Raw genomic sequence first — 57,671 nt, 5'->3', positions numbered from 1 at the left:
GTACGAACTTATCTGTTGCTTTTCCATTCCCGAAAGCAACTCTACAACAATATCGAACGGAACTCCTAGCTTTTTTGCAAACTCAAATTCATTAATAGGGACATACAAATCAAAGACGCCTCCATATGTCCGTAAAATAATTTTGATCAGCGAATCGTATTTAGCAGATTGCACCTGAAACTTGTATAGTTCTTGGTAATCTACTTCAAATTTAAAACGAGAAGGTATATATACAGCTTCAGAAAGGGCTAACCAACTATCTCTTTCTAAAAATTTCAGCGCACTGATTGTATGTAATAAGTCAATCTCGTATTTCTTGCAGAAATCAACAACATCGAAATCAAACGTTGCACCGCTTCCTGCCCCGTAAGCAATCTGATAGTAATTTCCTAAACAATGATATACCTTTTGAATAAAAGAGACCGTTGGGAAACTAGATTCTAACGTAGTCCACAGCCGATCTCTATCATCTTGCTGATAGAGCATTACTGGAAATGCCTTTTTACTGTCCCGACCGGCTCGACCGGCCTCTTGGTAATATGCCTCCAACGAATCTGGAATATCCAAATGAATCACAAAACGCACATCGGATTTATCGATTCCCATACCAAATGCATTGGTTGCTACGATCACACGAATTTTGTTTGACATCCATGCATTTTGCTTTTGCTCTCTGTCTTTCATGGCTAAACCTGCATGATAATAATCTGCTGGTATTCCATGATTAACCAATACGCGTGTTACTTCTTGTGTTTCGCGCCTATTTCGAACATATACCACCCCGCTACCTCCCATTTTTTTGATGATCCGTAACATGCGCCCCATTTTATCCTCCTCCTCGAATGCCATATATCCTAGATTAGTCCGCGCAAAGCTTTTGCTCAATACATTAGCGACTTTAAAATGAAGCTGTGTTTGTATATCTTCGATCACACGGGATGTCGCTGTCGCCGTGAGTGCCAATACCGGGACGCTAGGATGTAATTCGCGTAATTGATTTAGTTGTAAATATGAAGGTCTGAAATCATATCCCCATTGCGAAATACAATGTGCTTCATCTATTGCAAATAGATTGACTTTCATGTACCTAATTCGCTCTCGTACCAATTCAGAATATAGGCGTTCCGGTGCTATATATAGAAATTTGATTTTACCAAAAATACAATTGTCTAACGCAATATCGATCTCGCGATAAGACATTCCCGAAAAAATGGCAAGCGCTTCGATTCCTCTCGCTCGTAGGTGTTCGACCTGATCTTTCATCAGGGCAATCAACGGACTGATGACGATACAAATTCCCTCTTTTATCATAGCAGGAACTTGAAAACAAATAGATTTCCCGCCACCTGTTGGCATTAGGGCTAGCGTATCCCTTCCCTGTAAAATGGAATGAACAATATCTTCCTGTAAAGGCCTGAATGCTTCAAACCCCCAATATTGCTTTAATACCGAAAGACTAGTAGTTTCCATACGTTATTACTCCTCCCAAACATAAGCAAAATTATTTTTTAAGAAATAGCCTGAATTGTTATTTTCACCTAATTGAGATTTAATTTTAGACAGTGTTTTGTCTGAATTACTTCCATCGAAAAGAAAAAAAGAAGGGTGCGTCCTTGATTCTATTTCCGCTATCACGTTATAATTGTTTTTACGCCATAACACAGCGTCAATATCTTCTAAATCACTACCGCTTAGTTTATGTTCCAGAACTAGAATTTTTTTATTAGCTGTGGACAATACATAATTATGTTGTTGATCAGAAGGGATGGTATAGAATTTTATATCTTCTTCCCGAGCGTATTGTCGGAGATGAGGTAATACACTATACCTAAGTGTAGAATGATTTAAGGAGTCCAAACTAGAAAACAAAACAACGTTACCGTTATGTATGGAAGCTACTCCTAAAGCGGAACGCAGATTGTAAATTGCAATTCCCCTATAATTCATTTTTTCTATCACCTGAAGAGAAACTAGGGAGGACAAAATAAAGAAAGCAACCCCCGCTCCCATCAATGCCTTTTTATTTCTATAGTTGAGGGCATTAATCAAAAAACTTAACATTAAAAAGGCAAGTAGAATTTGCAGCAAATTCCAACTTATACCTTTTACAACCGCCATAGGCAAGCGATCTAACCATTTCAAGCCTTCTAAGGAGAAACCAATAATATGATCTAAAATCGCTCCCAAATAGATATTTACCGTATCAAAGGGTATCATAGACAAGCCTAAACCCACATACATGATAATTGTACTCGGCAAGGCAATAAAAAGATTACCAAACAAAAAATAAGTAGGGAACTGTCCAAAATAATACAGCACAGCTGGCATGGTAAATAATTGAGCTGCTAAGGAAACATAGCTGTATTCTACTACCCAATTTAGGTATTTAGAACTAGGTTTATAGAAGCTCTTTAAGATCGGATATAAAATTAAAATACCCACTATCGCAAGATAAGAAAGCTGGAAACCGATATCAAACAAATACTTAGGCTCAAAGAGCAGGATAAAAAACGCAGAAGCAGCTAGTGTATTCAATGCGTTTTGTTTTCGCCCTATCCAGATGGAGAGCAGAAAGAAACTGATCATGATTCCCGCGCGCAAAATCGGCGGTGCCATTCCCGTAAGAATCACATAGGCCCATACACATAACAAAATGATATTGCAGCGTATTGCCCGCCCAAAGGGAAATCGGTCAATCCAACCCAAACAGAAAGTCAGCAAACCAAAAACCAGTCCTACATGTAATCCCGAAACACTCAAAACATGAATGGTACCTGTATTGGTAAATGCTTCCAATGTTGTGGCGTCTAGTTGCGATCGAGAACCAAAAATCAGCGCAATGGCTACGTTATAGGCTTCATCATTTTTAATAAATATATTAAACTTGGAGACTAACTTCTCCCTTAGCCTCAGTGCAAAAGAGATGATTCTATTTCCAGAGTTTCCGCCTAAAAACACATAATCGTCTTTCTGTACGAGGGACTGATACCAAATATTCCGATTTTGTAGATAAGCTTTATAGTCAAATTCTTCAGGATTGTATGGTGGGTCAATAGCGTTGACGGTATTTGAAATAGCGATATGATCTCCATATTTGAATGCTTGATCGCGCAAAGAATCACGCAATACGGTCACCATTATCTTGCCTTCGGCTGCTACATACCTATCCTTTTCTATCAGATTTCTAACTGACAATGGGAAACGAATCGTTTTCTGTCTTACAACAGGTTCATCAACGATAATACCTTCCAGCTGTGAACTTACATATCGACTAAAGTGGGTTTGTTTCAAATTCGGAAGTTCACTTACAATCTGCCAGATACCGATCAAAAACGAAAAACAATAGAACATCAAAACATACATTCTTCTAAAAACATTTCGCTCTCGAAGAAAAAAGGCAGTAACGAAACAAACGATAGTGAGGATCAGGATTGTGCACAAAACAGAATATCGTACAGCATTCCAAGAAAGTATTTGGCTAATGGCAATTCCAACACCATAAGGTATGACGATCTTCAAAAAGGGCATTTTCCGGATCGAAAAATCTATAATTTCATGTTTTACCATTGCCATCTCAGTTGAACTTTAAAATCCGATTTATAATTGCCCTCTATGAGATCTAATCCTGAGCCCACTGTTTCGCGATCCGTATATTTAGTCAAAGCATACCTACCCCATATATCCAAATCCTTCTTCATCCGCCATCTGAGATTTAGATAAGTACGAATACCTTTACCATAATACATCGGAAAACTAGCGGCATGTAAAACATCATTTTCATAGGCATAAATTCGAGAATTATATGACGCTGTGTGGAAATAGGCGAATCTCATATTAGCATTCAACCTATTGCGCCAACCTTTCCAAAATACATCTTGGTACGCGATCCAGCCTGAACTTTTTTCGTCTTTCTCTTTTTCATATAAGGCCAATTCAGCCCTTGTTCGTACCGTCCAAACCTGATTTAATTTATATTGAAATTCTGTTCGTAATTGATTTCGAACTACATCCGCGAGCAAGTTTTCATTTCGGCTAGCTATATTTAAATTTTCCTGCTTGAGTCGATGCCGATATCGAAGCAAAACTTTCCCCTTTTTATACCAACTATAAGTTGCCTGGCTTAAAAAATCAGTACCACTACTGGGCCCATCCACACGAAAACGCAACCACGGAAATCGAAAAACATCGACATAGTTTACCCATTCTATTACTCGAGATGGGTGATAAATAATTCCTCCGTATACCCCTTCTTCATTGCCCACTCGCGAAGCTTCGCCCAAAGATTGAGCGAAAAAATGATGGTAGTTACGTTGATAGTTTCTATAATTTACAATTGCTGACACTTTGGGATGAAGACTGGCTATAATTCCGTTATTTGCCGCAAACCCGCTCCCAACACTATATGCCGTCTCTCCATACAGGTACGTATTTCTATACGTATAGTGATAGTGTATACCTATTTGATCCAAGCTCTTTCCTTCAAAATCAAATTTTTCTCGCATGGTATTGCCTGCTGCCACCTGACCATTGAACGAGGTACGCATGTAGGTGACTCCCGCTCTAAACCGTTTAAAATTATAAGTAACATTCATACCGGAAACAACTTGCTTAATTGCTTGCTTATAATTAAGTTCGGTAGGAGTTCGATGTAAACCACTATAATTTATTGTAGTAATATAATTATCTGACCCGCTTTTGATTAAATTACCCGATAGAGAATTGTAAGAAACAAAAGGTGTTATTTCGAAATTATCAACCACAAGCTTGGCTGAAATACCCCGTTGAAAATTGTTTTCATTCATCGAAGAATAGGGCTTTAGCCCCATGCCCTGACGCGCCGCACTCCCTATCCAGGCACCTTTTCCAAAACTCAGTCCGTTCCAAGTTACCAGTCCCTGTCCAAACTGTAATCCATAATCCCCAATAACAACTTGTTTAATATTCCTATTAATATCATTCACCACAATATGCCCTGAATAGAAGTCGAATCCATATTTTTGCTTTCCGTTGAAAAATGGTTCTCCGGCATCCTTTTCCATATTCAATGCGACTCTTATTTTGTTTTCGAAATTCATTCTATACCGGACAGCATAACGATCTGGGCTTCCAAGATAGCGGGAACGCGAAGAATCTTGAATGAAATATCCAGCTTGTTTTTCAATAACCCGGCCGTAACGCATCATAAGCATATGTTCACTAGCATTAACTAATCTATGAAATGAAAATTCATCCAATGAAGTCGGGTCTCGAACGGTAACAAACGGCTGAATACGTTGGATAGTCTGCAAATCGAATCCAGAAACTCCCTGCAGTTCTCGAACGGAAATGAAATTGCCAGATATTTCACGATGTAACAATAGATTTCCTATTTGTTGGGGAGAAAGAAAGATCAGGTGATTTAAATCGTTTCGATCTGCTTTATTAAGGTCTAAAGGATGACGCATATAATAAGCTAGATTTTCCGTAAGTTCACTCAAATCGTCATTTTCGTCTGATTCTTCGTTCAATTGCTCCATCAACAATTCTTCTATCTCCATCTCTTCTTGTTGGGCCAAGGTTTGAGATGAAATACTTAAGAGTACTAGACAATAAGCAAGCTTTCTAAAGATCATAAGCCATCGCGATTTGGGGAGATGTACCAAGCTTAGGGTGAAAAGAAGAAGCGATATCTATTTGAATTTTGTTCAAAATCAATCCAATTCCTGCAAAATAGTGCAAGGGATTCGACATCGCTCCACCTCTTAATTTAAATCTATGGTCGAAAGCGAACTCAATTCCTGCCCTATAATTCATTTCACTCAGAAAATCATAGTACACATCCGAAACCAAGCTCAAATGTTCTGACACCTCGTAATTCAATCCTAAACCAATCTCACGTGGTATTCGTTGCTCTACGTCTTCCTTATAATGAGCAGAGGATATATTTCGAATTAGAGCACCGATTAACAAATGTGGCGACATCTTCACCTGAATTCCCAGATCGACGGAAAAGGTCTGATCATTTCCATAGTTTTTAACATAAAACTGATGGTAATTTAATCCAATGGCAGAAAAAATCTGATTTCCAAATTGCCGCGCATAGATACTACGAACTGTCAATAAAGTGGAAACTCCGTGTATTCCATAACTATTAACCCCCAGTCCTACTCCACCCAAAGGTTTAAGAGGAATATTTAGATAGGCTGCTTGAGATTGGATTTCAGAAGAAAGAAAATGCTGCTGATAAGCAAGCGCTACACTCACATTAGTTAAAGCCGCAATACCAGCCGGGTTCAGTCCTATACTATATATAGATTGGCGTGCCAAACCAGTATTTCCCATCCCCAAATTAGGCGCCGCATTAAATTGCTGTGCCTGTAATTTAATTGATGCAAATAATAGCAAAACTATCCTTATATACATAATTTAAGTAATTGGTAAACTTAAATTTAATGAAATAATTTCGTTATTCTATAGGAAACAAAAAAATCTTCACCTTACGGACGATAAAAACCAGCAGTAGAGAAGGCTTCATGGATGCTTTGCGCGCCCATCGAAGGCAGATACTTTTCAGCAAAAAGGGCCAGATGTTTTTCATCTGGCCCTTTCTATTACTAGCAGTTAACATTAAATGTCTATTTTAGCATAGCGCGCATTTTTTTCAATAAATTCACGTCGGGGTGCCACTTCATCTCCCATCAACATTGAAAATACACGATCACATTCTGCAGCATTCTCAATAGTAACCTGACGAAGTGTTCTATGCTCTGGATTCATTGTGGTATCCCACAATTGCTCTGCATTCATCTCTCCAAGACCTTTATAACGTTGTACATGTACACTGTCCTCTTTGCCGTTTCCTTTGATGCGTTGTATAGCAGCAAGACGCTGATCTTCGGTCCACGCATATTCTGAGTCTTTTCCTTTTTTGACTAAATAAAGGGGAGGAGTGGCAATATATACATATCCACGTTCAATAAGCTCTCGCATATACCTGAAATAAAACGTCAAAATTAAAGTAGCAATGTGACTGCCATCGACATCGGCATCCGTCATGATAACAATTCTATGGTAACGAAGTTTTGCAATATTTAATGCCTTAGGATCGTCTTCCGTACCAACACTCACCCCGAGTGCTGTAAACATGTTTTTGATCTCTTCATTTTCGTAGATCTTATGTTCCATGGCCTTTTCCACATTCAGAATCTTACCTCTAAGTGGCATAATGGCCTGATAATGGCGATCACGTCCTTGTTTTGCGGTACCACCCGCGGAATCACCCTCGACAAAGAAAATTTCACATTTTGCGGGGTCGTTGCTAGAACAATCAGCAAGTTTTCCGGGAAGACCTGAACCGCCCATCACTGTTTTACGTTGTACCATCTCTCGTGCTTTACGTGCTGCAGCACGAGCTTGAGCAGCTACGATCACCTTCTGAACAATAATCTTGGCCTCACGCGGATTCTCTTCTAAATAAGCACTTAAAATCTCACCCACAGCTACGTCTACCGCACCCATTACTTCAGAGTTCCCTAACTTCGTCTTTGTTTGACCTTCGAATTGAGGTTCTGCTACTTTCACTGAAATAACCGCAGTAAGCCCTTCTCTAAAGTCGTCGCCCGTTATTTCAATTTTAAGATTTTTTAAAAGTCCGGAATCATCTGCATACTTTTTCAATGTACGTGTCAATCCACGACGAAAGCCCGCTACATGCGAACCACCTTCAATGGTATTAATGTTATTCACATAAGAATGGACGTTCTCCGTATAGGTATCATTATATTGGAGCGATAACTCAACAGGAATTCCCTGCTTTATTCCTTCTACATAAATCGGTGTAGGGATCAGAGATGTACGATTGCCATCAAGAAATTTAACAAATTCTTGCAGACCGCCTTCAGAATGAAAAACCTCTTTTTTCTCTGTACCATCCTCATTTAATTCTCTCTCATCAATAATGGTAAGCGTTATGCCTTTATTTAAGAAAGACAATTCACGCAGACGATTAGCAAGCGTATCATAGTTATATACCGTTGTTTGGGTAAATATTTCCGCATCCGGCTTAAACGTTACGATTGTTCCTCGCTTGTCAGACTCTCCTACTTCCTTAACATCGTACATTGGTTTACCGCGCTCGTATTCTTGGTTAAACACCTTGCCGTCCCGATGTACTTCAGCTTTTAAATGAATAGACAGCGCATTTACACAGGATACACCGACGCCATGCAAACCACCAGACACTTTGTAGGTATCCTTATCGAATTTACCCCCTGCATGCAATATGGTCATTACCAGCTCTAATGCAGATTTATTTTCTTTTTTATTTATTCCAGTAGGAATACCCCGTCCATTATCCTTTACAGAAATAGAGTTGTCCTTATGTATCCTAACTAAAATATCATCACAATAACCCGCGACAGCCTCATCTATAGAGTTATCAACCACTTCATAAACCAAATGGTGTAAACCTTTTACGCCAGTATCACCAATATACATGGATGGACGTTTACGTACCGCCTCTAGACCTTCTAATACCTGAATATTATCGGCAGAATACGTCGATGCATTCTTCTTTTCTTCGCTCATGGAATTAATTTAAAATCAGAATTTTTTAACTCTCAAAAATACGAAAATAAAGCGAATTAATCAAGTCATCGACCGCTTAAAATACGCTAATAAAGCTATATTTTTTTGACTTTTGGATACGGAAAAATGATTTTTTAATTTTTTTGTAGTAGGTTTGCTATTTAAACTGAAAATGGACAACAGAATGAATAAATTACGATCAAATTTCGCAAAAGCAGTACTAGGGTTAGTTATTGTAGCATCAGCTGCATCTTGTAATCAAGGGACGAAACCGGCCTCAACCAAAATAAACGATTCAACCGCAGTCGGCTCTTCAGAAACCGAGGAAAAAATCGTATATATAAATTCGGATTCATTATCAGAAAAATATGAGTACTTTAAAGATATCCGCACTAAATTGGAATCTAAAGTTAAAAAAGCACAGTCGGATTTACAATCCAAAGGGCAGGCTTTTCAAAGGGAGGTAGCCGAATATCAGCAAAAAGCATCTACTATGAGCGCCTCAGACCGTCAGGCTACGGAAGAAAAGTTAGCCCGTAAACAAGACGAATTAGGCAGACTCGACCAAAATGCATCTAGTGCTATTGCACAGGACGAAGCGACGGAATTCAATAACGTATACAATTCGATTACAGAATACCTGAAAAAGCACGCAGAAGAAAACGGCTATACCTTGGTGCTGACGTATTCGAAATCAAACCCAACAGTACTTTTTGCCGACTCTAAATTGGAAATAACAAATCAGGTTATTAAAGCATTGAACAAAGAGTACAAAACAAAAAAGCCCACAGAGAAAAAATAAACAAACGATAAAAAAAGCGGTTCTTTACATGAAGAGCCGCCTTTGTTTTCATCCCCTTGTTAATGTGAAGCATTGTACCTAAATTAGGTAGCAAATGAACTGTATATGATTGCCATAATACTATCAGTACCCGAGCACCAATTCGAATGGGTAGATATCACTAATCCGAAACAGGAGGATTTTACAGAGTTAAAAAAAAAGTATGGTCTGAAAGATGTTTCTATTAAAGACTGTCTCGAAGTAGGTCATCTCCCAAAGATAGAAGAATTTGACAACTACCATTTTTTGATTCTCCGCGCCATTCCGCCTATTCTTAAAGCGGAATCCGATAAACTTCCCGAAATTACCGAACGAGTTTCCATATTTTATAGCGAAAACTTTATCGTTACGGTACACCGAAACGAAATTGAATTCTTAGAAAAAATCAAATCAAAAGATAAAAACGACAAAAAACTGGCATCAAGTAAAAGCTTGGTAAATTCACTTGTATCGGAAGCTCTTTGGACTTTTGAAAAACTTGCGTTAGACCAATTGGCAACAAAATTAGACTACTATGAAGAGATTGTATTTCTGCATCGACGTCGCAAATTATTTTTGAAAAAACTCTACTACATTAAACGACAAATAGATGTGATTCGAATTGTCTTAACGTTGTATAAAGATATTGTAGATTATTTCCACATGCCGCAATATCAGAATATCTATACGCAAGACTTGAGAGATCTATTTACACGTACGAATACGCTATATAGAAATACAGGTGAAAACATCGCCCAGCTACTGTCAGTTTATTTTAACATAGAGTCTAATCATACCAACGAAATCATGCGTACGCTGACTATTATTTCTGTATTCTTTATGCCCCTCACATTTATAGTAGGTGTGTATGGAATGAACTTCAGAAATATGCCGGAACTGGAATGGTATTACGGTTATCCTGCAGTATTACTTGCTATGGTTGGGTTATCAGCATTAATCTATTTTTGGTTTAAACGAAAAGATTGGCTTTAGCGTTTAGGTTTAGACGCCACAAACTCTTTCAAATAATAGGGTTCAAAATAGATTAAATTTTCGACCTCATGTGCCTCGAATCTTTTCCAAGCCAACGCACTCATATGCGCCGAAGAATGCTGAAATTGAGAAATAATATGCACCTGTGGATTGGCCCTAAATAAATCTTGAAATTTATTCGCCCCTGAACCAAACAAGAAAGCTTCTTTCAAATGAAATTCCGCAAAGGATAATTCGTCTATTATTTTAGCTTGTGTCGGAAGAACCTGTTTACCATCCTCATCAAATGCCATTGTATAAACTTCCATACGCCTTGCATCTATCATTGGAAAATACAACGAACCTTCCTGTAAAATAACTTTGTTCACAAGTCCATTAAACATACTCTCCAATGTATTGATCCCAATTAATGGAATATCTAGTGCGTAACACAATCCTTTTGCGGTAGACACACCTATACGCAAGCCCGTATATGAACCTGGCCCCATACTTACCGCAACCGCAGAAATATCAGAAAATTTAAGGCTATTCTGAAATAATATTTGCTCCACATAACTTGTTAATCGAGATGCATGCATATTAGGCTCACTACTTTGAATATGATCCAAAGTTATACCTTCTCTACTAAGCGAGACCGAACAAACTTCGGTAGCCGTATCTATCTGAATAATATAGCGCATCACTTTATAAATTTTTCAGGAACTGGATCATGTCCGTGCCCCCCCCAAGGGTTACAACGCGCGATACGCTTGACAGTCAACCATCCTCCCTTAAAAGGACCGTATCTTAGAATAGCTTCTTTTCCGTATTGCGAACACGTAGGTGTATATCGGCAGCTCGCTCCCAAAAAAGGAGATATAAACAGTTGATAAAAGCGAATTAACAACAGAAAAAAAAGCTGTATAATCTTATTAATAAATCTCAGCGTATCTTCAAGAAATTTCATCGACTATTTTGGCTAACGCAATCTTCATTTTTGAAAACATAACTTGAAATGACAATTCTTCGTTCGCAACATATTGTAATGCCAACAATAAATTTAGAGAATTCCCGGATGCCACAGGAGCTAAAGCGGTGTTTTTTTGTAAACGATAACATTCACGCATTTTACGCTTTATTTTGTTTCGGGAAACTGCGTGCTTAAATCGACGTTTGGGTACCGACAATATGATCTGAACATGGGATGATAAAGGCAGTTCTGATTTTAGAAAAACAACCCGAAAAGGGTATACTACAAAAGAAGAACCACTATGGAAAAGACTATCAATAAGTCTTTTACTACATAATCGTTCTTCTTTTTTAAAACTATTTCTTATCATTTCGATGACTATTTTTGGCCGATAGGCACGGTTAAAGTCACCGGCACGTTGATAAAGAATGTGTATTATCTTTTGTGACGAGATTCGTCAGAAACACTCAGACGTTTTCTGCCTTTAGCTCTACGGGAAGCTAATACTCTTCTTCCGTTAGCTGAGCTCATGCGCTCTCTAAACCCGTGTTTATTTCTTCTTTTTCTTTGCGAAGGCTGAAATGTTCTTTTCATGACGCTTAATATCTTTTTTAATGATTATGACCAATATTATCCCCTAATAGGAATGCAAAAGTAGTGTTTATTTTAGAAACTAACAAATAAAAAAAACAAAAAGCGAACAATAAATTGACTATGCTTTACCAAAGCATCTACGTTTCTATTTACTCTTTAATAAGTCTCGTATCTCTGCTAGCAATACTTCTTCGTTAGTGGGAGCCGGTTCAGTCTCTGGAGCAACAACTTCCTTCCGTTTTAAAGAATTTAACCCTTTAATGACTAAAAATATACAGAAAGCAATAATTAAGAATTGGATAATAACGTTGATAAAATTACCGTAACTCACAACTACTTCAGAAGTACCCGCTACTTCGTCAGCCTCCTTCATTACGTATTTTAGACTACTAAAATCCACCCCGCCGGTCAAATAACCAATAGGAGGCATAATCACATCATCTACCAGAGAAGTAACAATCTTACCGAATGCTCCGCCGATAACTACCCCGACAGCCAAATCAATGACGCTGCCACGCATAGCAAACTCTTTAAATTCTTTTAAGAAGCCCATAATTAATTAACATTAAATTTTTACCTTTACAAAAGTAGTCATTAAAATCGCATTATATTAAGTTAGTATAACAATTTTAATGCGAGATGACGTTTATAGCCCGCGAATCAAATATTTATTTAAAAATTATAATCTTTCGCATGAAAAAAATACTCATCGCTGATGACCATAGTATTGTCAGATTAGGCGCTTCTATTATTATTAGCGAAGCACTTAAAGATGTATCTATTACGCAAGCAAAAACATATCCAGAGGTATATGAACAACTAAGAATTCAACATTTCGACTTAATTCTTTTAGACATTAATATGCCAGGAGGCAATAATATTAAAGTAATTAAAGAAATATTAGAAATTCAAAATCATCTTAAAATTTTAGTATTTTCATCCTACGATGAAAACATATATGCGCTAAGGTATATCGAAGCAGGTGCGGCAGGATACCTTAACAAGACTACTGCTATGAGCGAATTAAATCACGCGATCCAACACATCCAAGAGCGCGGTAAATATATGTCTGAAGCCGTAAAAGATTTATATGTAAAGAGGCTTACATCACGCAAATCAAGCATAGACACCAATAATCCATTGAACAAACTATCAAACCGAGAAATGGACGTTGCAAAACACCTAATCGAAGGGTTCGGTATCTTAGAGGTTTCTAACGTCTTAAATCTAAGTTCCTCTACAGTTAGCACCTACAAAAGTAGGATTTTTGAAAAACTAGCTGTACATAATATTCCAGAACTCATCGAATTATTTAATTTGCATTCGGAAGAAAAATAATCGCTTTTACGTCCCAAGCAGTTTAGACCATCATCAACGCACGATTAGTGCTAGTATCTGATAAGATTAAAAAACTAAGCAAAAAAAATACGGCTAACACAGTTTAGCCGTATATATTATTATTTAACAACACATCTTAATCCACGTTATCGTGTAAAAAAGAATTGTTAGATTTAATTTCGGTTTCTCCTTCGTCAAAAGACAATGTAAAACGTGAGACCTGAGATTCAGACGAATGAGGTAAATTATCTAATGGTTTTTGTTTTCTTTTATATGCGGGTTCATTTTCCAACTCTTGAAGACCATTTGATGATTTCAGCTTCATGCTCAACTCTTTAAGACGTAATATACGCTCTTTAGTTTTCATGAGTTGATCTTCAAAATTTGATTCTCCCTTCTCTTCAATTTCCACAAATTGATTTCGAACTGGAGATTCCACAATATGCTGAACATCTTCCGCTATTTCTTCATTAGTATTCTCATAGGTATCAAACACGGAGGGTAATTTAAATTCAAACATCGAAGGAGAAGTTTTCAATTCATAGCCGCCGAGATCCTGCTCTTTTTCTCCTTCGGCAGTCTTCTCTGCTTCCAATGTATGACGGATTACCTGTGTTTCAGACTGAATTACAGAGTTAGAAAGTGCATTTACAGGCTTGGAGGAAGACGAGAACAGATCTCCTTGAGGCACTACTTTCGACTCGCTGGTGATTGTTTGGGTTTGAACAGGCTTAACTAGACTATCCGAAAGAGTACTTACTTCTTTGGCGGCAAATTGATTTTGCCCAACAGGCTTTACAAATGAAGTAGATGTCTCAGGAGTTAAAGGCAACGCAATTTTTTCTTTCTCTTTCTCTTTAATGCGCTCCTCAGCAGTTTGAAACCCCGTAGCTATAATAGTAACAGACAACTCATCTTCATAAGACTCGTCAATACAATTACCCCAAATTAAATCAGCCGTCAATCCAGCTTTTTCTTGGATATAATCAGTAATGATAGCCACTTCATCCATTGTTACTTCTTTATTACCCGAAGTAATATTTAACAAAATATAGCGAGCACCTTCTATTTCATTATCTTTTAGTAAAGGTGAGGCCAAAGCCCCTGTAACAGCTTCAATAGCTCTATTATCACCTTTTGAAATATGATTCCCCATGATAGCAACACCACTATCATTCATAACCGTACGAACATCCTTAAAATCAACGTTTACATAACCAGGAATAGTTATAATTTCCGCGATGCCTTTAGCTGCCGTAGTCAATATATCATCCGCTTTCGCAAAAGCAGCAGTCATTGTTAAGTTACCAAATATTTCACGAAGACGATCATTTGAAATAATAAGGTAAGAATCTACATATTTGCGCAGTTCATTTAACCCCTCTTCTGCCTGAGAACGTCGCTTTTTCCCTTCAAAAGTAAACGGAGTCGTAATGATAGCAACAGTCAGAATTCCCATTTCTTTAGCCGCCTTAGCTAAAACCGGACTTGCACCGGTACCTGTACCACCTCCCATACCCGCTGTAATAAATAGCATCTTGGTATTCGTACCGAGCATTCTTTTAATGTCCTCTATACTTTCGATAGCGGAATTTTCACCTACATCCGGATCAGCACCTGCTCCCATTCCTTCTGTTAGACTAGTTCCCAATTGTACTTTGTTAGGAATTGGGCTTAATTCTAATGCTTGCGCATCCGTATTACACACAATAAAGTCCACGCCACTAATTCCTTGCTTGTACATGTGATTAACGGCGTTCCCTCCGCCGCCGCCTACGCCTATAACTTTAATTATAGACGACTGCTCCTTTAACATTTCAAATTGTATCGACATAAATATCCTATTTTTATGAATTGCTAAGTCCACAGTTACCTCAGAACTCATCAATTCGAATGTAATAATACCAAAATATCAACAACAGTTTTCCACAATTGTTAAAATGTGGAAAAAACCAATTAATGTTGAAAATTATTTTTTTCCAATAAACGAATCATCATCAATTCCAGAATCATCTTTGATGAAATCAGAGATAATTTTAGTAAACCAACTTTCCTTTTTGTTGGTCGTTTGCGTAATCTCTTTCACCTTTGATTTATCCGGATTTTTATATACTACTTCTTGCTGCGTTGCCTCATCTTCTTCTACTGTCTGAATCCCCTTAATCAATAAGCCAATACTTGTAGCGTACATCGGACTTTTCATCTCATCAAAAGATTGCTTATTCAACATATCCGTTTTGGCTAAATATTCATTTGGATATCCAATACGGCAATCGATTCCTGTAATATATTCTACCAACTGAACCAAATGTTTCAACTGTGCTCCCCCCCCTGTAATAACAATACCAGCAATTAATTTATCTTCATAGCCCGAAGATTTAATTTCATAATAAACATGCTCTATGATTTCTTCCATTCTCGCCTGAATGATGAACGCCAGGTTTTTAACAGAGATTTCTTTAGAATCGCGTCCGCGAATACCCGGTACACAAATTACCTCGTTATCTTTGTTTTCATCCGCTAACGCTGAGCCGTAACGCACTTTTAATTGTTCCGCTTGATTGCGTAAGACAGCACATCCTTGACGTATATCTTCGGTAACAATATTTCCTCCCAGTGGAATAACAGCAGTATGACGAATAATCCCTTCATGGAAAATAGCTACATCCGTAGTCCCCCCACCGATATCAACAAGAACTACTCCAGCCATTTTTTCCTCCTCATCCAATACAGCTTCAGATGATGCTAGAGGCTCTAATACCAAAGAAGAAACTTCCAGGTCAGAATTATCTACACACTTCTTAATGTTTTTGATATCAGTAACTCGACCTGAAATGATATGAAAATTAGCTTCCATACGACGTCCGGCCATACCTATTGGCTCCTTAATACCTGGTTCATTATCAATGGTAAATTCTTGTGGAAGAACATGAATGATCTCTTCTCCCGGAGGAAGAACAAGTTTGTACATATCCGAAATCAGACGTTCTACGTCTAAGCGACCGATTTCATCATCGTCACCTTTTGTCAAAATCCCACGATGCTGAATGCTCTTGATGTGCTGGCCGGCGATGCCAACATTGACCACTTTAATATCCACATTAGATTGTCCCTCGGCAGTTGCTACGGCGTCGCGGATACTTCCAACAGTTTTTTGAATATTAGCTACTACTCCACGGTTCACACCCGCAGACTCGGCTTTACCTACACCCAAAAGCTCAATTTTGTTTGTTCCACTGCGACGACCCACGGTCACGCAGATTTTCGTAGTACCGATATCCAATCCAACAATAATTGGATTTTCTTTTTCATTTGCTGTAATTCTTGGTTTCATATGCTGTATATTATGCTGTATTGTTAATTCTTCATATTTATTTTCATCTGTAAACTGTCCATAAACCAGTCTCCTCTACGTTCACAAATTATTTGATCCCCGTATTTCACGTTCACCCTCGCATAGGCATCGTTTCCTACTTTTGGTAGAATCTCACGGTAGTAAATCTTCAATCGGTCCAATTTATAATCCAACGAATCTGCCGTTCCGATGATCAACTCCTCATTACCTACCCGCGGCACTATTTCAATATCATTTTCAGCATTTACATATAATTGCACAATCTGGTTTTCCCAAAGCTCATCTCCTCTGATATGATCCACGATTTTTACCAGATCGCTTACGAGCTTACTCTGCACATCATCCAACGGCCTGCCATAACTCTCCGATATATTTCCGTTTGCCACCAATACATGCGGCACATACTTTAAGGTAACCGGAATTTTCTTACCCTCTCTATCGATATAGAATTCACGGCCATTTTTATTTATCACCCGTAATACAACTTCTCTCTGCTGCACCGCAACTTGCATAACACCATCCATGTCCGTATGAATTTCTGCATTAGATACATACGGAAGATCTTTTAACGATTCTTCAATCTGATTGACTGGAATACCCTTAATAGTCCTTCCCACTACCCTCCCATATTTCTCATTAATCAAGTTTGAAATATCGTGCTGATCGATAAAGGTTTCTTTCCCTTCAATCATTACACGCAGCGCTATACATACCTGATCGTTGCTCTTCCGTGCAATCAAGCTCATAAGCAGGGTCAGACCAACCAGAACCGCAACTCCGAGAATCCCATAGCCTATAAAGCTCCAGCGTATATTTTTCACTCTATTCATTCTCTAAAATAACCTTCAACGGTTTTACCAAACGATCAACGTCTCCTGCTCCAATTGTAACGATCAGTTCAGGTTTTTCTGCCATTACCCTGTCCAATACGTCCTGAGCCGTAACCACTCGTTTATTCTCTATTTTTATCTTATTCAGTAGCCAAGATGAGTCTACCCCATCGATCGGCAGCTCTCTTGCCGGATAGATCTCCATCAATAGAAGCTCATCTGCCATACCCAATACTTCTGCGAAGCCATTTACGAAATCACGTGTGCGTGTAAAAAGGTGGGGTTGAAAAACAACGGTCAACTTTTTCGTAGGATACAATTTACGCATGGAATTTAAAAAAGCCCGCAATTCCTCCGGATGATGGGCATAGTCGTCAATATACACATGCGCAGATGTGCGAACGATGTATTCAAAACGACGCTTCGCTCCTTTGAAATTAGCTAAAGCTGTTACAATTTTCTCCATATCAATACCCAACAACATCGCGACCGTAATAGCAGCGACGGCGTTCTCAACATTATGAAGTCCCGATATTCCAAGACGGATATTTTCAACGCGCGTATCTCCATTGATGTAATCAAAATGAAATTCCCCATCATTTACATGTATATTTTCTGCAAAAGCGTCGGCCTTGGTTTCAAGTGAGTAGCTGATATCTCCCTCAAAAGGCAATCCTACTTTTACTATACTTTTACCATCTTCTACTACTCTATCTAGAAATAATTTGAACGAATCAATCAAATGCGACTCATCACCATAAATATCTAAATGATCTGCATCGGCAGAGGTTATCACGGCGATGTTCGGATGTAACGTTAGAAAAGACCGATCGTATTCGTCAGCTTCTACAACCACTACGTTATTATCACCGAATAAAACATTTGTATTGTAATTTGAACTAATCCCACCTAAAAATGCAGAACAATCGTATCCTGAATCTTTTAATATATGAGCAATCATGGTTGAAGTCGTCGTCTTACCATGTGTTCCTGCAACACCAATTGTAAAACGGCTCGCACTGATAAACCCCAATACCTCTGACCGTTTGTACAGTTCAAATCCCTTATCAACAAAATAATTTTTAATTTTCAAATCCTTTGGAACTGCGGGTGTAAAAATGACCAATGAATCTGCAGCTGGATGTTGGAAAATTTCCGGGATCAAATGAACATCGTCTTGGTAAAACACAGTAATCCCTTCTTTAACCAAAGCTAAAGTTAAGTCGGTTTCGGTTTTATCGTATCCTGTAACAGCACAATCCAAGTGATAGAAGTAACGCGCTAAGCCGCTCATTCCAATCCCACCAATTCCAATTAAAAAAACTTGTTTTACCTGATCAATATTCATTTCCTAGTTTATCAATTTTAAAACTTCGTTTGCTATTACCTCATCTGCATCGAGTAACGCTAATTTTTTAATATTTTCACTGAGTTCAACACATATGGCTTCATCGCGAATCAATTTAAGCGCTTCGTTCACCAAATGGATACGCGCACTCATATCGGTCACCATGATAGCCGCCTTTTTATCAACCAACGAAATCGCATTTTTTGTTTGGTGATCTTCTGCTACATTCGGCGAAGGAACCAATATAACAGGTTTACCAATTACACATAATTCCGAAATGGTCCCTGCCCCCGCCCTTGCAATAATCAGATCTGCCGCTGCATAAGCATAATCCATTCGCTGCAAAAACGGCAACAATTTAATATTGGCCGGCAACGTACCTTTTAGTTCCCTTTCTAGTTTTTCGAAATAATAACCGCCACATTGCCAGATCACCTGCACATTTGCCTGAATCAGTTTATCTAATGATCCTTTTATGCATTCGTTTAACGTATTCGCGCCCAAACTTCCCCCGGTAACCAAAATGGTTCTCTTACCTTCTTCTAATCCAAACGAAGTGATCGCCTCGCTGTACTTACCAGAAATATTTACAGAGGTCCTTCGGATTGGATTCCCGGTTAACAGTACATTTCCTTCGGGGAAGAACTTATCCATTCCCTCATAGGCCACGCATATTTTTTTTGCCCTCTTGCCCAAATTTTTATTGGTCTTACCTGCAAAAGAATTTTGCTCCTGAATAAGCGTCGGAATACCAATATAGTTTGCCATCATTAACAAAGGACCGGAAGCGTACCCTCCAACTCCGACTGCTACTTCGGCACCAAACTCATGAATGATCTGCCTAGATTTCCATAAACTTTTTATCATTTTAAATGGTAAAGATATATTTTTCAATAACGACTGTCTATTAATCCCTTGAATATCTAATCCAATTATTTTATATCCTGCAGCAGGAACTTTTTCCATTTCCATCTTGCCCGCGGCACCCACAAATAGAATTTCAATCTCAGGTTGGGCACGGCGTAATGCGTTCGCAATCGCTATCGCAGGGAAGATGTGTCCTCCCGTGCCACCACCACTTATGATTACTTTGTGCGTCATACTAAATTATACTGTACCTACGATTATTTTTTTTTGTTTTGGAGTCTCATCCAGCTCCTGCTTATGTTTTAACTCTTCTATATTTCTACTTACAGAAAGAATAATCCCCAACGCTACACTCGTAAACAGAATCGACGTTCCCCCCATGCTCACCAATGGCAACGGAACTCCAGTAACAGGTCCCAATCCTACCGCGACCGCCATATTTGCCAACGCCTGTATTGTCAGGCTGAATCCTAACCCGGCAGCCAAAAAAGCCCCAAAGGCTCGTGGACTGAGCGTCACGATACGTATACAGCGATACATTAAAGCCAAGTAGAGAAATAACAATATTACACCGCCAATAGTTCCGTATTCTTCGATGATAATGGCGAAAATAAAATCTGAGTAGGGGTGCGGAAGCACATTTCGCTGTACACTGTTGCCAGGACCTTTTCCAAATAAACCACCCGTAGCAATTGCAATTTTTGAATTATTTGCTTGATAATTTTTATCCTCTTGAAAAGGAACATTGGAGGTCGTTACTTCTTCCGTTTCAAAAAATCCTTTGATGCGACTAAAATAGGTTGCTCTACGCGGACCTATCGAAATCACTAATATACCTAGTAAGCCCACCCCCAAAGAAACCAAGGCAATTTGCTTAAAGCTGATACGACCAATTAAAAGTAAAAGCACGCTAACTCCGAACAACATGACAGCAGTCGATAGATTAGCCCAAGCAATCAAGACAAATACTAAACACACCGCTCCCATGATCGGAAGAAAAGACTTCTTTACATCCTTAATTTCCTCCTGCTTTCGCGAAAGCATCCTTGCCAAAAAGGTAATTAATGCCAGTTTCGCCAAATCGGACGTTTGAAACGTCTGATTGATTACAGGAATCGTAACCCAACGGGCAGCATCGTTTACTTTGTTTCCAAACACCAGTGTATAAAGTAATAATGGAATAGTGATTGCCATTAAAAGTTTTGAAATACCTGCATAATACCTGTAATCTAATTTATGAGACAAGAACATCAATACCAGCCCCAAAGCGATAATAGAAAAATGCTTAAACAAATACAATTCTGTACCTTTGCCTTCTTTATAAGCAAGCGTACCTACCGAACTGTAAACGGCAAGCAAAGACCATCCTGATAAAATAATCACGATGATCCAAATCCATTTGTCTCCCTTTAATCTTGACAATACATGTTCCATACTATCTATTTTACAAGGCCATTACCGCTTCCTTAAACTTATCACCTCTTTCTTCGTAATTTTTAAACCAATCAAAACTTGCACAAGCCGGCGACAGCAATACGGTATCACCTTTTTTAGCTAGATGCGACGCAATCTCAACAGCATCTCCCATAGATGCGCTATTTACAATTACTTCGGCCTCCTCTTCAAAAGCATCGTGGATACGCGAGGTGTCTTTTCCTATGCAGATAATGGCTTTTACTTTTTGCTTTACCAAATCTCGAAGCATATCGTAATCGTTTCCTTTATCGACCCCACCTAAAATCAAAACAATATCTGTTGAAAAACTCTCCAGCGCATACCATACCGAATTTACATTTGTCGCCTTTGAATCATTAATGTAATTTACACCACCTATATATGCAACATGTTCTAATCGATGTGGAATATTGACATACGAGCCCATACTCTCCTTCATTGTCTGATTACGCAGCTCCTGTACTTTCGCAATCAATCCAGACGCCATGTTATTGTAGACGTTGTGCTTTCCTTGTAATGATAACTCTTCAATATTCATCGTAAATATTTCTCTATTAGGTATGTGAATTATTATAGTATTGTCCCGGTCCAAATATGCTCCTTGGACGATCTCTTTCTCTTGTGTTATGGGGATTAAAATCGCTTTGCTTTCAAAACGAGATAAAGCTTTCATGGTCTCCTCGTCATCAGCGCAATAGATAAAATAATCTTGCTCCGTCTGGTTTTGAATCATACGAAATTTAGAATTCACGTAGTTTTCCAACTTATAATCGTATCGATCTAGATGATCCGGCGTGATATTCAAAATTACAGCCACGTCTGCTCGGAAGTGATACATATCATCCAGCATAAAGCTTGAAACCTCCAATACATACACATCAAAGTTTTCTCGTGCCACTTGAAAAGCAAAGCTCTTTCCAATGTTTCCTGCCAAGCCGACATTTGCCCCACCTTTCTGCAACATATAATACGTCAACATCGTAGTGGTAGATTTGCCATTAGAACCTGTGATACAGATCAACCTAGCGTTCGTATACTGCGCAGCAAATTCAATTTCCGAGATTACAGAGATCCCCTGCTCTCTTAATTGTTGGATAAGCGGCGTGTTTCCCGGGATACCTGGACTTTTGACTACAAGATCTGCATTTAATATCTGCTGGTTAGTATGCTTACCACTCTCAAATGCGATAGCTTCTTTTTTTAAAATTTCTTTATATCCGTTGCTGATACTCCCGATATCAGAAACAAATACGTCAAAGCCTTTATCCTTGCCTAGTATAGCAGCACCTACACCACTCTCGCCTGCGCCGAGAACTACTAAGCGACCAGTTTGTGGGTAATAAGTATGTGCGATATTTGCCATCCTATCTTACTTTCAATGTTACTATTGTTAAAATTGCTAAAAACACACTCACGATAACGAATCGCGTCACGATCTTAGCTTCGTGATACCCTCTCTTCTGGTAATGATGGTGCAAAGGTGACATCAAAAAAATCCGCCTACCTTCACCAAACTTATTTTTGGTATATTTAAAATATGACACCTGTAAAATAACGGACACCAATTCAATTAAGAAAATACCGCACAAAATCGGTATCAATAATTCCTTGCGAATGAGAATAGCAAACGCAGCGATGATGCCGCCAATCGTCAATGAACCAGTATCTCCCATAAATACCTGAGCTGGGTAAGCATTATACCACAAGAATCCCGTACACGCACCTATAAACGCCCCTGCAAAAATCACAAGTTCACCTGAATTAGGAATATACATAATATTGAGATATTCGGAAAAGATAATGTTACCTGATACGTAAGCCAAGATTGCGAGTGTAATACCCACAATGGCCGAGGTACCTGTAGCTAATCCATCTATTCCATCCGTAATATTAGCGCCATTAGAGACAGCAGTCACAATGAAGACCACAAAAACCAAAAACACAAGAAATGTAGCCAAGGTGCTGTTCAATCCAAAACTATCTAAGACTTTAGCGTAATCAAATTCATTATTCTTATAAAAAGGGATATTCGTCTTCGTGGACTTCACATTCTCTGCGTACGTGCTTTCGCCAGTCTGCGGGTTAATGACTACTTCAACTGGTTTCGAAGACGTTGGATTTGTCACCTGCTCACGAACTACAATATCCGGATGGAAATACATCGTGATGGCAATGATCGTACCCAAGCCAACTTGTCCGATTACTTTAAATCGTCCAGCTAAGCCCTCTTTATTCTTGCGAAACACTTTAATATAGTCGTCCAAGAAACCTATCGCTCCCATCCAAATCGTCGTAACAATCATAATAATTACATAAATATTATCCAGTTTGGCAAACAACAATGTTGGTATAAGAATACCAGCTATAATAATCAAACCACCCATCGTCGGGGTGCCCCGCTTCTTTTCTTCACCCTCTAATCCTAGGTCGCGAATAGTTTCACCAACCTGTTTCCGATGCAACAAACGAATCAATCGACTACCAAAGACCGTCGTTATAATCAACGAAACAATAACGGTCATTGCCGTCCGGAAGGAAATGTATTGAAACAAGCCCGATCCCGGAATATGTAAATGATCTTGTAACCAAGTAAATAAATAATATAACATCGACTTATTATTATTCGTTAAATGTTTTTTCTAATTCTTCTTTGTCATCAAAATGATGTCTTACACCGCTAACTTCCTGATATTTTTCATGTCCTTTTCCTGCTATCAAGACAATATCTCCAGCAGAAGCTATGTGACAAGCCGCGCGAATTGCCTCTCTTCGATCAGAAATTGTAAATACATTCTTTTTCTTTTCAGCCGGAATCCCAGCCTCCATATCTTTGATAATAGTCAAAGGATCTTCGGTGCGCGGATTATCTGAAGTGATGATGACTTTATCACTGTACTTCAGCGCTACCCTCGCCATTTCGGGGCGCTTAGTTTTATCACGGTCTCCGCCACACCCCAACACAGTAATTATTTGCTGACCAACAACCTTTAAATCTTTTATTGTAGTCAATACATTTTCGACTGCATCGGGCGTGTGCGCATAATCCACTATACCAACAATTCCATTTTTAGAACGAACAGTTTCAAATCTACCCTGGGCTCCCGTAATTTCACTAATAGCCGTTAAGATTTTCAACGTTTCTTGTTCCAATAAAACAGCAGCACCGTATACAGCCAAGAGATTATATGCATTAAATCCACCTACCAATTTCACCCACACCTCATGCGAATCAATTTGTAATAACATCCCATCAAAATGACTTTCTATCACCCTCGCTTTGAAATCCGCTACCTGATGCAAACCATATGTTTTTTTATGTGCAAAAGTATTTTGAAGCATCACTTGCCCGTTTTTATCATCGGTATTAGTCAATGCAAAGGCATAACGATCTAAATCATCAAAAAACTTCTTTTTTGCTTTAATATATTTGTCAAAACTGCCATGAAAATCAAGATGATCATGTGTAATATTTGTAAAAAGCCCCCCAGCAAATCTCAAGCCGGCAATACGTTGCTGCACAATAGCGTGTGAGCTCACTTCCATGAAGCAGTAATCACAACCTTCATCCACCATATCAGATAGCAACTTGTTCAAAGCCACTGGATCTGGTGTCGTATGGGTTGCTGGAATAATGCGATCTCCGATTTTATTCTCCACGGTCGACAGAAGACCAACATGATACCCCAACTGCCGAAAAAGATTAAATAGCAATGTTGCGACAGTCGTTTTGCCATTTGTACCTGTAATTCCCACAAGCTTCAGCTCCTGCGATGGGTTACCGTAATAATTAGAGGCTGCAATCCCTAACGCGTACGATGTATCCCCTACAACTACATAGGTCGTATTATCATCCATCTGCTGCGGAAGTTGCTCGACTAATACAGCAGAAGCACTTAAGGCAATCGCTTTACCCACGTAGAGATGTCCATCCGTTTGGACTCCCCTTATCGCAACGAATAATGTGTTTTTTTCGACCTTACGCGAATCAAAACATACCGATGCCACTTCCACCTCTAGTGAACCGACAACCTGAACAACAGGAATAGCATGTAATAATTCTTTCAGTATCATATTAATGCAATTGAATTGCTACGTTTCTACCCAATTTTAATTTTTCACCCGGTATCAAAGATTGGCTTATCACCTTCCCTTTTCCATATATCTGCGTTTTAAAACCTGCATTTTCCATTGTATACAATGCATCAGACAACCCCATGCCTACCACGTTGGGCACTACACCTTCCTGAACAGACACCTCCGAAAATGGGATACCTCTTAACGATGTATCTCCTGTATTTTGTGAAATTGTACTCCAATTAATTGACTTTATACCCAAAGCCTCGTACACCTTTACTGAAGCCTCTTTGGAGCCCTTCAGTGTCAAAGGTATTTTTGAACCAGCTACATTTACTTTACGAGTAGCAAACGTACCATGAAGCGATAAATCATTAGCAAAAACCATATCGGCCAATTCCTTGAATACAGGCCCCGCTACAGACCCTCCATAATACCCATTACGAGGATTACGAATCACCACGATTATGGAATATTTAGGCTTATCTGCTGGAAAATATCCCGCAAATGAAGATTGGTAACGTCGGGCGCCATATCCTTTGGCGCCATCTGCCATCTGAGCCGTGCCCGTCTTCCCTGCGGAGGTATATAAAGGGCTAGCCAATCTTTTGCCCGTACCTTCTATCATCACCCCTTCCAACATTTCCTGCATTTTTCGAATTGCTTCGTCGGAAGCGATCTGCTTATTGATGACGCGGGCATTAAATTTCTGCACGGTATTGCCTAAATGACGAATTTCTTTAACAAATAACGGTGCAACCATTTCACCGTCGTTGGCTACTGCATTATATAACACTAAAGTTTGCAAAGGTGTTAACTTCAGCTCGTAGCCATACGCCATCTGTATTAAAGACAGTTTACTCCAGCTTCTATTTTCGGGAGTCTTTACAATAGGAATCCCCTCACCGGGAATTTGCAGTCCCAAAGGTTGATGCAAACCCCACTTATGCAATTTGGCCGTAAATTTTGCAGGATTACTTCCATAGTGTGTATGTATCAATTTTGTAATACCGACATTCGAAGATTCCTCAAAGGCCTCTTTCGCGGTCATCTTAGATTTTTTAGGAGCATGTGAGTCTCGGATCGTATGAGAAGGCACCTTATACGTTCCATTCCCAACATCCACGATTGTATTGGTATCTATCAACCCATCATCCAGCGCAGCCAGATAGGAGGCTAATTTGAATGTGGACCCAGGGTCCGCACCCTGTGCTATTGCATAGTTAAATTTCTCGCGGTATTCCCCATCGGTATCTTTTGTAAAATTTGCTATAGCACGTACTTCTCCCGTTGCAACTTCCATCAGTACCACACAACCATTGTCAGCATTACTGATTTTCAATTGCTTTTCCAATGCGCGTTGCGCCATATCCTGCATATTGACATCAATAGTCGCAATGATATCCGAACCGTCGACCGGAGCCACTTCAATTTCACGATTCAAAGGAACCCACACTCCGCCAGCAATACGCTGCATCATCTGAGCACCACTTTTCCCGTCTATATAATTCCCGTACGCTCCTTCCAGACCTACAAGAACAGTATCTATTCCTTTAGCATTTTTATATCCGATCGTTCGGGCAGCTAAATTAGTAAACGGAAGAATCCGTTTATTCTGACGGACAGTAACCAGACCACTGGAGAAGCGCGATTTCCCTTCCTTAAAGGTTTTCAACAACGGAAATTGTTTCAATTCCTTAAGATCCTGATGCGAAACATTTCGTTTTATCAACACGTACCGCTGCTTTTTCGCACGAGCATCTTTTAATGTCACCAAATATTGTCTTGCTGATTTATCTTTAAAAAATCTAGCAAGGCTGCTTGCCAAAGAATCAACTTTAGAATTAAAAACATCGCTACGTTCAACCGGAATCGCCATTGCATCGAAGCGTATCTCATATTCCGGAACAGAAGTCGCCAATAAACTGCCGTCGTTAGAATAAATATTCCCTCGGGCTGCCTCCACGACACGCTCCTGTATAGTCAAGCTATCTGCTATTGCACGCCATTCACCTCCATCAATATACTGCAGATGAACAAGTTTAGCAAAAACTGCCAAGGCACCAAAGACCATCAGCCCGAACGCCAGGTATACCCTCACCAATATGGATTTCCTAATATTCATTATTTGCTTTTAATCTTAATCGTGTTACTTCTTCTCTTTTACTATCTCAAGTTTAATAGGCGGCTGCGTTCTCTCCTTTAACCCCAATGTATCCGCCCTTTTGGCTATTTCTGACTGCGTCGTCAATTTCATCAACTCAGCAGACAAGGACTTATAATCCCAACTTAGCTCCTTCACCTCCCTACCCAATCGATCTATCTGCCGTACCGTTCGCTCCGCCAAATGTCGATTAGAAATATAAAGCAATCCCAAAAAGGCTAAGAATGCAATAAAAGGAAGATTCTTCGTCACCAAATACATTGAAAGCTGTTTAGGCGCAAAAATAGAACGAAGAAAATTTTGAGTTTCCTCTACTTTTTCTTCGACTGCATCGGACAACTCCTCTTGGATATCCTCACTTAATTCCTTATTTTTTATTGTATTCTTTCTAGACATACGATCTAGGATTGTTCAATTTTTTCTGCTACTCTCAATTTTGCACTACGTGAGCGATTATTCAATTCCAATTCCTGAATTCCTGCCGTTACCGCTTTACGACTAACAACCTGAAAGGGTTTTATTTCATTCCCAAAGAAATCCTTTTCCACCTCTCCCCTAAACTTACCTTTGAGCATAAAATTTTTAACCAACCGATCTTCTAAGGAATGATAAGACATGACCACCAGTCGCCCCCCAGGTTTAAGCAGAGACACTGTTTGCATTAAAAACTCCTGCAAAGCCTCCAACTCCCTGTTCACCTCAATACGTAAAGCCTGAAAAACCTGCGCATGATATTTATGTTCCTTTCCTTTCGGCACCAATCTTCTAATCACCTCTTTCAAACCCGCTACGGTTTCGATTTGCTGTGTGAGACGAGCAGTAACTATTGTTTTAGCCAAAGACCGCGCATTTTGCACCTCGCCATACATGCCAAAAATCCGATGCAAATCTTCCTCCGAATACGTATTCAACACCTTTTTTGCATCCAAATCGGAAACCTGATCCATGCGCATATCCAAATCTGCATCAAACCGAATAGAAAACCCCCTTTCCGCATCGTCAAACTGATGAGAAGAAACGCCTAAGTCAGCCAATATACCGTCCACTTGTCTTACACCCGCAAGACGCAGGTTATTTTTCATGAATTTGAAATTCTGATGAATCAGCGAAAAACGATCGTCTTCAATAATATTATTTAACGCATCAGGATCCTGATCAAAAGCAATCAGTCTACCTTGCCCGCCTAAGTGTTTCATAATTTCACGGGAGTGACCGCCACCGCCAAATGTAACATCTATGTACACGCCATCCGGCTTGATATCCAATGCTTCAATACACTCCTGAAGCATTACCGGTATATGATAGACTTCTTCTCTAGCCATCTATAGCTCCTCCAAAATCAAAACCACCCATCACTTCCTCAGCCAGTGATGCAAAATCGTCATCCACCCCACCATTCATCATTACGTCATAAACTCCCTTGGGCCACACCTCTATTTTATCAAACTGACATGCCAATACAATGTCTCCCTCTATCTTCGCATAGTCAAGCAACACTTTTGGCAGCAGCACCCTACCGGCAGAATCTAAATTGAGAATAGTAGCTCCACGCATGAATTGACGCACAAATTCTCTATTCTTAGCGTTGAATGTATTCAACTTAGAAATTTTTCCGGCCTGTTTATCCCATTCCTCACGTGTGTAAATCACCAAGTTTTTCTCAAATCCTCTATTCACAATAAGCCCCTCGCGCTCGACGTCAGGCAATTGCCTTTTGAGAGCGGCAGGGACTACCAACCTTCCTTTGGCGTCCAACTTACATTCGAATTCTCCGATAAGTTGAATCATGGGCTACCTGTCGTAATTAAATTATAATGTAAAAGTATACACTTTCCCCCACTTTCCCCCACAATCTCCCACAAAAAAGTTTTCCACATAGAGAAGATACTATATTTCGTTTCCAAAAACCCTCTTTAATTACACGATAAATAACTTTATTATTGATAGGCAACAAAATCATTTTCGTGATAAAAATGAATTTATACGGTACTTTTTTACACCTAATTTGCCAAAAAAAAAGATAGACTCCGAGACATATCAGCGAAAGGACAACACTGGTGGGCGAAAGTGGTGGATCATAATTTCTTTCAGATATTCCCATATATCATTCGTTATTCTCCTTAAAATCCGATAATTTTGCATGAAATCTTAATTTAATTTCTTCAAGTCGGCAGACCGACAGAGCAACAAATTAATTTTTTCATTTTTTACTTTTAATTTTTACTTTGTAATGCACAGAACACATACTTGTGGCGAATTGAGAATTGCCGATTTAGGAAACACCATAACACTAAGTGGCTGGGTTCAAAAATCTCGTGATTTAGGAGGAATGACCTTTATCGACGTCCGAGATCGATACGGAATCACTCAATTGACTTTCAATAGTGACGATAACGATAGCTTGCGGGCAAAAGCAAGAGAGTTAGGCCGCGAGTTCGTTATAAAAGTAACGGGGACTGTAATTGAGCGTTCAAGTAAAAATTCAAAAATTCCAACTGGAGAAATCGAAATAAAAGTTTCTTCTTTAGACATATTAAATGAGGCCAAATTACCTCCTTTTACAATCGAAGACGGCACGGATGGCGGTGACGATATACGGATGAAATACCGCTATTTAGATTTAAGACGTAACCCCGTTCGTGAAAATCTAATTTTACGTCACAAAATGGCCCAGGAAATCCGTCGCTATCTAGACGAACAAAATTTTCTCGAAGTAGAAACTCCTGTTCTCATTAAATCTACACCCGAAGGTGCTCGTGATTTCGTCGTGCCTTCCCGAATGAATCCAGGCGAATTTTATGCACTACCCCAGTCACCTCAGACATTCAAGCAATTATTAATGGTGTCAGGATTTGACCGCTATTTTCAAATTGTAAAATGTTTCCGCGATGAGGATTTACGTGCCGATCGTCAACCTGAATTTACACAAATTGACTGCGAAATGTCTTTTGTGGAGCAAGAAGACATCTTAAATATGTTTGAAGGGTTGACAAAGCATTTATTTCTTAAAGTAAAAAACATAGACCTAGGTCAGGTTCCACGCATAACCTATGCAGATGCTATGCAATTGTATGGGTCGGATAAACCGGACACACGATTTGGGATGGAATTCGTAAAACTGAATGACATCGTAAAAGACAAAGGTTTTCCGGTTTTTGATCAAGCCGAATTAATAGTAGGAATTAATGCGTCAGGAGCCGCACACTATACGCGTAAACAATTAGACGCATTGACTGATTTCGTAAAACGTCCACAAATCGGTGCCACAGGCTTAATATATGCACGTCACAATGAAGACGGCTCCATAAAATCTTCAGTAGACAAATTTTATAATGCCGAAGAATTGAACAAGTGGAATCAGGCCTTTAAAGGAGAACCGGGTGATTTATTCTTAATCATGGCCGGGCCTACTGATAAAGTCCGGAAGCAATTAAACGAATTGCGCCTGGAAATGGGCAATCAACTGGGATTACGTGATAAAAATAAATTCTCCCCTTTATGGGTAATGGATTTTCCATTATTAGAGTGGGACGAAGATACAGCACGTTACCATGCGATGCACCACCCTTTCACGTCTCCAAAACCGGAGGATATTGCGCTATTAGACACTAATCCTGGAGAAGTAAGAGCTAATGCATATGATTTAGTCATCAATGGTGTGGAGATAGGTGGTGGTTCTATCCGTATCCACGACAAGGAATTGCAATCGTTAATGTTCAAACACCTAGGATTCACTCCGGAAGAAGCACAGAAGCAGTTCGGTTTTTTAATGGAAGCCTTTACTTACGGCGCCCCTCCACATGGCGGTCTGGCGTTCGGTTTCGACCGTTTAGTTTCCATTTTTGCTGGACTTGACAGTATTCGAGATGTCATTGCTTTCCCCAAGAACAATTCAGGACGCGACATCATGATTGATGCTCCTTCCACTGTTGCGCCAGAACAACTGAACGAATTGAGCCTCGCACTTGCTATCAAAACCAAATAAGTATATAAGAGATTTAAATATTTTACGTTATATTTAAAAGTTGGTTATCCTGTAACCAACTTTTATTTTTGAATCAGATTAGTAAAGGAGTTTCATGCCGCAAACTATTGCAGATAAATTTTTAGCAGATAGCGCTACCAAATCATTTGACCAACGCCATCGTGATATTATTACGACAAATATTGACAAGTACAATATGGCTTTCGAAAGAGGAAAGGGTAAATTTCACGATTTAGCCAATTCGAAGAAGAAAGCCAATCTCGTAAAATGGAAAGTAATGGAAAACCTTGACCGCTACTTGGTAGAATTTGAAACTAATTTCACCAAACGAGGAGGCAAAGTAATCTGGGCAAATAATGCTGAAGAGGCACGTCAAGAAATAGGAAAAATCATGGAGACACATAATGCGAACTCCGTGATAAAATCCAAATCTATGGCAACCGAAGAAATTGAGTTGAATCATTTCTTATCGGAAAAAGGAATTGAAACGATTGAAAGTGACCTTGGTGAATATATCATTCAACTTTTGGATCACAAACCCTATCATTTCGTTACACCAGCTATGCACCTAAGCCTGGAAGACATCGCTAAATTATTTCATGAGAAATTCGGAACTGCCCTCGATGCCACTGCAGAACAGCTTACCTTAAAAGCACGCGAATTACTTCGTCAAAAATACACTTCTGCAGACATTGGTATTTCAGGAGCCAACTTTCTGGTCGCAGATACAGGCAGTATTGCAATTACGGAAAATGAGGGAAATGCCCGTCTGACGACGACCTTCCCCGATGTGCATATTGCGGTAGTCGGAATCGAGAAAATTATTCCTAGTATGATGGATCTGGATATGTTCTGGCCTCTTTTAGCTTCACACGGGACAGGCCAAAATCTGACCGTATACAACACGATTTTAAATGGGCCAAGACAGGAAACAGATACTGATGGTCCTCGTGAGATGTATGTTATATTACTTGATAATGGCCGGACAAATCTTTTGGAGCAAAAAGAGCAGCGTCAAGGCCTGTACTGTATACGTTGTGGCTCTTGCCTGAACGTATGTCCCATTTACCAAAATATTGGCGGCCATACCTACGAAACGACTTATCAAGGACCAATTGGTTCTCTAATCTCTCCACACCTTAGCGGGATGAAAGAATTCAAACATCTATCCTACGCGTCGAGCCTGTGTGGCAAATGTACTGAAGTGTGCCCTGTAGGCATCGATATCCAAAAAATGTTACTGCTAAACAGACGAGATGCTGTCCAGGAAAACCTAGCGACACCAATGGAAAAAAGGATGTGGAAGGGGTTTACCTATGCCATTCAAAGAAGAAAGCTGATTGATTTATTCGGAGGAAAATTTAAAAATTTCTTTGTCCGCAACTTTTTCAAAAAATCATGGGGAAAGAATAGAGAATTACCAAAATTCCCCAACAAATCATTTTCGAAACAATGGAAAGAGCAACAAAAAGAATTAGACAAATAATATGGATAAGCAATCGCAGTTGGCATTAAGCAGTGCAGTATTTTTCTTTATTATAGCAGCACCATTATTATTCGGTTTATCGCGGCTAGTGAATGATCCGCTGAGCATTACTTCTTCGGCAATTAGCGCTTCTGTCGGTGCGCTCATTTACTTCTTTCTGGTAAAAAGAAAACTTAAAAAAAAGGCTGAACGGTAGCAACGAACTTATAAGTTTATTTTACACAACAACAATTGAGGAGCCGACAAAAATTATCGACTCCCCAATCTTTAGTTATTGACTATAGCTATGGATTTTGTCAAAGCTTTGGCATCCTCCGCCATCCGAATAAATTCCGCTCTATATCCTTCGTCATCTTTTCCTTTGGCTAATTTCGCACGATTAATTAAGCTATCAAAATCAGCATTTTGCTTATAATCCGAATTTCGTAAAAGCATACCAAGCTCAGCAACAGAGGCTGCAAATTGAAAATCTTCGCTCATCGCCATATATCCTGTATTTGAGTAGACAACCTGCTGTTTCAATCTACTTTTCCCTCCATCAGGTTCCTTGTAACGGAATTTCACGGTAGCCAATTCGGAAGAATTATTTGTCACAGCTTTCCGCTCCGTTTTCTGATATTTCAAATCATCTACTAAGCCAATGATTTCACTCTTTACTCCAACAGGTACCATTTCGTAAATAGCCGTCACCGCGTGACCAACACCCATGTCTCCACCTAATTTATTGTCATTATTAAAATCTTCAGCGGCCATTAAACGATTTTCGTACCCAACTAAGCGATACGCTTGTACAGTATTGGGGTTGAACTCAACTTGAATCTTGACATCCTTTGCTACTGTAAATAATGTTCCACCGAATTCTGTAATAATCGCTTTTCGTGCTTCCGTGATATTATCGATGTACGCATAATTTCCGTGACCTTTGTTTGCCAACAGTTCTAATTTACTATCTTTATAGTTACCCATTCCATAACCCAAAATTGAAATATGCACACCACTCTCGCGCTCTCTACCGATTAGCTTTTCCATATCATCGTCAGAAGAAGCGCCCACATTGAAATCACCATCTGTAGCCATCACTATTCTATTATTTCCATTTTTTATGAAATTTTGACGCGCAATTTTATATGCCATTTTTAGTCCATCTCCCCCTGCAGTGCTTCCTCCTGCTTGAAGACCTTCAACAACATCCTTTATCTTCATTTTTTGACTCCCAGAAGTACTTTCTAATGCAACATTGGCGTTGCCCGCATATGTCACAATTGCCACTTTATCAACCTCCCGCAACTGGTCAACTAGTAACTTAAGGGAAGATTTCACCAACGGCAATTTGTTCGCATTCATCATGGATCCCGAAACATCTACTAGAAAAACAAAATTCGAAGTCGGTAACTTTTCAGTAGGTACATTTTTCGCTTTCAGTGAGATACGCAACAATTGATGCTTAGTGTTCCAAGGAGCCTGCGCTAGCTCTGTTTTTATATTAACAGGATCTCCATTTTCCGGTGCGTCTAAACTATATTGAAAGTAATTGATCATCTCTTCTATGCGGACTGCATCTACCGGAGGCAACTGTCCCGACTTGATAAACCGACGTACATTTCCATAAGAAGCGGCATCCACATCGGCAGCAAAGGTTGAAAGCGGTTGATTCAAAGGATTAATAAATTTATTTTCCTCTATTCCTTTATAACTTTCACTTTGCTGCGCCTCTCTTATTGGTGATACACCACGGATAAGGATATTCTGCTGTCCCGATCGATTAGCGGAAACATTCACCCCAGCCACTTTGCCCTGTAATAAATTATTGTAATTAGTTACCGGAATATCTTTTGCATCCTGCCCACGAATAATAATTGCAGATCCCGTCAGCACTTCTCTTTTCGCAGCTCCATATCCGACAACAACAACTTCATCTAGCTGATTAATTTGAGCGAATAGGATAACATCAATCGTATGTGACTTACCTACTTTAATAGATTGTGAAACATAACCAACGCAATTAAACGTCAATTCATCACCCTCCCCCGCTTCAATGTTATAAATACCACTTTGATCCGATAAGGTATTTATCTTTTTAGTCGTATTACGCACCTCCACGCCGGCAATCGGCACCTTCGTGTCATCAACAATTTTACCTGTTATAGTCTTTGCGTGAACATGATTTCCGGCCACTATGGTAAAAATCAAAAGAATAGATGATATTAAAGCTTTCATGATTTATAAATTTTGACAAGGGATGCAGCGAAACATAAATTTCCATAAATGAGAAAAAAAAATTATTTTGAGCCCTGATTATGAAGTTGTTCAATTCATCACAAATCTCAGCTACTGACGACAGTTCTCTTTTAGAGAATTATCGCACCACCGGTGACTTAAAATTTTTAGGAGAATTATACCAACGACATACCGAGATGGTATATTATGTATGCCTGCGCTATTTTAAAGACAGCGAACAAAGTAAAGATGCCGTAATGCAGATTTTTGAAGAACTTATAACCAAAGTAAACAAACAGGAAATCAAAGAATTTGCCAAATGGCTATACGTTGTTAGCAAAAATCATTGTCTGATGACATTGCGAAGCACAAAAAATAATTATGAAATTCCGGTAGATAATTTTGTGGAATTTGCTGCTTTTCTGCATCAGGAAGAAAATTACACGGAGAAGGAAGAACGATTGTCTCAATTAGAGCGTTGTATAGATAAGTTACCAGAGAAACAACGGATTAGTGTAGATCTATTTTTCATCAACGAAAAATCCTACAAGGAAGTGGTAGATATAACAGGCTATAGCATGAATGATGTAAAAAGTTATATCCAAAATGGTAAGCGGAATTTAAAAAATTGTATGGAAAGGAATCATGAGCAAGATTAATCCAGATATCAATTACATAAGAAAATATGTAAATGGAGAGCTAAGTCCGCGAGAGATGTTTGAGCTTGAACGTGCTGTCCAGGAGGATGAGATGCTAATGGATATACTGTTGGGAATGGAACAGGAACAACTCCATAATTACTCCTCAGATTTAAGCGATTTAAGACAGCGTATCCATGCACGGAGCCATGTATCGAATAACAAACGTCTATTCCTGTGGAAATCTCTATCTCTTGCAGCCTCATTATTATTAGTTTTGGGCCTCGGAGGATATTTGATCTGGAATAATGGTTTCTCAACAAAAGAAACACGAATAGCACAGTCACCCGAAGAGCTAAATCTGCCGACTGCATCGATAAGCAAATCTGCAGATACTGCTGCTGCTGAAAAAACAGAACAACAACAGGTTCTCAATCAAAATGCTATCGCGCATTCAGCGGACTCGAAAAACACAAATTTAGATCATAGGGAACAACAACCGAATAAAGTCGCCTCAAGAGCTTATACACCGACTAAAAAAGAAGGCATTCCCAATGTTCCTTTTCCACGTCAAACAGCCCTTCGAGATAGTCCTGTTTATAGCGTTGCAGCATTAAAATCTTCAAAAGCCGGTAATCTTATCGTGATACAAAACAGTCCTAGTAAAGAAGAAATCATAATTGGTGAGGGCTTATTGGATAGTAACAAAGAACACGTTATCGCGACAAATGTTCCCCAACCAATACAAGGGCGCGCTGATGGGATACGTGTAGCGGATGTTGGAAAGAGCTCTTCGAGCAATAGAGCAGCACTATCGAGGCTGAATTTGGACGCACAATCCAACTATATTTTAGGACAGGTACTTGACAAGCAATCGGGAAACCCAATTGGAAATGTTCAAATAAAAGACATAGAGAATAACAACATTATCAGCACAGACTCCGCCGGCAATTTCGTGTATCTGGCGAGTAGAAAAAACGCACCCTTAGAAATTAATGCTATGGGATACGAAAAAGAAAAAGTGCTTACAGATAATTCTTCTCAAACTATTTTTTTGAATCGTGACGACGCCAAGGTAGAAGAAGTAGTTATAACTGCAGCGCGAAAAACTCCTCTGAAAAGTGAACCGGCATCGGGTTGGAAAGAATTTAAAACTTATATAAGTACGGAAACAAAAAAAGTCAATTTAGGAAAAGGTATTGTCGCGTTGACGTTTTCCATTAATGCCGATGGAAGACCGGAGAACATCCTCGTTAGCAAATCAGCTAATTTAGATTTGGATAGAAAAGCAATCGAGATTGTCAAACAAGGACCTAGTTGGATAGTAGGAACCAATGGCAAACCTGTGTATTTAACCGTGGAGTTTAAATAGAACAAACCCTCAAAAGTCAATTTTGAGGGCCTAGATATAAATTCACTCGCAATAATCGGCTAGTTATCGATTGTGCTGAGACGTATAGGCAACGTGTATGCTACACGTACGGGTAGACCATTCTGAACGCCGGGACTCCATTTTTTAGCTTTTTTCAACAACCTTACGGCTGCGTCCCCCGTACCGAAACCCATATCCCTTTTGACTTCAAACGAAGATAAACTCCCATCTTTTTCCACGACGAACGACACCTGAATAACACCCTTTGCCCCGTTGTCTACCGCAGATTGCGGGAAATCATAATTTTGAGCAACCCAATTTACAAATGCCTTCATCCCACCGGGAGGTTCAGGCATCACCTCCACTGAAATAAAAGGTTTACCTTCTCCGTCATCGCCGCCAATTAGACTACCCACGGCTCTACCGCTTTCTGCGCCATCACGTTTTGTACTACCAAATGTACCCCGCGGCACCAGCTCCCCTCCTTTTACACCATCTATTGTAATATTAGCAGGTAATTTTTTCCTGTCCATGACATCCTCTGTGCTCGTCATATCTTCCGTTACCCGAGAAGCATCCGTGGCATTGATCTCTGTGAATTTGATTAGATCCTGAGACGATACATCCTGAGCAACCTGCTTCGGAGCATCCTGCTCTACAGGATCGGGCACCACAGGTGGTTCCATTTCTATCGGTAATTCTGTATTATCAATTGTCACAGTTACCATATCCTCTTGGGGCGGGTTATTGGGCATTTTACTCTTGTTGGAAAACGAATAAGCGATACCACTTAATCCAACGACAACTAAAACAACAACTCCGAGAGCCAAATTCGTTGCTTTAGGAGCTAAAATACGAAGCTCATACGCTCCATATTCTTTATTACGTCCTGCAAAGATGACATCCATCCACTCTTTTGCATAAATATCTGATTTGGAAAACAACATAAGGGAAAGTTTTTAAGGTTATTACTCTATTTTCTATTATGATGAAATAGCGTATAACTTTCCACAAAAAAATTTATCGAAACTTAGATAAGGTTGCCTTTATCTACGAGATGAATGATCTATACATGCATACGAGCGAGAGGCGTAATATCCTGTCCCACGAAATCCTGTTTAAGGTATTTCTGATAGCCGGCAATAGCAATCATAGCAGCATTATCCGTACAATATTCAAACTTCGGAATAAAGACACGCCATTTATACTGTTCGCCCATTTCAATCAGCGCACTTCGCAATCCTGAATTGGCAGATACGCCACCGGCAATAGCAATGTCTTTTACACCTGTTTGTTTCGCTGCCTTCTTCAATTTATTCAAAAGAACAGAAACAATACGACTTTGCACCGAAGCACATACATCATTTAGATGTTGCGTTAAAAATTGGGGATTCTCTTTCATTTTAGCTTGTACCAGATATAATATCGCTGTTTTTAGTCCCGAAAAGCTAAAATTCAGACCAGTAATTTGTGGTTCTGGCAAAGAAAAGGCATTAGGATCTCCCAATTGAGCGTACTTATCAATCAATGGCCCTCCAGGGTACGGCAATGTCAAGATCTTAGCTGTTTTATCAAAAGCTTCTCCAGCAGCGTCGTCCAAGGTTTGTCCTAATAGTTCCATATCAAAATAGTCTTTGACCAACACGATTTGTGTATGCCCACCGGAAACAGTAAGGCATAAAAAAGGAAAATTTGGTTTCGGATCATCAATAAAATGTGCCAAAATATGGGCCTGCATGTGATTGACTTCAATCAGGGGAATCTGACGGGCCAACGCAAATGATTTCGCAAAAGAAGTACCCACTAAAAGTGAGCCCAACAAACCCGGACCTCTAGTAAATGCTACTGCATCTACATCTTTTTTTGTAATTTTGGCCTGCTGAATGGCTTGGTCGACCGTGGGAATAATATTTTGTTGATGCGCACGAGAAGCTAACTCTGGCACGACGCCACCATATTTTGAGTGAATTGCTTGACCAGCAATAATATTTGACTTAATTTCACCGTCTATACATATAGAAGCTGAAGTTTCGTCACATGAAGATTCTATTCCAAGGATGATAGCCATTTGAGGACAAAAGATTTTTAGATTACAAAAATATCAAAAAAATACTTAAAATAACGCTGATTACGCTTACTAGTATATTTCTACTGGTAATTTTGGCGTTATTTTCACTTCAGTTTTCTGCTGTACAAACCTACGCTTCTAAAAAAGTAGCGGCTTATTTATCGGAGCAACTGGATAGCGAAATTCGTTTACAACGTGTTTATTTCAAACCTTTCAGCGCGATACAATTACAGGAATTCGAGTTACTCGACAATAAAGGCAATCGAATTATTTATGTCGAAAGCTTAAATGCGCACTTGGCTCTGCACGAATTCTTTAACAAGAAGATTAGAATTGAAGCGATAAAACTAAAAAATGCCCACGTCGATTTTCAGATTTATGAAGACAGTACTAACTTCAGTAAAGTCATCGCCTACTTTTCTCCAAAAGATAAACAATTAAGAACTTCTTCAAAAGAGAAATTCAAATTGTCGCTCGACAAAGTCGTGCTCGAAAATAATCATATCAGATTGGTTAATCATCGTGTTAAGCACCACAATCGAGGCGTAGATTTTTCGGATTTGGATATTACGCACCTTTCAGGCGTATTCAATAATATCAAATTCGACTCTTTACGTATAGCTTCAACTATTTCCAATCTAACGTTTAAAGAAAAATCTGGATTACACCTCCAAAAGTTAAGCACTGATGCCAGTTATTCGGACAAAAAAATGGAATTTAAGGAATTTCATCTGGTAACCAACAATTCCGAACTACGGGACTATTTACTTTTTGAATACGAAAGCATAAACGATTTTCAAGACTTCATCAATAAAGTTCATGTGACTAGCCGATTAACGAACTCCAATGTAGATTCCCGCGACATCGAATTTTTTGCACCGTCCATGAAGAATGTAATCTTTCAAACGGATATCACAAAGGCTACCCTATCGGGAACCGTCGCACATATTCGAGCAGAAGAAGTACAATTAAAGACATCGAAACACACAGAGCTGATTGGTAACTTTACGATCAACGGGCTACCCTATATCGAGCACACACTATTTGATTTTGATTTAGATAAATTACATACACATCCCAACGATATTGAGTATCTGGTTCCTCTTCTAGCAAACAGCAAGACATTCAAACTGCCTGAACAAGTACACCGTTTTAATACCGTAGTTTTTCAAGGCAAATTTCATGGACGTTATAATGATTTTTTGGTTAATGGAATGTTTCAAACTGCTTTAGGGGAGCTGAGAACCACGAGTAAGATTAGGATAAAAAATAGGCTCAGTTATAGTGGTCATGTCCAATCCAAAAACTTTCAAATAGGAAAATTGATTAATACGGAGGTCATCGAGAACACCGGACTAGATCTCAGTTACGAGGGATCAGGATTGCTACTAAATGATTTGGTATTAGCGATTGACGGAAATATCCAGAACACCACTATTAAAAACTACAATTATGATTTAATAGCCCTCCGCGGTAGTATCAAGGATAAAATTTTGCACGTAGAAGGGAATATAGACGATGAAAACCTGCAGTTAGTTTATGCGAGTGACATTGATCTAAATTCCCAAAATCCTACTTACCAATTAGATGGAAAAATTAACTTCGCTGCATTAAACAAATTAAATTGGGTCACTAAAGATAGCATCATTATACATCATGCTAATCTGAAAACAAATTTATCAGGAAATGCGTTAAATAATCTTATTGGTGGTCTAAATGCGGATAGTATCCAAATGACGACGACCCGAGGTTATTTCAACATCACTGAATTACATTTCAGTGCAGAAGGCGATCAACAGGATCGGTTGCTGACGTTAAATTCGGACGTTGTAGACGCTAAAATGCAAGGCAACATTGATCTCAATACAATTGGAGCCTATTTCAGATCATTAGCCATGCGATATGCTCCAGCTATAGGTATCGAAGTTAAACCCTTCAATCCACAAAATTTCGATTTAGAATTGAATATTAAATCCTTTGAACCCGTGGCCGCTTTATTAGACCCGTCACTCACATTAGATGATGGAGCCCATTTGAAAGCATCATTCTCTACAACCAATTACACGGCTAAGTTTACCGGATTTAGTCCTTCCTTGACCTATAAGGGAATAAAAGTAACTAATTTGGCGATTGCCGAAAATGCGGATGAAGGTGCTTTTTCATTAAATGTTACCGCTGACAAACTGAATTTTTCAGATAGTGCCTACATCAATCACATTTCTATCAAAAATGTATTAGCCAATGACAGCTTACATTTTAATATTGAGATGTCGGAAAAACAGGCGACCAACTATCTCAACCTAAATGGCAATATACATTTCGCGCACAACAAGCCGGCTTTTATCCAATTTAATCCGTCTACTATCCTGATTAATAGAGAAAATTGGTTTTTAAATGATGATACGCAACTTCGCGTTTCAAAAGGAAAAATCTACATTAACAATTTATTATTAAGCCAAGCAAGACAACGTGTAAAGCTGGATGGCATTATCTCCGATGAAAATGACAAACTGAACGTTCTCTTCGATAACTTCAGTTTAACATCTTTGAATGGTTTAACTAACCCGATAGGAATCCAATTACGGGGCTTTATGAATGGGGAAATGGAAATAAATTCTATTTTCAAACAACCGTTTGTTGCTGGGAATATACAGACAACCCCTATTATTTATAATGACATCCCTATTGGACAGCTGAATTTGATTGCTGACTTTAATCCTGAAAATGGCTTAGCAAACGTAGATCTAAAATTAGTAGATGCTCAAAACCGAGGCATAAGCGTACAAGGAAATTATGACCTAACGAATGAAGACGAACCGTTGAGCCTTAAAGGAAATTTAAATGAAACAGATTTGATTATTTTCCAACCTTTTTTAAAGAATCTTGTCTCAGATCTGAAAGGTAAAGCAAACGCCGATGTAAGCATCATAGGTACCTTCCAGAATCCTAAAATAAGCGGTATTGGGCGTTTCAGCAACGCAGAATTTACGGTGAACTATCTAAAGACACATTATCGGGTAGAAAATCAACCTGCAATGGTACAAAACAATGCAGTCATGCTTCAAAATCTAAAACTCTTTGATGCTAAAGGAAATACTGCAACGGCTAATGGAATTATAGACTTAGCGACACTGGTCAATCCTTACATTGACGTCGATGTGGCGGGAAATAATTTCATGATCTTGAACACCAACTACAAGGACAATAACCTGTATTATGGTACCGCGTACGCCACAGGAAAATTTCGATTTAAAGGCTTCACTTCAGCGATCGACATCGACATCGACGCTAAGTCTGAAGCGAACACGGTGCTTACTATACCTTTTAACAGCGCGATGACTATCGCAGAAAGTGACTTCATTTATTTCATTGGCCCTGATACAACTGAAAATAATAAGAAAGGAGCCAAAAACTTATTTACGGGTCTGACGATGAATATGGATCTAGAGCTTACTCCCGAAGCAGAACTCAACCTACAAACAGATCTAGGCTCACTCAAAGGAAGCGGCACGGGCGAAGTTACCTTACGGATTTCTAGTTTAGGAGATTTTGAAATGTTTGGTGACTATGTCGTTAATTCGGGAAAATTTCATTTTACAGCTCAAGATTTTATCAATAAATACTTTGATATTAAAGAAGGTGGAACCGTTCGCTGGACAGGTAATCCGAGGGAGGCCGTCATTAATCTAAATGCGATATATCAACAGCGAACTGCTGTTGGTCCGCTATACAATGCTGCAGGACGTTCTGGGGAAGATGAACGCGTACTTGCACAAGCCGACATGATTATCAAAGGGACGTTACAACAACCTGATATTACTTTTGACTTGAATTTTCCGCAAAACCCCTACATTAAGGATCAATTGCAAAGTTACCTGAGCGATGTAAATAATGTTAATCAGCAGGCGCTGAGTTTGATTGTACGTCGGAGTTTTACGCCGAGTTCTACCAATGATGTTGGCCGTGAGGTAAATAACACTTTATTGTCAGCAGGAACCGAAATTGCTTTTAATCAACTCAATAACATTATTTCTCAATCATTAAACGTTAATTTTTTTGATCTAAATATTCGTTCCCTAAATGACGCTTCCGCATCAGTACGTCTATTAAATGATCGACTTGTCTTGACGGGAGGGATTACGGATCGTCGTAATTACCAAGCAACAGACCTTACTTTTTTCAGTGAAGGGGTCGCTACTGATGCCGAGCTCACATACCGTTTACGTAAAGACGGAAATCTTTTGCTTAGAGCATACAACCGACCTTATACCCGCAATTTTTTAATCCGTGCAAATGACGCTGAGTATATCAGCGCGTTAGGTCTAGTCTATAGACAGGAATTTAATTCCATGCAAGAATTCTGGCGTAAGCTTTGGTACTGGGGCGACAAAAAAGAAGACAAGCCAAAAAAAACCATTCCTTCATACTCGGACAAGGAAAATAATCCGTAACTGCTTTTTTTAGCAGCTCTATGACGGCCTACTGATTTAAAAGAGCAAACAAGTGTTCCCATTCTTCTACAAGTGTTCCATTGAACTCGGGTTGGCCAGCTTTTTTATACCAATAGCGCGCATTCCACAAGTCTCCTTCTACACGATGTAAATAAGCATGCACATGCGCTGATGTCGAATCCTCCAAATGATCAATTAAATCATGAGCTACTTTCCAGTCACCTTTGGCGTCATGCCAAAGCGCTTTAATCTGCACAGAACTATTTTCAGGAGGAAGCGGATGTGTAAGTGTTTCTTTGAATTCTTCTAAAGTCATAAAATAAAGATAGCAAAAAAGGTCGAATTTTTGAATCGACCTTTTTTGCTATTTGAACTTGCTAGCAAGTGCCGCTAGCTTAGCTCCCATATCTGCCTCTTGGATTTTACCTGAATTTCCGCGAGGATTTTCATTCTTTTTCCGAGGCACAACCTCCTCTGTGGTTTTCATGGAAAGTCCTATACGATTACGTTTTTCATCCACTTCGGTAACCGTTACCATAACATGTTGTTGTACTTTGACGATTTCATGCGGATCAGACACGAAACGATTGGACAATTGGCTTAGGTGTACCAAACCATCTTGATGTACGCCAATATCGACAAAAGCGCCGAAGTTGGTAATATTAGTAACAATACCAGGTAGCTTCATACCTGTACGTAGGTCGCTAATCCTGTTCACTCCATCCGTAAAAGAAAATGTTTCAAATTGTTCCCTCGGATCTAACCCTGGTTTTGTCAGCTCCATCAATATATCATTTAAAGTAGGTAATCCTACTTCATCTGTTATATATGCTTTCAAATTAATCCGCTTTCTCACTTTCTCATCCTTCATTAAATCGCTTACTTCAACACCCAAGTCCTTTGCCATCTGTTCTACCAGCGCATATCTTTCTGGATGCACCGCAGACGCGTCGAGCGGATGATTTGCATTCCGTATGCGTAAAAACCCGGCTGCCTGCTCGAAAGCTTTGTCACCTAATCGAGGTACCTTCTTCAATTCCCTTCGCGAGCTAAACGGACCATTTTCCTTACGATAATTAACAATTTGTTGCGCTAAAGAAGGTCCTAGCCCGGAAATATAAGACAATATTTGCTTCGATGCCGTATTTAATTCCACACCAACAGCATTCACACAAGACATGACCGTATCATCCAAGGCAGATTGTAATTTATGCTGATCAACGTCATGTTGATACTGTCCTACTCCGATAGATTTAGGGTCTATTTTCACCAATTCGGCCAATGGGTCCATCAATCTACGACCGATGGAAACAGCTCCACGTACTGTGATATCGTGATCTGGAAACTCCTCACGCGCTGTCTCCGAAGCCGAATATATCGAGGCGCCAGATTCATTGACCATCACAAGCATTACATTTTTCAATTCCAATTTGCGGACAAAATCTTCCGTTTCGCGTCCTGCTGTTCCATTGCCTATAGCAATAGCTTCTACATCGTATTTGGAAACCAAATATTTAACAGTCTTTTCGGCTTCTGCCGCTGCCCCAGCGCCGGTATGCGGGAATATGGCCGTATTTTCCAGTAGATTGCCTTGTGCATCCAATACGACAGTTTTACATCCCGTACGAAACCCAGGATCAATTGCCAATAGTCTTCTTTGTCCCAGGGGAGCCGCCAACAGCAGTTGTCTTACATTGTCCGCAAAAACTTTTATCGCGTCCTCGTCTGCTTTTTGACGGGTCAGCACACGAATCTCAGTCTCCATAGAGGGCTTTAATAACCGCTTATACCCGTCTATTATTGCCAGTCGAACCTGTTTCGCTGCTTCGTTATTTTCCTTAATATATAAAGAATCAATTAACGGAAGCATGCAATCTTCCGACACTTCAATGTCTAAGTATAAAAATTCTTCCTTCTCTCCTCGTCGCATCGCCAGTACACGATGCGAAGGCGCTTCTTTGAGTGATTCTGACCACTCATAATAATCTTTATATTTCAGTGCGGCTTCCTCTTTCCCTGGTATCACGCGCGAAACAAATATACCTTTTTCTAAAAACTCTCTACGCGTACGTGCACGTACCTCCGCATCTTCGGCTACTGTTTCAGCTATAATATCTCTTGCACCTGCCAGTGCCTCCTCTAATGAAGAAACGCCTTTCTCTACATTGATAAAGTTCTTAGCTTGATCATCAACTTCATGTGAAGTTTGTTCTAAAAGAAAATCTGCTAGAGGTTGCAACCCTTTTTCACGTGCTGTAGAGGCCCGAGTTTTACGCTTCGGTTTGTACGGAAGATAGATATCTTCTAAAGCAGACATCGTTTCTGCAGATCTAACCTGTTCTTCAAGTTCAGACGTAAATTTTCCTTGATCTGTTATAGATTTCAAAACCGCGTCTTTACGCTTATCCAAATCTCTTAATTGCTGAATACGATCACGAATCGACGTGACCTGAACCTCATCCAAACTCCCTGTTAATTCTTTACGATAACGAGAAATAAATGGTATGGTGGCTCCTTCATCTAATAATGCAATTGCAATGCTTACTTGTTTGGTAGTAAGTGCCAATTCTTTCGAAATAATAATTTCGTGTAACATAAAATTTTAGTAGATCGCTATTGAAAAATAAAGCCGTTGACGGTAATACGTCAACAGCTTTAATATATTTTTTTAAAATTCGTTATTTCTTATGCGTTTTTTATCGAATCATCTTTCGGATCCGAATTATTTACAGTACCTGTTGTCTCACCGTTATCTTCTGTAGCATTTTGGTTGGCAAAGTCATCGTTATAGCCATATTTATAATACTCCGATTCATCTACAGGATGAGCTCCTGGATCATGTTGATACGTATTTTCTGGTTTAGTGAATTCTGGAAATTTCTTTTCAGCAACAGGTGTTTCTTGTTCATCTATTACATTAGAATTCTCAACGTCCTCAGAAAAAGTCGAAGTATCCTCCGTTTTTTGTGGGGCAGTATCTTTATCCTCTATCGTTACGTCCAAATCCTTTTCAAAGTTATTTATCTGATCCGAAATCTCTCTTTTAATCCCTTCAGAAGCGTCTTTAAATTCGCGGATTCCTTTTCCTAATCCCCGCGCCAATTCCGGTAATTTCTTTCCTCCAAACAATAGTAAAACAACAATTACTATTAACATCATCTCCTGTGTACCAATATTTAAAAATGCTAACGTGGTCATACTTTAATTACAATTTAATAAGGCTAAGGTAAGCGTATTATTTATTTTACCCAATAATTTACTGTAAATATTTAGACATAAAAACTTATTAATAGGTATCCTAATTTGCAGATATATCTTTCGTAGCTTTGCAGGCTAATTTACAGATGATGTTATCAAGTCTTAAGGCAAATAAAAATTATTATCTAAGTACTATGGCTTTAGCGGGCCCCGTGGTCATATCACAACTGGGGCACACCTTAGTTCAAACTGCGGATACGATGATAGTAGGACACTTTGCTGGTCGCATTCCTTTAGCAGCAGTCTCTCTGTCCCATTCCTTTTTTATGGTTGTACTTGTAATCGGGTTGGGTATTGCATACGGATTAACTCCGTTAATAGCACAGGAAAATGGCAAAACAAATAAAGAAGAATGTGCTAAATTACTTTCCAACAGCTTTTGGATAAACTTTTTTACAGGTATAATTTTATTCTGCTTCGTATACTTTGGTTCTATGGTAGCAATGGACTATGCGGACCAGGATCCACAGGTCGTAAAAGAAGCCAAACCGTATTTGTTTTTATTGAGTTTGTCCATTTGGCCATTAATGGTGTTCAATACATTCAAACAATTCGCAGAGGGATTAGGGTTTACGAAACAAGCGATGAATATTACCATTTGGGGAAATGTGTTAAATGTGGTAATTGCAATTGTATTAGTAAAAGGAATGTTTGGTTTCGAACCTATGGGAATTCGGGGTGTAGGATTAGCAACCTTAATTGATCGCATATTGATGATGATAGTCATGATGACGTATGTGTTGCGTGCAAAACCTTTTAAATCATACCTGATAAAATTTAACCTGCTCTTTATACAATGGCAAAGAATTAAAAACATATTGCGCATTGGAACCCCCGTTGCCATGCAATATGTATTCGAAATCGGTGCTTTCGCGGCAGCCTCTGTAATTGCAGGTCAGATTGGCGCATTAGAACAAGCTTCTCATCAGGTAGCGATCACGTTAGCCGCAATGACTTATATGATGGCCAGCGGCATCGCCGCTGCAGCGACAATTAAAACAGGCAACAGCTTTGGAAACAACAAGTACTATAGGCTACAAAAATTTGCCCATGTATCATATCACCTAGTTTTGATCTTCATGGTTTTTACGGCAATATTATTCGCTGTGTTTAACCAATATTTACCCCATCTAATCACTACCGACGTAGCCGTAATCCAGCTTTCAGCTCAGTTATTAATTATTGCGGGACTATTTCAGCTATTTGACGGAACACAGGTAGTGGGATTAGGGATTTTACGAGGCATGGGAGATGTAAATATTCCCACATTGTTTACGTTTATCGCTTATTGGATTATAGGGTTACCAGCAGGATACTTTATGGGACTTAATCTAGGCTGGGGTATACAAGGAGTGTGGTACGGATTGACATTAGGGTTGCTGACTTCATCTTTACTATTATACCTAAGATACAAGTATATCATTAAGCGAAAACTAATGTAATTACATGAAATTAATGCCGCCTTCTGTATTTGGATTGCGGGCCAAGACAGGGTATATCCTTTAAATCTGCCCTATATCAATAAAATCCCAGACAAGTGTTACGATTCCGAAATAACGGACAATCTTGTTGTCATAATTAAACCCCTCTAACTGCGTTGTTCATCTTTTACTTCGGAAGTAAAAGATGAGAAATTGCATAACATAACGATAGATATCCTTTAAAACATCACCATCATTACAGTTTTAGCAGTTCTAGATTGGTCATAAAAAGGGCTTAGAAACATATCTAAGCCTTTTTTGGAATTCAATTATTTTAAATTTATCCTTTTGAAATACGAAGACTCTCGTTGTAACCGTATTTTTCTGGATTCTCAATAATCTCTTTAACAGAAATTAATTTATATACATATGTTGCTGTTTCCGAGTTAAGACGTAATTCATAGTAGTTATCAACTCCCTGACGACGCAATGAAGACTTTAAACTTCCTCCTCCAACATTATAAGCAGCTGCCACCAAGGTCCAATCACCAAATTCACTGTAAAGATATTTTAGGTAACGGGCCGCAGCATGAGTAGATTTCACTAGGTTCAATCGTTCATCTACTTTTGAATTTACCTTCAATCCAAACAACCTCGCTGTCTGAGGCATGAATTGCCAATAACCACCCGCACCTTTATGAGACCTGACACCCGCATCCAAACCACTTTCTACCAGAGGAATATACTTAAAATCCTCTGGAATACCGTGTGATCTTAAGATCTTCGAGATACTTGGTAAATGTTTAGCCGCCTTTTCATGCAAATAATAAGATTGTTGCTTTTTGAAGGAGAAATTTGAGAGGTATCTACTGAGTTTGTGTTTAACAAAGCTATTTTCCATTGGGGGGCATTCATCTGCGAATGTTATGGTTTTATAGTAAGCCTCTAATTGTTTTTCCGGTGAGCTATCCCTTTCTTTGACTTTGCTCACCGCATAAGCAATTAATTTTTGCTTGTATGGATCTTCTATAGATTCCGTCTGTGGGTTTGAGTATAATTTCGACAATAACATTGCCGACAAAATCACACTACTACATAATACTTTCTTTCTAATCATTCACTCCCTTACTGCCATCCTATCCACGATAAAATCGATCAAGGAATAGCTTGGTACAAATTTGAACTGGCAAATGTACACACTATTTAGTTAAAAAACAAACACTTATAAGTTCGCCTATCTTTAGCGCGTCAGAAAACTCCTTTAACTGCGTCACGGAAGTCATGATTCCAACAAAAAAAAATTAAAAATTTTATCAATAATTTGAGTAACTTTGCAGTTCAATTTTATTAAAAATATGCCTTTCAAAAATCAAAGGAACAGTCGCGATGACAACTCCAAAAAACAAAGAAACAACTCAGAAAGTTTCAAATCAAAGGGTAGTCAAGGCAAAAGAAGTACCAACACCAAAGGTGATTCGTACACTAAATTTTCTTCCGGAAGCGATGATAAAAGCGCTTTCTCTCACACTAAAAGATCTGGAAAACCTTTCACAAAGAAATTTGAAGATAAAGGGGAGAAAGGATTTGAGCACAAAGAAGATAAACCGGGTAATTTCAAATCGTTTTCAAAAACAGATGACAAAAGATTCTCTCCTAGAAAAGGAACGGGAAGACCTTTTGAAAAGAAATCTGACGATAGAGAAGATAGACCGAGGGGAGGTAAAGCACCCGGTAAGTCTTTCGAAAAGAAATTCGATGATAAAGGGGGAAGACCAAGAAGCTTTGGACCTTCTTCAAGAAATGAAGGAAGGACATCCCCTTCTGGCAGAAAATTCTCTGAACGCCCTTATGAAAAGAGAATTGACGCTAAAGAAGAATCAAAAGGCTTCGAAAATTCAGAAGATAAAGAAGACAGATATAAAATCCCAGGGAAACGAAAATTCTCTCCTGCGAAAAGGCCAGCATCACGTACAAATGAGGACGATGGCACAATTCGTCTAAATAGATACATCTCAAATTCAGGAATTTGTTCACGTCGTAAAGCCGATGAACTAATTGAAGCAGGAGTCATCTCTGTAAATGGCGAAGTCGTTACAGAATTGGGAACAAAAGTAGATCCTGCAAAAGACGAAGTACGTTACAACAATGAGCGTCTTAAGCGTGAAAAAATGGTCTATGTACTACTTAATAAACCAAAAGACTATATCACGACCACAGATGATCCGCAAGAACGTAAGACGGTAATGCAGTTGGTTTCCAAAGCAACTAAGGAGCGAATCTATCCTGTCGGTCGTCTTGACCGAAACACTACTGGCTTATTGCTTTTAACGAATGATGGTAGTCTTGCAGAAAAACTTTCGCACCCACGCAATAATATTAGTAAGATCTACAACATTGAGTTAGACAAAAACCTAACCCAAGGAGATTTCAATAAGATTGAATTTGGCATAGAATTGGAAGATGGTATTATCAAACCTGACGATATCAGCTATGTACAAGGAGCAAGCAAACGTGAAGTCGGTATCCAAATTCATTCTGGAAAAAATCGTATCGTAAGACGCATTTTCGAATCACTGGGCTATGAAGTTATAAAACTGGATAGAGTAGTGTATGCGAACTTAACGAAGAAAGATCTTCCTCGTGGACGATGGAGATATCTGGAAGAGAGAGAATTAATTCAATTAAAACACTTGATCAAATAATCGAACAGAGGTGCATTTTAGAATGCACCTTTTTTATTGTCATGACTTTTCATATGTAAATAATATTTCTTTTAAATGTAATATTGGATATCCAGATTATTTTCATTCGTGTTTGTGTTTTGCAATCGTGGATATTTCGTATTTTAGCAAAAATTAAACAATATGACAGATCCAAAAACACTTACCTCCGTAGCCGAATTTCATAAGACATTTCAGCATCCCATATTAGATACACCCACAATCCCTTCAGAAGCACGGTGTAACCTACGCGTAGCCTTAATTGCAGAAGAACTTAAAGAATTAGAAGAAGCAATTCAAGCTAAAGACCTTGTGGAAATCGCAGATGCCTTATGTGATATTCAATACGTATTATCCGGGGCGGTGCTGGAATTTGGCCTTAAAGATAAATTCAATGCACTATTTGAAGAGGTTCAGCGATCTAACATGAGTAAGGCTTGTAAAGACGAGCATGAAGCAAAAGCTACACAAGCTCATTATAAAACAAAAGGTGTAGACAGCTATTATAAGGAAGTAGACGGACTATATTTAGTTTTCAGAGAAGGAGATCATAAAACCTTAAAATCTGTCAATTATTCTCCAGCAGACTTAGCTACGATTGTAAATAAATAAGAGAGCGTCTGTTCCTATATTTTGTCTCCGCCAAATATATAGAAACAGACGCTTTTGTTATTAATAGATGCCGTCTCTCGAACCACTCAGTCAGGGGCTAAATAAACTTCCTTGAACAACGCCCCTAGCCTCTAATCCTTTATCAATATAAGTTTGAATTTTAGATTTCGGAAACCCCCAATTAGGCGCAATAAGTAATTCCTTATCGGCAATTCCAAAGATACGTTGAACCACTATATCTGGTCTTAACAGCGGTATGAATTTAGATAAGAATATTGTGTATTCCTCAATCGAAAACAATTTAAAGGGTTCTTTCTTATATTTTGCTCCCATAATCGAGCCCTCCACAATATGCAAATGATGTAATTTTACAAATTTAATTTGAGGATGCTTATTAATTTCAGCGGCATATCGTAACATCATTTCCTCCGTTTCCCAAGGAAAACCGAAGATCGTGTGTACACAGATCTCCAATGGCGAATTTTGAAGCAGCCCCATGATATTTGTAAACTCCTCATGCGAACAGCCCCTATTGATTTTATTTAGTGTCTCATTATAGATAGACTCCATTCCCATCTCCAAATCTACATCATACCGATCTGAATAACTTTCCAAAAGTGCGATCTTTTCAAAATCGAGGCAATCTGGACGTGTCCCCACGGATAGGCCTAATGTATTTTCCGGATCTATACTTAATGCTTCGTCGTAGAGCATTTTTAGCATATGCGCAGGTGCGTACGTATTTGTATTAGGTTGGAAATAAATAATAAACTTCTCAGCGCCGTAACTATTCCGAGCGCGGGCTATGCCATTTTCCACCTGTTCTCTTATGGAAGGAACTTTACGCGCTGTATCAGGTGTGAACGAATCTACATTGCAATAAGTACATCCTCCGTACCCTTTACTACCATCACGATTAGGACAGGTAAAATTACCGTCTACGATAACTTTAAAAACCCTTTGTCCATTATATTTTTCTTTCAAGTATGCCCCGTAATGATTATACGGCTTAATACCATTATCTAGTTGTGTAGCCATTGCAGATACAAAGATAACAAATATAACAAGGAAGTTCGTATAGCTATTTAACTTCATAGCTTACAGATTCTGATTTTAGTGCCCGGTACACCGGGACTTCCGGGTTAATAAATACAGGGGCAAAAAAAAAAGCCCTTGCTGTTTCCAGCAAGGGCTCTGTATAAAAAAAGGCACCGACCTACTCTCCCACCTGTTACGGCAATACCATCGGCTCTGGCGGGCTTGACTTCTCTGTTCGGAATGGGAAGAGGTAGACACCGCCGATATAGGCACCTGAAGATCTTTATTAGTAGTTAGTATTAAGTACTGAGTATTTAGACCGTGGTCTAATCACTAATATCTAAATACCGATATCTAATCTAATGACTATCGAAAGAAAGAAATACATTCGAGAAAACAACAGCAACTATCCGCCTGGAAAGCTTCGGGATATTAGTACTACTCGGCTGTGGTGTTTCCACCTCTACACCTATAGCCTATCGACGTAGTCATCTCCTACGGCCCTTATGAGGAAGTCTCATCTCGTGGCTAGTTTCGCACTTAGATGCTTTCAGCGCTTATCTATTCCCGACGTAGCTACCCTGCGGTACACCTGGCGGCATAACAGGTTCACCAGCGGTCAGTCCAACCCGGTCCTCTCGTACTAAGGTCAGATCCACTCAAACTTCCAACGCCCACAACAGATAGGGACCGAACTGTCTCGCGACGTTCTGAACCCAGCTCGCGTGCCACTTTAATGGGCGAACAGCCCAACCCTTGGGACCTTCTCCAGCCCCAGGATGTGACGAGCCGACATCGAGGTGCCAAACCTCCCCGTCGATATGAGCTCTTGGGGGAGATCAGCCTGTTATCCCCAGCGTACCTTTTATCCTTTGAGCGATGGCCCTTCCATACAGAACCACCGGATCACTATGTCCGTCTTTCGACCCTGGTCGACTTGTAGGTCTCACAGTCAAGCAAGCTTATGCCATTGCACTCCGCGTACGGTTACCAAGCGTACTGAGCTTACCTTTGAAAGCCTCCGTTACCTTTTTGGAGGCGACCACCCCAGTCAAACTACCCACCAAACAATGTCCCCGGCATAACCGGGTTAGAAACCGGATACAGAAAGGGCGGTATTTCAAGGTTGATTCCACGGATCCTGGCGAACCCGCTTCAACATCTCCCGCCTATCCTACACATCCTGTACCCAATTTCAATGTTAAGCTATAGTGAAGGTGCATGGGGTCTTTCCGTCCCGTTGCGGGTAATCGGCGTCTTCACCGATACCACAATTTCACCGAGCTCATGGCTGAGACAGCGCCCAGATCGTTACACCATTCGTGCAGGTCGGAACTTACCCGACAAGGAATTTCGCTACCTTAGGACCGTTATAGTTACGGCCGCCGTTTACTGGGGCTTCGATTCAATGCTTCTCTTGCGATGACATCCCCTCTTAACCTTCCAGCACCGGGCAGGTGTCAGGCCTTATACCTCATCTTTCGATTTTGCAAAGCCATATGTTTTTGCTAAACAGTCGCCTGGGCCTTTTCACTGCGGCTTCTCCATCGCTGGAGGAAGCGCCCCTTCTCCCGAAGTTACAGGGCCATTTTGCCGAGTTCCTTAGCCATGATTCACTCGAGCACCTTAGGATCCTCTCCTCGACTACCTGTGTCGGTTTGCGGTACGGGTTTTCTTAACCTGAAGCTTAGCGGGTTTTCTTGGAAGTCTGATTACCTGCTCTATCTGCGCCGCCGAAGCTTTGCAGTACTATTGGGGTTCAGCACACTCAGCGGATTTGCCTACCGAATGTATACCTACGCCCTTTAACGGACTATTCCGTCAGTCCGCGGCAGTGTCACTACTCCGTCACCACATCGCAGTTAAGAAAAGTACTGGAATATTAACCAGTTGTCCATCGGCTTGCTCCCTTCGGATGCGCCTTAGGCCCCGACTAACCCTGATCCGATTAGCGTTGATCAGGAAACCTTAGTCTTTCGGTGGGCGGGTTTCCCACCCGCCTTATCGTTACTTATGCCTACATTTGCTTTTCCAGAACCTCCACAGCACATTGCCATGCTGCTTCCCCGGCGCTGGAATGCTCCCCTACCAGACATACATATAAATGTATGAATCCATAGCTTCGGTAATAATCTTGATGCCCGTTTATTATCCACGCCCGGTCGCTCGACTAGTGAGCTGTTACGCACTCTTTAAATGAATGGCTGCTTCCAAGCCAACATCCTAGCTGTCTGGGCAACCGGACCTCGTTAGTTCAACTTAGACTATATTTAGGGACCTTAGCTGATGGTCTGGGTTCTTTCCCTCTCGGCCTTGGACCTTAGCACCCAAAGCCTCACTGCCGGCCATATCTTCGTAGCATTCGGAGTTCGTCTGGATTTGGTAGGATTTGACTCCCCCGCACCCAATCGGTAGCTCTACCTCTACAAGACTCTATGCCGACGCTGTTCCTAAAAACATTTCGGGGAGTACGAGCTATTTCCCAGTTTGATTGGCCTTTCACCCCTACCCTCAGGTCATCCGGAAACTTTTCAACGTTTATCGGTTCGGTCCTCCATTACGTGTTACCGCAACTTCAACCTGCCCAAGGGTAGATCACAAGGTTTCGCGTCTACCTCTACTGACTATACGCCCTGTTCAGACTCGCTTTCGCTGCGGCTGCGCGGCTTAACCGCTTAACCTTGCCAGTAAAGAGTAACTCGTAGGCTCATTATGCAAAAGGCACGCTGTCACGGAATCTCTCCGCTCCAACCGCTTGTAAGCACACGGTTTCAGGTTCTTTTCACTCCCCTGTTCGGGGTTCTTTTCACCTTTCCCTCACGGTACTGGTTCACTATCGGTCTCTCAGGAGTATTTAGCCTTACCAGATGGTGCTGGTCGATTCAAGCAGGATTTCTCCGGTCCCGCCCTACTCAGGATACCACTATGCTGACTCTCTTTACCTGTACGGGGCTGTCACCCATACCGCGCAGTTTCCCACCTGCTTCCAGTTCATCCAGTCAATACAACGTCGTGGTCCTACAACCCCCATAATGCCGTAACATCATGGGTTTGGGCTCTTTCCCGTTCGCTCGCCACTACTTGGGAAATCATTGTTATTTTCTTCTCCTACGCCTACTTAGATGTTTCAGTTCAGCGCGTTCGCGTATTATACAACATACCTTCAGTATGTTAGGTTGCCCCATTCGGAAATCCGCGGATCAGTTCGCATTTGCCAATCCCCGCAGCTTATCGCAGCTTATCACGTCCTTCATCGCCTCTGAGAGCCTAGGCATCCCCCGTGTGCCCTTATTTACTTTCTTCTCACTCATGGCCCTTTTGCTACCATGGTGATGCTTTGATATATATACCTGCTCTGCTACGTCAATGACAGTTCGGCCTTGACCGAGGGTCCGTCATAAACATCAGGCGCAGAACAGTATTGTCTCTACTGTTGTTCTCTCTTGTGTTTTCTTTCTTTCAATATGTCAAAGAACTCTTTTTTTAGTAGTGGGTATTGCGTATTAAGTAATGAGACCTTTATGTTGCCATAAAATCATCTCAGTACTAAGTACCATATACCTGATACCAAAAACGTGGAGAATATCGGAGTCGAACCGATGACCCCCTGCGTGCAAGGCAGGTGCTCTAGCCAGCTGAGCTAATTCCCCTTGTTAGTAGTGAGTAACCGGTAGTGAGTATCGGGTATCCATATGTCGCCATAAAATCCTCTCAATTCTCAATACTCATTACTACCTTGGTAGTCCCGAGCAGATTTGAACTGCTGACCCCTACATTATCAGTGTAGTGCTCTAACCAACTGAGCTACGGGACTAGCTTATCTTCTTCTCTCGGTGACCGTCCCTAAACGGGGTGGGCACTTTCTTCTGTGTCTTTATCTTTTTTTAGGTAATAACCATGTAATAACGTAACGAGCACCAGTACCGGTTCTCTAGAAAGGAGGTATTCCAGCCGCACCTTCCGGTACGGCTACCTTGTTACGACTTAGCCCCAATTATCGGTTTTACCCTAACACGCTCCTTGCGGCAACATGCTTTAGGCACCCCCAACTTTCATGGCTTGACGGGCGGTGTGTACAAGGCCCGGGAACGTATTCACCGCGTCATTGCTGATACGCGATTACTAGCGAATCCAACTTCACGGGGTCGAGTTGCAGACCCCGATCCGAACTGTGAACGGCTTTTCGAGATTAGCACCACATTGCTGTGTAGCTGCCCGCTGTACCGTCCATTGTAGCACGTGTGTAGCCCCGGACGTAAGGGCCATGATGACTTGACGTCGTCCCCACCTTCCTCACAGCTTACGCTGGCAGTCTGTCTAGAGTCCCCACCTTGACGTGCTGGCAACTAAACATAGGGGTTGCGCTCGTTGCGGGACTTAACCCAACACCTCACGGCACGAGCTGACGACAGCCATGCAGCACCTAGTTTCGTGTCCCGAAGGACTGGTCCGTCTCTGGACCATTCACTAACTTTCAAGCCCGGGTAAGGTTCCTCGCGTATCATCGAATTAAACCACATGCTCCTCCGCTTGTGCGGGCCCCCGTCAATTCCTTTGAGTTTCAATCTTGCGACCGTACTCCCCAGGTGGATAACTTAACGCTTTCGCTTGGACGCTAACTGTATATCGCTAACATCGAGTTATCATCGTTTAGGGCGTGGACTACCAGGGTATCTAATCCTGTTCGATCCCCACGCTTTCGTGCATCAGCGTCAATCGCTGCTTAGACAGCTGCCTTCGCAATCGGTGTTCTGAGACATATCTATGCATTTCACCGCTACTTGTCTCATTCCGCCATCTTCAACAGAATTCAAGCCGTTCAGTATCAAGGGCACTGCGACAGTTGAGCTGCCGTATTTCACCACTGACTTAAACGGCCGCCTACGCACCCTTTAAACCCAATAAATCCGGATAACGCTTGGATCCTCCGTATTACCGCGGCTGCTGGCACGGAGTTAGCCGATCCTTATTCTTCCGGTACATTCAGCCCTCTACACGTAGAGGGGGTTATTCCCGGACAAAAGCAGTTTACAACCCGTAGGGCAGCACTCCC

At 40.0% G+C, this 57,671-nt stretch carries 43 protein-coding genes, 2 tRNA genes and 3 rRNA genes (1 of these 48 cut by a window edge); 12 read left to right on the top strand and 36 right to left on the bottom strand.

Going from position 1 to position 57,671, the window contains the following annotated elements; translation table 11 throughout:
* The 5 genes from C4F40_RS15840 to gyrB all read right to left on the bottom strand — a co-directional run.
* On the bottom strand, nt 1-1,470 hold the 5' portion of the coding sequence (locus C4F40_RS15840) for a RecQ family ATP-dependent DNA helicase (RefSeq protein ID WP_196940348.1). 429 nt of this gene lie to the left of the window's left edge; 1,470 of the gene's 1,899 nt are visible here — the first part of the coding sequence; its start codon is at nt 1,468-1,470; the stop codon falls past the left edge of the window.
* A gap of 6 nt (nt 1,471-1,476) precedes the next feature.
* Complete coding sequence (locus C4F40_RS15835; protein ID WP_196940347.1) at nt 1,477-3,573, bottom strand: ComEC/Rec2 family competence protein; 2,097 nt, start codon at nt 3,571-3,573, stop codon at nt 1,477-1,479.
* Nucleotides 3,561-5,612, bottom strand: coding sequence for a helix-hairpin-helix domain-containing protein (locus tag C4F40_RS15830; protein WP_196940346.1), 2,052 nt, complete (start codon nt 5,610-5,612; stop codon nt 3,561-3,563). The genes C4F40_RS15835 and C4F40_RS15830 overlap by 13 nt, the downstream gene beginning before the upstream one ends.
* Entirely contained in the window at nt 5,602-6,402 is an 801-nt protein-coding gene (locus C4F40_RS15825; protein ID WP_196940345.1) for a PorV/PorQ family protein, read from the bottom strand. Before C4F40_RS15825 ends, C4F40_RS15830 begins: the two co-directional genes overlap by 11 nt.
* Before the next feature lie 204 nt (nt 6,403-6,606).
* Nucleotides 6,607-8,565, bottom strand: coding sequence for a DNA topoisomerase (ATP-hydrolyzing) subunit B (gene gyrB, locus C4F40_RS15820; protein WP_196940344.1), 1,959 nt, complete (start codon nt 8,563-8,565; stop codon nt 6,607-6,609).
* 184 nt (nt 8,566-8,749) lie between these two features.
* Here gyrB and C4F40_RS15815 point away from each other — a divergent pair, with 184 nt between their 5' ends.
* Nucleotides 8,750-9,367: an OmpH/Skp family outer membrane protein gene (locus tag C4F40_RS15815; RefSeq protein ID WP_196940343.1), complete on the top strand. Its 618-nt coding sequence runs from the start codon at nt 8,750-8,752 to the stop codon at nt 9,365-9,367.
* 105 nt (nt 9,368-9,472) lie between these two features.
* The gene (locus C4F40_RS15810; RefSeq protein WP_196940342.1) at nt 9,473-10,378 is read left to right on the top strand and encodes a magnesium transporter CorA family protein; all 906 of its coding nucleotides are present in this window, start codon (nt 9,473-9,475) and stop codon (nt 10,376-10,378) included.
* Here the strand turns inward: C4F40_RS15810 and tsaB are convergent.
* The 5 genes from tsaB to mscL all read right to left on the bottom strand — a co-directional run bounded on the left by tsaB (nt 10,375) and on the right by mscL (nt 12,474).
* Nucleotides 10,375-11,058, bottom strand: coding sequence for a tRNA (adenosine(37)-N6)-threonylcarbamoyltransferase complex dimerization subunit type 1 TsaB (gene tsaB, locus C4F40_RS15805; RefSeq protein WP_196940341.1), 684 nt, complete (start codon nt 11,056-11,058; stop codon nt 10,375-10,377). The two genes, C4F40_RS15810 and tsaB, sit on opposite strands and share 4 nt — an antisense overlap.
* The gene (gene yidD / locus C4F40_RS15800; protein WP_196940340.1) at nt 11,058-11,324 is read right to left on the bottom strand and encodes a membrane protein insertion efficiency factor YidD; all 267 of its coding nucleotides are present in this window, start codon (nt 11,322-11,324) and stop codon (nt 11,058-11,060) included. The genes tsaB and yidD overlap by 1 nt, the downstream gene beginning before the upstream one ends.
* The gene (locus C4F40_RS15795; RefSeq protein ID WP_196940339.1) at nt 11,311-11,697 is read right to left on the bottom strand and encodes a ribonuclease P protein component; all 387 of its coding nucleotides are present in this window, start codon (nt 11,695-11,697) and stop codon (nt 11,311-11,313) included. Before C4F40_RS15795 ends, yidD begins: the two co-directional genes overlap by 14 nt.
* A 65-nt stretch (nt 11,698-11,762) precedes the next feature.
* Nucleotides 11,763-11,921: a 50S ribosomal protein L34 gene (gene rpmH, locus C4F40_RS15790; RefSeq protein ID WP_136823072.1), complete on the bottom strand. Its 159-nt coding sequence runs from the start codon at nt 11,919-11,921 to the stop codon at nt 11,763-11,765.
* 145 nt (nt 11,922-12,066) lie between these two features.
* Nucleotides 12,067-12,474, bottom strand: coding sequence for a large-conductance mechanosensitive channel protein MscL (mscL, locus tag C4F40_RS15785; protein WP_196940338.1), 408 nt, complete (start codon nt 12,472-12,474; stop codon nt 12,067-12,069).
* Between the two features lie 140 nt (nt 12,475-12,614).
* Between mscL and C4F40_RS15780 the strand changes: the two genes are divergently transcribed.
* Complete coding sequence (locus C4F40_RS15780) at nt 12,615-13,259, top strand: response regulator transcription factor (protein ID WP_196940337.1); 645 nt, start codon at nt 12,615-12,617, stop codon at nt 13,257-13,259.
* Nucleotides 13,260-13,395: 136 nt separating this feature from the next.
* Here the strand turns inward: C4F40_RS15780 and ftsZ are convergent, their stop codons facing one another.
* The 13 genes from ftsZ to mraZ form a co-directional block, all read right to left on the bottom strand.
* Nucleotides 13,396-15,093: a cell division protein FtsZ gene (gene ftsZ / locus C4F40_RS15775; protein ID WP_196940336.1), complete on the bottom strand. Its 1,698-nt coding sequence runs from the start codon at nt 15,091-15,093 to the stop codon at nt 13,396-13,398.
* Between the two features lie 135 nt (nt 15,094-15,228).
* Nucleotides 15,229-16,593 (bottom strand): cell division protein FtsA, encoded by a 1,365-nt coding sequence (ftsA, locus tag C4F40_RS15770; protein ID WP_196940335.1) that lies wholly within the window; start codon nt 16,591-16,593, stop codon nt 15,229-15,231.
* 23 nt (nt 16,594-16,616) lie between these two features.
* Nucleotides 16,617-17,444 carry a cell division protein FtsQ gene (locus C4F40_RS15765; protein ID WP_196940334.1) on the bottom strand — a complete coding sequence of 276 codons (828 nt, stop codon included), beginning with the start codon at nt 17,442-17,444 and terminating at the stop codon, nt 16,617-16,619.
* Nucleotides 17,437-18,792 carry a UDP-N-acetylmuramate--L-alanine ligase gene (gene murC / locus C4F40_RS15760; RefSeq protein WP_196940333.1) on the bottom strand — a complete coding sequence of 452 codons (1,356 nt, stop codon included), beginning with the start codon at nt 18,790-18,792 and terminating at the stop codon, nt 17,437-17,439. The genes C4F40_RS15765 and murC overlap by 8 nt, the downstream gene beginning before the upstream one ends.
* Nucleotides 18,793-18,795: 3 nt before the next feature.
* A complete protein-coding gene (gene murG / locus C4F40_RS15755) occupies nt 18,796-19,893 on the bottom strand; it encodes an undecaprenyldiphospho-muramoylpentapeptide beta-N-acetylglucosaminyltransferase (RefSeq protein ID WP_196940332.1) in 1,098 nt (365 codons plus the stop codon).
* Between the two features lie 6 nt (nt 19,894-19,899).
* Nucleotides 19,900-21,093 (bottom strand): FtsW/RodA/SpoVE family cell cycle protein, encoded by a 1,194-nt coding sequence (locus C4F40_RS15750; protein WP_196940331.1) that lies wholly within the window; start codon nt 21,091-21,093, stop codon nt 19,900-19,902.
* Nucleotides 21,094-21,103: 10 nt separating this feature from the next.
* Nucleotides 21,104-22,477, bottom strand: coding sequence for a UDP-N-acetylmuramoyl-L-alanine--D-glutamate ligase (gene murD, locus C4F40_RS15745; protein ID WP_196940330.1), 1,374 nt, complete (start codon nt 22,475-22,477; stop codon nt 21,104-21,106).
* Between the two features lies 1 nt (nt 22,478).
* Nucleotides 22,479-23,723 carry a phospho-N-acetylmuramoyl-pentapeptide-transferase gene (gene mraY / locus C4F40_RS15740; RefSeq protein ID WP_196940329.1) on the bottom strand — a complete coding sequence of 415 codons (1,245 nt, stop codon included), beginning with the start codon at nt 23,721-23,723 and terminating at the stop codon, nt 22,479-22,481.
* A 10-nt stretch (nt 23,724-23,733) separates the two neighbouring features.
* Nucleotides 23,734-25,185 carry a UDP-N-acetylmuramoyl-L-alanyl-D-glutamate--2,6-diaminopimelate ligase gene (locus C4F40_RS15735; protein ID WP_196940328.1) on the bottom strand — a complete coding sequence of 484 codons (1,452 nt, stop codon included), beginning with the start codon at nt 25,183-25,185 and terminating at the stop codon, nt 23,734-23,736.
* A 1-nt stretch (nt 25,186) separates the two neighbouring features.
* On the bottom strand, nt 25,187-27,313 hold the full coding sequence (locus C4F40_RS15730; protein ID WP_196940327.1) for a penicillin-binding protein: 2,127 nt from the start codon (nt 27,311-27,313) through the stop codon (nt 25,187-25,189).
* 24 nt (nt 27,314-27,337) lie between these two features.
* Nucleotides 27,338-27,748, bottom strand: coding sequence for an FtsL-like putative cell division protein (locus C4F40_RS15725; RefSeq protein ID WP_196940326.1), 411 nt, complete (start codon nt 27,746-27,748; stop codon nt 27,338-27,340).
* Nucleotides 27,749-27,753: 5 nt separating this feature from the next.
* Nucleotides 27,754-28,674: a 16S rRNA (cytosine(1402)-N(4))-methyltransferase RsmH gene (gene rsmH, locus C4F40_RS15720; protein WP_196940325.1), complete on the bottom strand. Its 921-nt coding sequence runs from the start codon at nt 28,672-28,674 to the stop codon at nt 27,754-27,756.
* Nucleotides 28,667-29,140, bottom strand: a complete 474-nt coding sequence (mraZ, locus tag C4F40_RS15715) for a division/cell wall cluster transcriptional repressor MraZ (protein ID WP_196940324.1) — start codon at nt 29,138-29,140, stop codon at nt 28,667-28,669. Before mraZ ends, rsmH begins: the two co-directional genes overlap by 8 nt.
* Nucleotides 29,141-29,582: 442 nt before the next feature.
* Between mraZ and aspS the strand changes: the two genes are divergently transcribed.
* The 3 genes from aspS to C4F40_RS15700 all read left to right on the top strand — a co-directional run bounded on the left by aspS (nt 29,583) and on the right by C4F40_RS15700 (nt 33,019).
* Nucleotides 29,583-31,337 (top strand): aspartate--tRNA ligase, encoded by a 1,755-nt coding sequence (aspS, locus tag C4F40_RS15710; protein ID WP_196940323.1) that lies wholly within the window; start codon nt 29,583-29,585, stop codon nt 31,335-31,337.
* 94 nt (nt 31,338-31,431) lie between these two features.
* Entirely contained in the window at nt 31,432-32,823 is a 1,392-nt protein-coding gene (locus C4F40_RS15705; RefSeq protein ID WP_196940322.1) for a LutB/LldF family L-lactate oxidation iron-sulfur protein, read from the top strand.
* 1 nt (nt 32,824) lies between these two features.
* Entirely contained in the window at nt 32,825-33,019 is a 195-nt protein-coding gene (locus C4F40_RS15700; protein ID WP_196940321.1) for a hypothetical protein, read from the top strand.
* A gap of 71 nt (nt 33,020-33,090) precedes the next feature.
* Here the strand turns inward: C4F40_RS15700 and C4F40_RS15695 are convergent, their stop codons facing one another.
* Complete coding sequence (locus tag C4F40_RS15695; protein WP_196940320.1) at nt 33,091-35,040, bottom strand: vWA domain-containing protein; 1,950 nt, start codon at nt 35,038-35,040, stop codon at nt 33,091-33,093.
* 80 nt (nt 35,041-35,120) lie between these two features.
* Between C4F40_RS15695 and C4F40_RS15690 the strand changes: the two genes are divergently transcribed.
* Both C4F40_RS15690 and C4F40_RS15685 read left to right on the top strand, forming a co-directional pair.
* The gene (locus C4F40_RS15690; protein WP_196940319.1) at nt 35,121-35,699 is read left to right on the top strand and encodes an RNA polymerase sigma factor; all 579 of its coding nucleotides are present in this window, start codon (nt 35,121-35,123) and stop codon (nt 35,697-35,699) included.
* The gene (locus C4F40_RS15685; RefSeq protein ID WP_196940318.1) at nt 35,686-37,050 is read left to right on the top strand and encodes a carboxypeptidase-like regulatory domain-containing protein; all 1,365 of its coding nucleotides are present in this window, start codon (nt 35,686-35,688) and stop codon (nt 37,048-37,050) included. Before C4F40_RS15690 ends, C4F40_RS15685 begins: the two co-directional genes overlap by 14 nt.
* 59 nt (nt 37,051-37,109) lie before the next feature.
* Here the strand turns inward: C4F40_RS15685 and C4F40_RS15680 are convergent, their stop codons facing one another.
* On the bottom strand, nt 37,110-37,997 hold the full coding sequence (locus tag C4F40_RS15680; protein ID WP_196940317.1) for an energy transducer TonB: 888 nt from the start codon (nt 37,995-37,997) through the stop codon (nt 37,110-37,112).
* 119 nt (nt 37,998-38,116) lie between these two features.
* The gene (gene tsaD, locus C4F40_RS15675) at nt 38,117-39,118 is read right to left on the bottom strand and encodes a tRNA (adenosine(37)-N6)-threonylcarbamoyltransferase complex transferase subunit TsaD (protein WP_196940316.1); all 1,002 of its coding nucleotides are present in this window, start codon (nt 39,116-39,118) and stop codon (nt 38,117-38,119) included.
* A 32-nt stretch (nt 39,119-39,150) separates the two neighbouring features.
* Between tsaD and C4F40_RS15670 the strand changes: the two genes are divergently transcribed.
* Nucleotides 39,151-43,569: a translocation/assembly module TamB domain-containing protein gene (locus C4F40_RS15670; protein WP_449325344.1), complete on the top strand. Its 4,419-nt coding sequence runs from the start codon at nt 39,151-39,153 to the stop codon at nt 43,567-43,569.
* Between the two features lie 28 nt (nt 43,570-43,597).
* Here C4F40_RS15670 and C4F40_RS15665 read toward each other — a convergent pair whose 3' ends face one another.
* From C4F40_RS15665 to C4F40_RS21700, 3 genes are all read right to left on the bottom strand, one after another.
* Entirely contained in the window at nt 43,598-43,885 is a 288-nt protein-coding gene (locus C4F40_RS15665; RefSeq protein WP_196940315.1) for a hypothetical protein, read from the bottom strand.
* Nucleotides 43,886-43,933: 48 nt separating this feature from the next.
* Entirely contained in the window at nt 43,934-46,165 is a 2,232-nt protein-coding gene (locus tag C4F40_RS15660) for a Tex family protein (RefSeq protein WP_196940314.1), read from the bottom strand.
* 89 nt (nt 46,166-46,254) lie between these two features.
* Complete coding sequence (locus tag C4F40_RS21700; protein WP_196940313.1) at nt 46,255-46,767, bottom strand: Sec-independent protein translocase subunit TatA/TatB; 513 nt, start codon at nt 46,765-46,767, stop codon at nt 46,255-46,257.
* Between the two features lie 146 nt (nt 46,768-46,913).
* Here C4F40_RS21700 and C4F40_RS15650 point away from each other — a divergent pair, with 146 nt between their 5' ends.
* Nucleotides 46,914-48,269 carry an MATE family efflux transporter gene (locus C4F40_RS15650; protein WP_390881649.1) on the top strand — a complete coding sequence of 452 codons (1,356 nt, stop codon included), beginning with the start codon at nt 46,914-46,916 and terminating at the stop codon, nt 48,267-48,269.
* Between the two features lie 319 nt (nt 48,270-48,588).
* Here the strand turns inward: C4F40_RS15650 and C4F40_RS15645 are convergent, their stop codons facing one another.
* On the bottom strand, nt 48,589-49,365 hold the full coding sequence (locus C4F40_RS15645) for a lytic transglycosylase domain-containing protein (RefSeq protein ID WP_196940312.1): 777 nt from the start codon (nt 49,363-49,365) through the stop codon (nt 48,589-48,591).
* A gap of 238 nt (nt 49,366-49,603) precedes the next feature.
* On the opposite strand from C4F40_RS15645, the gene C4F40_RS15640 reads away from it, so the two are divergent.
* Both C4F40_RS15640 and C4F40_RS15635 read left to right on the top strand, forming a co-directional pair.
* Nucleotides 49,604-50,950: a pseudouridine synthase gene (locus C4F40_RS15640; RefSeq protein WP_196940311.1), complete on the top strand. Its 1,347-nt coding sequence runs from the start codon at nt 49,604-49,606 to the stop codon at nt 50,948-50,950.
* 162 nt (nt 50,951-51,112) lie between these two features.
* On the top strand, nt 51,113-51,580 hold the full coding sequence (locus C4F40_RS15635) for a pyrophosphohydrolase domain-containing protein (RefSeq protein ID WP_196940310.1): 468 nt from the start codon (nt 51,113-51,115) through the stop codon (nt 51,578-51,580).
* Nucleotides 51,581-51,670: 90 nt separating this feature from the next.
* Here the strand turns inward: C4F40_RS15635 and C4F40_RS15630 are convergent, their stop codons facing one another.
* The 6 genes from C4F40_RS15630 to C4F40_RS15605 all read right to left on the bottom strand — a co-directional run bounded on the left by C4F40_RS15630 (nt 51,671) and on the right by C4F40_RS15605 (nt 57,671).
* Nucleotides 51,671-52,618 carry a tRNA modification radical SAM protein MnmL/YtqA gene (locus C4F40_RS15630; protein WP_196940435.1) on the bottom strand — a complete coding sequence of 316 codons (948 nt, stop codon included), beginning with the start codon at nt 52,616-52,618 and terminating at the stop codon, nt 51,671-51,673.
* Between the two features lie 165 nt (nt 52,619-52,783).
* Nucleotides 52,784-52,895, bottom strand: a 5S ribosomal RNA gene (gene rrf / locus C4F40_RS15625).
* A gap of 136 nt (nt 52,896-53,031) precedes the next feature.
* Nucleotides 53,032-55,920: ribosomal RNA gene (locus C4F40_RS15620) — 23S ribosomal RNA — on the bottom strand.
* A gap of 274 nt (nt 55,921-56,194) precedes the next feature.
* Nucleotides 56,195-56,268 (bottom strand) — tRNA-Ala (locus C4F40_RS15615).
* 87 nt (nt 56,269-56,355) lie between these two features.
* Nucleotides 56,356-56,432: transfer RNA gene (locus C4F40_RS15610), tRNA-Ile, on the bottom strand.
* Nucleotides 56,433-56,553: 121 nt separating this feature from the next.
* Nucleotides 56,554-57,671: ribosomal RNA gene (locus C4F40_RS15605) — 16S ribosomal RNA — on the bottom strand.
* The 16S, 23S and 5S rRNA genes sit together here with 2 tRNA genes alongside, the layout of an rRNA operon.

The organism is Sphingobacterium pedocola (genome assembly GCF_015209965.1).
GTDB lineage: Bacteria > Bacteroidota > Bacteroidia > Sphingobacteriales > Sphingobacteriaceae > Sphingobacterium > Sphingobacterium pedocola.
The sequence above is the reverse complement of the archived record's forward strand: the minus strand, read 5'-3'. Positions and strand labels throughout refer to the sequence as shown.

What these genes read in the sequence shown, in the direction of transcription:
- C4F40_RS15835 (WP_196940347.1), bottom strand. Translation starts at nt 3,573, where the DNA reads ATGGCAATGGTAAAACATGAAATTATAGATTTTTCGATCCGGAAAATG.
- C4F40_RS15830 (WP_196940346.1), bottom strand. Translation starts at nt 5,612, where the DNA reads ATGATCTTTAGAAAGCTTGCTTATTGTCTAGTACTCTTAAGTATTTCA.
- C4F40_RS15825 (WP_196940345.1), bottom strand. Translation starts at nt 6,402, where the DNA reads ATGTATATAAGGATAGTTTTGCTATTATTTGCATCAATTAAATTACAG.
- gyrB (WP_196940344.1), bottom strand. Translation starts at nt 8,565, where the DNA reads ATGAGCGAAGAAAAGAAGAATGCATCGACGTATTCTGCCGATAATATT.
- C4F40_RS15815 (WP_196940343.1), top strand. Translation starts at nt 8,750, where the DNA reads ATGAATAAATTACGATCAAATTTCGCAAAAGCAGTACTAGGGTTAGTT.
- C4F40_RS15810 (WP_196940342.1), top strand. Translation starts at nt 9,473, where the DNA reads ATGATTGCCATAATACTATCAGTACCCGAGCACCAATTCGAATGGGTA.
- tsaB (WP_196940341.1), bottom strand. Translation starts at nt 11,058, where the DNA reads ATGCGCTATATTATTCAGATAGATACGGCTACCGAAGTTTGTTCGGTC.
- yidD (WP_196940340.1), bottom strand. Translation starts at nt 11,324, where the DNA reads ATGAAATTTCTTGAAGATACGCTGAGATTTATTAATAAGATTATACAG.
- C4F40_RS15795 (WP_196940339.1), bottom strand. Translation starts at nt 11,697, where the DNA reads ATGATAAGAAATAGTTTTAAAAAAGAAGAACGATTATGTAGTAAAAGA.
- rpmH (WP_136823072.1), bottom strand. Translation starts at nt 11,921, where the DNA reads ATGAAAAGAACATTTCAGCCTTCGCAAAGAAAAAGAAGAAATAAACAC.
- mscL (WP_196940338.1), bottom strand. Translation starts at nt 12,474, where the DNA reads ATGGGCTTCTTAAAAGAATTTAAAGAGTTTGCTATGCGTGGCAGCGTC.
- C4F40_RS15780 (WP_196940337.1), top strand. Translation starts at nt 12,615, where the DNA reads ATGAAAAAAATACTCATCGCTGATGACCATAGTATTGTCAGATTAGGC.
- ftsZ (WP_196940336.1), bottom strand. Translation starts at nt 15,093, where the DNA reads ATGTCGATACAATTTGAAATGTTAAAGGAGCAGTCGTCTATAATTAAA.
- ftsA (WP_196940335.1), bottom strand. Translation starts at nt 16,593, where the DNA reads ATGAAACCAAGAATTACAGCAAATGAAAAAGAAAATCCAATTATTGTT.
- C4F40_RS15765 (WP_196940334.1), bottom strand. Translation starts at nt 17,444, where the DNA reads ATGAATAGAGTGAAAAATATACGCTGGAGCTTTATAGGCTATGGGATT.
- murC (WP_196940333.1), bottom strand. Translation starts at nt 18,792, where the DNA reads ATGAATATTGATCAGGTAAAACAAGTTTTTTTAATTGGAATTGGTGGG.
- murG (WP_196940332.1), bottom strand. Translation starts at nt 19,893, where the DNA reads ATGACGCACAAAGTAATCATAAGTGGTGGTGGCACGGGAGGACACATC.
- C4F40_RS15750 (WP_196940331.1), bottom strand. Translation starts at nt 21,093, where the DNA reads ATGGAACATGTATTGTCAAGATTAAAGGGAGACAAATGGATTTGGATC.
- murD (WP_196940330.1), bottom strand. Translation starts at nt 22,477, where the DNA reads ATGGCAAATATCGCACATACTTATTACCCACAAACTGGTCGCTTAGTA.
- mraY (WP_196940329.1), bottom strand. Translation starts at nt 23,723, where the DNA reads ATGTTATATTATTTATTTACTTGGTTACAAGATCATTTACATATTCCG.
- C4F40_RS15735 (WP_196940328.1), bottom strand. Translation starts at nt 25,185, where the DNA reads ATGATACTGAAAGAATTATTACATGCTATTCCTGTTGTTCAGGTTGTC.
- C4F40_RS15730 (WP_196940327.1), bottom strand. Translation starts at nt 27,313, where the DNA reads ATGAATATTAGGAAATCCATATTGGTGAGGGTATACCTGGCGTTCGGG.
- C4F40_RS15725 (WP_196940326.1), bottom strand. Translation starts at nt 27,748, where the DNA reads ATGTCTAGAAAGAATACAATAAAAAATAAGGAATTAAGTGAGGATATC.
- rsmH (WP_196940325.1), bottom strand. Translation starts at nt 28,674, where the DNA reads ATGGCTAGAGAAGAAGTCTATCATATACCGGTAATGCTTCAGGAGTGT.
- mraZ (WP_196940324.1), bottom strand. Translation starts at nt 29,140, where the DNA reads ATGATTCAACTTATCGGAGAATTCGAATGTAAGTTGGACGCCAAAGGA.
- aspS (WP_196940323.1), top strand. Translation starts at nt 29,583, where the DNA reads ATGCACAGAACACATACTTGTGGCGAATTGAGAATTGCCGATTTAGGA.
- C4F40_RS15705 (WP_196940322.1), top strand. Translation starts at nt 31,432, where the DNA reads ATGCCGCAAACTATTGCAGATAAATTTTTAGCAGATAGCGCTACCAAA.
- C4F40_RS15700 (WP_196940321.1), top strand. Translation starts at nt 32,825, where the DNA reads ATGGATAAGCAATCGCAGTTGGCATTAAGCAGTGCAGTATTTTTCTTT.
- C4F40_RS15695 (WP_196940320.1), bottom strand. Translation starts at nt 35,040, where the DNA reads ATGAAAGCTTTAATATCATCTATTCTTTTGATTTTTACCATAGTGGCC.
- C4F40_RS15690 (WP_196940319.1), top strand. Translation starts at nt 35,121, where the DNA reads ATGAAGTTGTTCAATTCATCACAAATCTCAGCTACTGACGACAGTTCT.
- C4F40_RS15685 (WP_196940318.1), top strand. Translation starts at nt 35,686, where the DNA reads ATGAGCAAGATTAATCCAGATATCAATTACATAAGAAAATATGTAAAT.
- C4F40_RS15680 (WP_196940317.1), bottom strand. Translation starts at nt 37,997, where the DNA reads ATGTTGTTTTCCAAATCAGATATTTATGCAAAAGAGTGGATGGATGTC.
- tsaD (WP_196940316.1), bottom strand. Translation starts at nt 39,118, where the DNA reads ATGGCTATCATCCTTGGAATAGAATCTTCATGTGACGAAACTTCAGCT.
- C4F40_RS15665 (WP_196940315.1), bottom strand. Translation starts at nt 43,885, where the DNA reads ATGACTTTAGAAGAATTCAAAGAAACACTTACACATCCGCTTCCTCCT.
- C4F40_RS15660 (WP_196940314.1), bottom strand. Translation starts at nt 46,165, where the DNA reads ATGTTACACGAAATTATTATTTCGAAAGAATTGGCACTTACTACCAAA.
- C4F40_RS21700 (WP_196940313.1), bottom strand. Translation starts at nt 46,767, where the DNA reads ATGACCACGTTAGCATTTTTAAATATTGGTACACAGGAGATGATGTTA.
- C4F40_RS15650 (WP_390881649.1), top strand. Translation starts at nt 46,914, where the DNA reads ATGATGTTATCAAGTCTTAAGGCAAATAAAAATTATTATCTAAGTACT.
- C4F40_RS15645 (WP_196940312.1), bottom strand. Translation starts at nt 49,365, where the DNA reads ATGATTAGAAAGAAAGTATTATGTAGTAGTGTGATTTTGTCGGCAATG.
- C4F40_RS15640 (WP_196940311.1), top strand. Translation starts at nt 49,604, where the DNA reads ATGCCTTTCAAAAATCAAAGGAACAGTCGCGATGACAACTCCAAAAAA.
- C4F40_RS15635 (WP_196940310.1), top strand. Translation starts at nt 51,113, where the DNA reads ATGACAGATCCAAAAACACTTACCTCCGTAGCCGAATTTCATAAGACA.
- C4F40_RS15630 (WP_196940435.1), bottom strand. Translation starts at nt 52,618, where the DNA reads ATGGCTACACAACTAGATAATGGTATTAAGCCGTATAATCATTACGGG.